General features: G+C 34.6%; 47 protein-coding genes (2 of these 47 cut by a window edge). 16 read left to right on the forward strand and 31 right to left on the reverse strand.

The genetic code is table 11. From position 1 onward, the window contains the following. From ABZP37_RS02830 to uvrC, 5 genes are all read right to left on the reverse strand, one after another. Positions 1 to 25, reverse strand: the start of a protein-coding gene (locus tag ABZP37_RS02830) for a DUF3108 domain-containing protein (RefSeq protein WP_366185454.1). It extends 746 nt beyond the left edge of the window; 25 of the gene's 771 nt are visible here — the first part of the coding sequence; it begins with the start codon at positions 23 to 25; its stop codon lies off the left edge, out of view. A gap of 413 nt (positions 26 to 438) precedes the next feature. Next, positions 439 to 1,305 carry an IS3 family transposase gene (locus ABZP37_RS02835; protein WP_366183702.1) on the reverse strand — a complete coding sequence of 289 codons (867 nt, stop codon included), beginning with the start codon at positions 1,303 to 1,305 and terminating at the stop codon, positions 439 to 441. Further along, positions 1,305 to 1,739: a hypothetical protein gene (locus ABZP37_RS02840; RefSeq protein ID WP_366182920.1), complete on the reverse strand. Its 435-nt coding sequence runs from the start codon at positions 1,737 to 1,739 to the stop codon at positions 1,305 to 1,307. The genes ABZP37_RS02835 and ABZP37_RS02840 overlap by 1 nt, the downstream gene beginning before the upstream one ends. 44 nt (positions 1,740 to 1,783) lie before the next feature. Then, positions 1,784 to 4,012, reverse strand: a complete 2,229-nt coding sequence (locus ABZP37_RS02845) for a patatin-like phospholipase family protein (RefSeq protein ID WP_366185456.1) — start codon at positions 4,010 to 4,012, stop codon at positions 1,784 to 1,786. An 18-nt stretch (positions 4,013 to 4,030) separates the two neighbouring features. Beyond that, positions 4,031 to 5,842, reverse strand: a complete 1,812-nt coding sequence (gene uvrC, locus ABZP37_RS02850) for an excinuclease ABC subunit UvrC (protein WP_366185457.1) — start codon at positions 5,840 to 5,842, stop codon at positions 4,031 to 4,033. 215 nt (positions 5,843 to 6,057) lie between these two features. Between uvrC and ABZP37_RS02855 the strand changes: the two genes are divergently transcribed. The 4 genes from ABZP37_RS02855 to ABZP37_RS02870 all read left to right on the forward strand — a co-directional run bounded on the left by ABZP37_RS02855 (position 6,058) and on the right by ABZP37_RS02870 (position 8,377). Beyond that, positions 6,058 to 7,035, forward strand: coding sequence for a succinylglutamate desuccinylase/aspartoacylase family protein (locus ABZP37_RS02855; protein WP_366185459.1), 978 nt, complete (start codon positions 6,058 to 6,060; stop codon positions 7,033 to 7,035). Next, positions 7,022 to 7,591 carry a 5-formyltetrahydrofolate cyclo-ligase gene (locus ABZP37_RS02860; protein WP_366185460.1) on the forward strand — a complete coding sequence of 190 codons (570 nt, stop codon included), beginning with the start codon at positions 7,022 to 7,024 and terminating at the stop codon, positions 7,589 to 7,591. The genes ABZP37_RS02855 and ABZP37_RS02860 overlap by 14 nt, the downstream gene beginning before the upstream one ends. 276 nt (positions 7,592 to 7,867) lie before the next feature. Continuing rightward, positions 7,868 to 8,083: a hypothetical protein gene (locus tag ABZP37_RS02865; protein ID WP_366185462.1), complete on the forward strand. Its 216-nt coding sequence runs from the start codon at positions 7,868 to 7,870 to the stop codon at positions 8,081 to 8,083. 3 nt (positions 8,084 to 8,086) lie between these two features. After that, the gene (locus tag ABZP37_RS02870; RefSeq protein WP_366185464.1) at positions 8,087 to 8,377 is read left to right on the forward strand and encodes a type II toxin-antitoxin system RelE/ParE family toxin; all 291 of its coding nucleotides are present in this window, start codon (positions 8,087 to 8,089) and stop codon (positions 8,375 to 8,377) included. 107 nt (positions 8,378 to 8,484) lie between these two features. On the opposite strand, the gene ABZP37_RS02875 is transcribed toward ABZP37_RS02870, so the two are convergent. The 13 genes from ABZP37_RS02875 to gdhA form a co-directional block, all read right to left on the reverse strand. Beyond that, positions 8,485 to 9,090, reverse strand: coding sequence for a lipoprotein signal peptidase (locus tag ABZP37_RS02875; RefSeq protein ID WP_366185465.1), 606 nt, complete (start codon positions 9,088 to 9,090; stop codon positions 8,485 to 8,487). Positions 9,091 to 9,176: 86 nt separating this feature from the next. Further along, a complete protein-coding gene (locus ABZP37_RS02880; protein ID WP_366185466.1) occupies positions 9,177 to 9,557 on the reverse strand; it encodes a TraR/DksA C4-type zinc finger protein in 381 nt (126 codons plus the stop codon). Positions 9,558 to 9,564: 7 nt separating this feature from the next. Further along, on the reverse strand, positions 9,565 to 12,966 hold the full coding sequence (ileS, locus tag ABZP37_RS02885; RefSeq protein ID WP_366185468.1) for an isoleucine--tRNA ligase: 3,402 nt from the start codon (positions 12,964 to 12,966) through the stop codon (positions 9,565 to 9,567). A gap of 168 nt (positions 12,967 to 13,134) precedes the next feature. Then, a complete protein-coding gene (locus ABZP37_RS02890) occupies positions 13,135 to 13,860 on the reverse strand; it encodes a LytTR family DNA-binding domain-containing protein (RefSeq protein ID WP_366185470.1) in 726 nt (241 codons plus the stop codon). A gap of 59 nt (positions 13,861 to 13,919) precedes the next feature. Continuing rightward, the gene (locus ABZP37_RS02895; RefSeq protein ID WP_366185471.1) at positions 13,920 to 14,954 is read right to left on the reverse strand and encodes a histidine kinase; all 1,035 of its coding nucleotides are present in this window, start codon (positions 14,952 to 14,954) and stop codon (positions 13,920 to 13,922) included. A gap of 11 nt (positions 14,955 to 14,965) precedes the next feature. After that, positions 14,966 to 16,186, reverse strand: coding sequence for an ABC transporter permease (locus ABZP37_RS02900; RefSeq protein WP_366185472.1), 1,221 nt, complete (start codon positions 16,184 to 16,186; stop codon positions 14,966 to 14,968). A gap of 1 nt (position 16,187) precedes the next feature. Then, positions 16,188 to 16,934 (reverse strand): ABC transporter ATP-binding protein, encoded by a 747-nt coding sequence (locus tag ABZP37_RS02905; protein ID WP_366185474.1) that lies wholly within the window; start codon positions 16,932 to 16,934, stop codon positions 16,188 to 16,190. 5 nt (positions 16,935 to 16,939) lie between these two features. Further along, on the reverse strand, positions 16,940 to 18,151 hold the full coding sequence (locus ABZP37_RS02910; RefSeq protein WP_366185476.1) for an efflux RND transporter periplasmic adaptor subunit: 1,212 nt from the start codon (positions 18,149 to 18,151) through the stop codon (positions 16,940 to 16,942). 4 nt (positions 18,152 to 18,155) lie between these two features. Continuing rightward, positions 18,156 to 19,478 (reverse strand): TolC family protein, encoded by a 1,323-nt coding sequence (locus ABZP37_RS02915; RefSeq protein WP_366185478.1) that lies wholly within the window; start codon positions 19,476 to 19,478, stop codon positions 18,156 to 18,158. Positions 19,479 to 19,636: 158 nt separating this feature from the next. Beyond that, positions 19,637 to 20,350, reverse strand: a complete 714-nt coding sequence (recO, locus tag ABZP37_RS02920) for a DNA repair protein RecO (protein ID WP_366185479.1) — start codon at positions 20,348 to 20,350, stop codon at positions 19,637 to 19,639. 44 nt (positions 20,351 to 20,394) lie between these two features. Next, on the reverse strand, positions 20,395 to 21,468 hold the full coding sequence (locus ABZP37_RS02925; RefSeq protein WP_366185481.1) for an acyltransferase: 1,074 nt from the start codon (positions 21,466 to 21,468) through the stop codon (positions 20,395 to 20,397). A gap of 45 nt (positions 21,469 to 21,513) precedes the next feature. After that, a complete protein-coding gene (locus tag ABZP37_RS02930; RefSeq protein ID WP_366185483.1) occupies positions 21,514 to 23,796 on the reverse strand; it encodes a T9SS type A sorting domain-containing protein in 2,283 nt (760 codons plus the stop codon). A gap of 135 nt (positions 23,797 to 23,931) precedes the next feature. Further along, complete coding sequence (gdhA, locus tag ABZP37_RS02935) at positions 23,932 to 25,275, reverse strand: NADP-specific glutamate dehydrogenase (protein WP_366185485.1); 1,344 nt, start codon at positions 25,273 to 25,275, stop codon at positions 23,932 to 23,934. 245 nt (positions 25,276 to 25,520) lie between these two features. Between gdhA and ABZP37_RS02940 the strand changes: the two genes are divergently transcribed. Then, the gene (locus ABZP37_RS02940; protein WP_366185487.1) at positions 25,521 to 26,324 is read left to right on the forward strand and encodes a glutamate dehydrogenase; all 804 of its coding nucleotides are present in this window, start codon (positions 25,521 to 25,523) and stop codon (positions 26,322 to 26,324) included. A gap of 191 nt (positions 26,325 to 26,515) precedes the next feature. On the opposite strand, the gene ABZP37_RS02945 is transcribed toward ABZP37_RS02940, so the two are convergent. From ABZP37_RS02945 to ABZP37_RS02970, 6 genes are all read right to left on the reverse strand, one after another. Further along, the gene (locus tag ABZP37_RS02945; protein ID WP_366185489.1) at positions 26,516 to 27,505 is read right to left on the reverse strand and encodes a Gfo/Idh/MocA family oxidoreductase; all 990 of its coding nucleotides are present in this window, start codon (positions 27,503 to 27,505) and stop codon (positions 26,516 to 26,518) included. Between the two features lie 193 nt (positions 27,506 to 27,698). Continuing rightward, on the reverse strand, positions 27,699 to 28,214 hold the full coding sequence (locus tag ABZP37_RS02950; protein ID WP_366185491.1) for a phosphoheptose isomerase: 516 nt from the start codon (positions 28,212 to 28,214) through the stop codon (positions 27,699 to 27,701). A gap of 52 nt (positions 28,215 to 28,266) precedes the next feature. Next, positions 28,267 to 29,391: a glycerate kinase gene (locus ABZP37_RS02955; RefSeq protein WP_366185493.1), complete on the reverse strand. Its 1,125-nt coding sequence runs from the start codon at positions 29,389 to 29,391 to the stop codon at positions 28,267 to 28,269. A gap of 302 nt (positions 29,392 to 29,693) precedes the next feature. Further along, positions 29,694 to 31,316, reverse strand: coding sequence for a sodium/solute symporter (locus ABZP37_RS02960; RefSeq protein WP_366185495.1), 1,623 nt, complete (start codon positions 31,314 to 31,316; stop codon positions 29,694 to 29,696). A gap of 20 nt (positions 31,317 to 31,336) precedes the next feature. After that, positions 31,337 to 32,647 (reverse strand): trehalase family glycosidase, encoded by a 1,311-nt coding sequence (locus tag ABZP37_RS02965; RefSeq protein ID WP_366185497.1) that lies wholly within the window; start codon positions 32,645 to 32,647, stop codon positions 31,337 to 31,339. Between the two features lie 71 nt (positions 32,648 to 32,718). Next, on the reverse strand, positions 32,719 to 35,313 hold the full coding sequence (locus tag ABZP37_RS02970) for a TonB-dependent receptor (RefSeq protein WP_366185499.1): 2,595 nt from the start codon (positions 35,311 to 35,313) through the stop codon (positions 32,719 to 32,721). Between the two features lie 165 nt (positions 35,314 to 35,478). Between ABZP37_RS02970 and ABZP37_RS02975 the strand changes: the two genes are divergently transcribed. Next, positions 35,479 to 36,510: a LacI family DNA-binding transcriptional regulator gene (locus tag ABZP37_RS02975; protein ID WP_366185501.1), complete on the forward strand. Its 1,032-nt coding sequence runs from the start codon at positions 35,479 to 35,481 to the stop codon at positions 36,508 to 36,510. A gap of 165 nt (positions 36,511 to 36,675) precedes the next feature. Here ABZP37_RS02975 and ABZP37_RS02980 read toward each other — a convergent pair whose 3' ends face one another. Next, positions 36,676 to 38,982 carry a chondroitinase-B domain-containing protein gene (locus ABZP37_RS02980; protein ID WP_366185502.1) on the reverse strand — a complete coding sequence of 769 codons (2,307 nt, stop codon included), beginning with the start codon at positions 38,980 to 38,982 and terminating at the stop codon, positions 36,676 to 36,678. A 185-nt stretch (positions 38,983 to 39,167) separates the two neighbouring features. On the opposite strand from ABZP37_RS02980, the gene ABZP37_RS02985 reads away from it, so the two are divergent. Continuing rightward, the gene (locus tag ABZP37_RS02985) at positions 39,168 to 39,881 is read left to right on the forward strand and encodes a ribonuclease activity regulator RraA (protein ID WP_366185504.1); all 714 of its coding nucleotides are present in this window, start codon (positions 39,168 to 39,170) and stop codon (positions 39,879 to 39,881) included. An 87-nt stretch (positions 39,882 to 39,968) separates the two neighbouring features. Here the strand turns inward: ABZP37_RS02985 and ABZP37_RS02990 are convergent, their stop codons facing one another. After that, positions 39,969 to 41,516 (reverse strand): aldehyde dehydrogenase (NADP(+)), encoded by a 1,548-nt coding sequence (locus tag ABZP37_RS02990; protein WP_366185506.1) that lies wholly within the window; start codon positions 41,514 to 41,516, stop codon positions 39,969 to 39,971. 346 nt (positions 41,517 to 41,862) lie between these two features. Between ABZP37_RS02990 and ABZP37_RS02995 the strand changes: the two genes are divergently transcribed. From ABZP37_RS02995 to ABZP37_RS03005, 3 genes are read left to right on the forward strand one after another with little or no spacing between them, the layout of a single operon-like run. After that, positions 41,863 to 43,299, forward strand: coding sequence for a circularly permuted type 2 ATP-grasp protein (locus ABZP37_RS02995; RefSeq protein WP_366185508.1), 1,437 nt, complete (start codon positions 41,863 to 41,865; stop codon positions 43,297 to 43,299). Between the two features lie 37 nt (positions 43,300 to 43,336). Then, positions 43,337 to 44,290: an alpha-E domain-containing protein gene (locus tag ABZP37_RS03000; protein ID WP_366185510.1), complete on the forward strand. Its 954-nt coding sequence runs from the start codon at positions 43,337 to 43,339 to the stop codon at positions 44,288 to 44,290. Positions 44,291 to 44,295: 5 nt separating this feature from the next. Beyond that, a complete protein-coding gene (locus ABZP37_RS03005) occupies positions 44,296 to 45,252 on the forward strand; it encodes a transglutaminase family protein (protein WP_366185512.1) in 957 nt (318 codons plus the stop codon). A gap of 82 nt (positions 45,253 to 45,334) precedes the next feature. On the opposite strand, the gene ABZP37_RS03010 is transcribed toward ABZP37_RS03005, so the two are convergent. From ABZP37_RS03010 to ABZP37_RS03020, 3 genes are all read right to left on the reverse strand, one after another. After that, on the reverse strand, positions 45,335 to 45,991 hold the full coding sequence (locus tag ABZP37_RS03010; RefSeq protein WP_366185514.1) for an aspartate kinase: 657 nt from the start codon (positions 45,989 to 45,991) through the stop codon (positions 45,335 to 45,337). A 119-nt stretch (positions 45,992 to 46,110) separates the two neighbouring features. Then, entirely contained in the window at positions 46,111 to 46,470 is a 360-nt protein-coding gene (locus tag ABZP37_RS03015; protein ID WP_366185516.1) for a YraN family protein, read from the reverse strand. Between the two features lie 67 nt (positions 46,471 to 46,537). Next, entirely contained in the window at positions 46,538 to 47,434 is an 897-nt protein-coding gene (locus ABZP37_RS03020) for an LD-carboxypeptidase (RefSeq protein ID WP_366185518.1), read from the reverse strand. A 230-nt stretch (positions 47,435 to 47,664) separates the two neighbouring features. Here ABZP37_RS03020 and ABZP37_RS03025 point away from each other — a divergent pair, with 230 nt between their 5' ends. From ABZP37_RS03025 to ABZP37_RS03035, 3 genes are all read left to right on the forward strand, one after another. Then, positions 47,665 to 48,756 (forward strand): endonuclease/exonuclease/phosphatase family protein, encoded by a 1,092-nt coding sequence (locus ABZP37_RS03025; protein ID WP_366185519.1) that lies wholly within the window; start codon positions 47,665 to 47,667, stop codon positions 48,754 to 48,756. Between the two features lie 280 nt (positions 48,757 to 49,036). Then, complete coding sequence (locus ABZP37_RS03030) at positions 49,037 to 49,567, forward strand: 3-hydroxyanthranilate 3,4-dioxygenase (protein ID WP_366185521.1); 531 nt, start codon at positions 49,037 to 49,039, stop codon at positions 49,565 to 49,567. A gap of 210 nt (positions 49,568 to 49,777) precedes the next feature. After that, entirely contained in the window at positions 49,778 to 51,334 is a 1,557-nt protein-coding gene (locus tag ABZP37_RS03035; RefSeq protein ID WP_366185523.1) for an aldehyde dehydrogenase family protein, read from the forward strand. A 123-nt stretch (positions 51,335 to 51,457) separates the two neighbouring features. On the opposite strand, the gene ABZP37_RS03040 is transcribed toward ABZP37_RS03035, so the two are convergent. Continuing rightward, positions 51,458 to 51,955: a DUF6646 family protein gene (locus ABZP37_RS03040; RefSeq protein WP_366185525.1), complete on the reverse strand. Its 498-nt coding sequence runs from the start codon at positions 51,953 to 51,955 to the stop codon at positions 51,458 to 51,460. A 47-nt stretch (positions 51,956 to 52,002) separates the two neighbouring features. Beyond that, positions 52,003 to 52,728 (reverse strand): metallophosphoesterase family protein, encoded by a 726-nt coding sequence (locus tag ABZP37_RS03045; RefSeq protein ID WP_366185526.1) that lies wholly within the window; start codon positions 52,726 to 52,728, stop codon positions 52,003 to 52,005. A 361-nt stretch (positions 52,729 to 53,089) separates the two neighbouring features. Between ABZP37_RS03045 and ABZP37_RS03050 the strand changes: the two genes are divergently transcribed. The 3 genes from ABZP37_RS03050 to ABZP37_RS03060 form a co-directional block, all read left to right on the forward strand. After that, on the forward strand, positions 53,090 to 54,733 hold the full coding sequence (locus tag ABZP37_RS03050) for a DUF6377 domain-containing protein (protein WP_366185527.1): 1,644 nt from the start codon (positions 53,090 to 53,092) through the stop codon (positions 54,731 to 54,733). Between the two features lie 252 nt (positions 54,734 to 54,985). Continuing rightward, positions 54,986 to 57,100: a glycoside hydrolase family 97 protein gene (locus tag ABZP37_RS03055; protein ID WP_366185529.1), complete on the forward strand. Its 2,115-nt coding sequence runs from the start codon at positions 54,986 to 54,988 to the stop codon at positions 57,098 to 57,100. Between the two features lie 352 nt (positions 57,101 to 57,452). Further along, a protein-coding gene (locus tag ABZP37_RS03060) for a TonB-dependent receptor (RefSeq protein ID WP_366185531.1) crosses the window boundary here: on the forward strand, positions 57,453 to 57,671 show its beginning. 2,775 nt of this gene lie beyond the right edge of the window; the window shows 219 of its 2,994 coding nt (coding positions 1-219); the start codon lies at positions 57,453 to 57,455; its stop codon lies beyond the right edge, outside the window.

A 57,671-nucleotide genomic window follows, 5' to 3' on the forward strand; every position in this document is an offset into this window, starting at 1 on the left:
TTAAGAAGAGTACTAATTTTTTCATAACTTACTTTATTTATTGATTAGGAATACAAAATTTGTTCCAAATATATTAAAACATAAAAACTCAGTCAAATAATGACTGAGTTTTTATACTATTAACTAACCAAAAAACTATAAATTATGAAATTTATATCAAATAGGAAGGAAACCACCCCCTCCGTTTTGTGATTACAAAGTTAAGCAAGAACATTGAATATTTTACATCAAAACCCGTAATTCTAATACGATTTATGAAGTTGCTTCATAAAAACGGTTATTTTTTTACATATTACAAAAAAACAGGTTTTTTTATATTATCCTTATAATTATAACTTAAAAGTTTTACGATAAAAAAAACAGCAAAAAGAACAATTTGTTAGATTTTGTGTCTAGTCCTAAATAAACGATACAGATTATTAGACTAAAAATAATTAATTAAACACTTGCAAGAACTTTTTTGCAAGTGTTTTTTGTTTTATATGTTCTCATTTTAATTTGATTCTGCAAGTGCATTTGATTTGGTGTTAGCATATAATTAGAATAATGTGGTCGTAATTCGTTATATATATCAACTGATTCTTTTACGATTTTCTTCATAATTTTCAAATCTAGATTATATTTATCAATCATAAATTCCTGTTTTAGAATTCCATTTATTCTTTCAGCGACCGCATTTTCATATGGATCAGAGTTCTGTGTCATACTTGGCAATATTCCATTTTTACTTAGGATGTTTTGGTAATCATTGGCACAATATTGCAATCCTCTGTCTGAATGATGAATCAAAGGTACTTCCTTGTTTTTTCTTTGCTGTATAGCCATCTTTAGGGCTATAACACTGCTTTCGGTGTTCATATTGTTAGCAACATAATAACCCACTATCTTTTTAGAATAAGCATCAGTAACGATACTTAAATAACACGGTTTATCTCTTTTCCCAATGTATGTTATATCAGAAACCCAAACCTGATCGGGTCTATTTATTTCTAAATCTAGAATTTTATTTTGGTGTTTTCTAAAGCGATGATGTGAATTAGTTGTAATGTGATAACTGCGTTTTGGTTGGATTAATAAGTGATTAGCTCTGAGTATATCAAATAATTTATCTCTACCAATTTTCATTGGTTTAAGCTCGTCCAATAACAAAAGATATGATTTCTTAGTGCCTAATCTAGGCATTGATTTTCTTATATCCATAACCAATGAAACCGCTTGAATTGCTTTAGATTCTTTGATAACTTTCCTTTTAATTCTACGATAATAAACCTGTCTGTCTACCCCGAACAAATTACAGGCGAACATTATTGTTTGCTGTTCTTTTTGTTTAAAATGGTCGATTGTTCGGGTGATGAGTTTTTTCGGATATCAATTTGATATTCTTTCTCGGCTATTTCAATCATCATATCAAAAATGATTGCTTTTTTATCCGCAACAAAGGCTTGTTGTTCCAAAAAGGACTTCTGCTTCTCTAGAAGTTTTACTTTGGCTTCAAGCTCCATTATCTTTTGTTCTGGTGACTTTGACATAGTAAATGGTGTTTGGTTCTCCCAATCAAAGTTACCAAATTTCTTGAGCCAATTGACTACAGTTTTTCTACATTGAATTTCATACTTTTTTGTAGCAGCTGTTGCCGTAAGATGTCCTCGTTCAATTTCTTGGACAATTTGCAATTTAAAAGACATTGAGTAATCTTTTTGCGTTCGCTTAACATAGCGTGTTTCTTCATGTTTTTCCATAAGGATACTTTTTGTGTATCGCTATTTCAGGACGGGACATTGATTTAAAATAAAAACCCAATGCTTATCCAAGAGAACCCTTTTGCGTTATCTGGTGACCAAGAGTGCTTAATTTCGATTGGACCAATAATAGTTTCTAGCCCATAACCAATTGCATAACCTGAATATTTAGGCACCGAAACCCAGTCATTAATGTTCTTGAAAATTTTATTGCCCAAGTTGGCATAATTAGCAGCAAAGTTAAAATGATTGTTTTTATAAAACTCATAATCCAAATTAACCGTTGATTTTATATAACTATTAGCCCCTAAACTTAAAAAATCATAGCCATAAAACGGCCTAAAGTTATTGATTGGATTAAATCCATAGCCACCTAAAACAAAATTTAAAAAAGGCACACTTTTATCTCCTACTGAAAAACCCGCTTCATTTCTAATTGTTACCGTGAAATTATTGCAAATAGATATTGCTCCCCCAAAATCTCCTTTCATTATTGTAAATGGATTGAAGGCATTTGTATAATCAGAAGACCATAAATAGGTATTAATGTCTCCTGAAAAATACCATCCTTTTTTTGGAAAATGTTTATCATCAAGATTGTCAACTTTAAGGTAACCAAAAGCACTTAAATAAGTGCTATTATCTAATACTGGATTCACATTGGACAAGGTTTCTGATTTTATTTTTAAATATTTTAACTCCAGACCACCTCCCATTAAAATTTTTTGCAAAAACCAAGATTGAAAATAAACCTGATTGGTTATATCCTTAAAATCTACATTTACGGTATTTGTTCCTAAAAAGGCAAAATCTAAACTCCCCTGAGTATTGGTTACATTACGGTTAAACTGATTGAACTGCGATTTAAAACCTACATTAAAATTATATCCATCCTCTATATAGTAGTCAAAATTATAACGCACGTTGTCCCCTAGTACGATATCTAGAGAGGCAATATCATTTTTAAAAAAACGTTTCTTTTGCGTTACATTAATTAAAACTGCACTTTTAAACAACTCATCATAATGTAAACCAAATTTCAGAAGTGATTTAATAGGCTGTTCCTTCAATACTAGATTTAAATCATCGCCTCCTTCAATATTAGGAGTCAAAAAATAATCAATACTGCTAAAATTATGAGTGGCATCAATATTATTAACTCCTTGCTCTAGTTGTTTATACGTTATTTCAGTATCTGCCTTAAAACGTAATTTTCCCGTAATATATTCTTTGGTATAATTATCTAACTCATTGCAATTAATCTTCTGAATTTTAAGTTTCTCCTGTTTTACATTCAAAGGAGGCTTTATATATTCATTATTCTCGTCAACTAAAGCCTTTAATTTTTCATATACTGAAAAAGCAGCTTCTTCCCCTTTTTTTACAATTTCATCACCTAAGTCAAATGAAATCACCCCATAATCTTTTATATCAGGTTTAATGTAAATATCTGTTTTTAGTACATTCCTCTTCATTTTTTCAATAGAATGGAGATTGGTGATCTGAACCAATATGCGTGTTGCGTCATTTAAAGCTTTTTTATCTAATAAATCATTTTGTACGTCGACACCAATAATAATATCCGCACCTAAAGCCTTTATTTCGTCAATTGGGTAATTATTAGTTACCCCTCCATCTATTAACAATTCTCCATTTAATTCTATTGGAGAAAATAAAGATGGAAATGCAGCGCTAATAATCATGGCTTGCGCTAAATTACCTTTATCCAAGATAACCTGTTTCCCTGTTTCAATATTAGAACCTATACATAAAAAAGGGGTAGGTAACTCATTAAAATCCCTAACATACCTTACTCCTCTTGTCAATTTACTTAATAAATTAAAATTGTAAAGTCCTTTAGAAAGTGCTTCTGGAATCCCGATTCTAAATTTATCAAAAGGCAACACTAAAGCATACCGTTCATCATTCTGTTTTTCGTAAAAATTCTTTGACGACCTCGGAATATAATCACTTAATAATTCATCAAAATTAGTTGCTTTAAATATCGAATCTAATTGAGCCGCATTATAACCTGTAGCATATAGTCCACCCACGATGGCCCCCATACTTGTACCTCCTATATAATCAACTTTTACTCCTGCCTCTTCGAGTACTTTTAATACCCCAATATGAGCAAAACCCTTTGCTCCACCACCACTCAAAACCAAACCCACTTTGGGTCTTTTTTGTTCTTGAGCTACAAGCTGAAAACCAGCAAGAAGTAATAGAATAAGAGTGATATATCTTTGCATATATAATAATCGGGTTTTCATAAATTCCATTTCTAATAATTAGCTGGGCTCTTGTTCCATTTTTGATTTGTAAAATTCGACAATTTTTTTGGCTTTTGACACTCCAATAACATCCGAAATTTCTTTTTCAGTCACCAACTGCAATCTTTTAACACTTTTGAAGTGCTGAATCAAAGTAAGCATCGTTTTCTCGCCAATTCCTGGTATGGATTCTATCGAAGAATTCAGTGCTTCTTTACTTCGTCGGTCTCTGTGATGAGTGATTCCAAAACGGTGGGCTTCATTTCGCAATTGCTGGATAACCTTCAAAGTCTCTGACTTTTTATCTAAATACAAAGGCACCGAGTCTCCAGGATAAAATAATTCTTCCAATCTTTTCGCAATACCAATTATGGCAATTTTTCCTCTCAACTCTAACGCATCCAAACTTTTCAAAGCCGATGATAATTGTCCTTTTCCACCATCAATAATAATCAAGTTTGGCAAAGGTTCGTTTTCGTCCAGCAAGCGTTTGTAACGGCGGTACACCACTTCTTCCATCGAAGCAAAATCATCCGGTCCCACGACTGTTTTGATATTGAAATGTCGGTAATCTTTCTTACTTGCTTTTCCATCCTTAAAAACCACACAAGCCGCAACGGGATTCGTTCCCTGAATATTCGAGTTGTCAAAACACTCAATATGTCTCGGTTCTACAGGCAATCGCAAGTCTTTTTGCATTTGCGCCATAATTCGATTGGTATGACGATCGGGGTCTACAATTTGCAGTTGTTTCAACTGTTCTATTCTATAAAACTTAGCATTACGGATAGACAAATCCAAAATCTGCTTTTTATCTCCCAATTGCGGAACGGTCACTTTGAGACTTTCTCCCAAATCAACAGCAAAAGGCACAATCACTTCTCTAGACAGTAATTTGAAACGATTCCGGAGTTCGATAATCGCCAATTCTAGCAATTCTTCATCTGTTTCGTCCAATTTCTTTTTAATTTCCATGGTATGCGAACGAATAATAGCACCATGCGAAATCTGTAAAAAATTCACATAAGCCGCTCCTTCATCAGAAACAATAGAGAACACATCTATATTGGTAATCTTTGGGTTTATAATCGTAGATCGGGATTGATAATTCTCTAGTATCTCAATTTTTTCTTTGATTTTTTGAGCTTCTTCAAAATGCATATTTTGCGCCAAATCCATCATCACCTTCTTGAAATCTTTCAAACTACTCTTGAAATTCCCTTTCAAAATATCCCGGATAGCATCTACTTGTTTTTGGTATTCTTCAAGTGGTTCATGTCCTTCACAAGGCCCTTTGCAATTGCCAATATGATATTCCAAACAAACCTTAAACTTACCCGAATCAATATTCGATTGACTCAAATCAAAATTGCAGGTTCGCAACGGATAAAGTTCTTTGATCAATTCCAAAATCGTACTCACGGTCTTAAAACTCGTATAAGGACCAAAATACTCCGAACCATCTTTGACCATTCTTCGAGTGGCAAAAATTCTCGAAAAAGGTTCTTTTTTTATACAAATCCAAGGGTAACTCTTATCATCACGCAACAATACATTGTATCGAGGTTGTAGTGTTTTAATCAAATTATTTTCCAACAACAGCGCATCGGTTTCTGTAGGTACTACAATGTGCTTGATGGTCACAATTTTCTTGACCAAAACATTTGTTTTGGCACTATCATGAACTTTATTAAAATAAGACGAAACTCGCTTTTTTAAGTTTTTGGCCTTACCCACATATAAAATCTTCCCGTCTTTATCGTAGTATTGGTAGACACCTGGCCCATCTGGCAAAGTTTGTATTTGAAGTTCAAGAGGCGGGATTGACATTTTTTGATTGCAGATTGTTGATTAACGATTTTTGATTGCAGATTTCGTTGGAGTGGATCTTTGATTTTTTAAAATTAAAAAATTAGCCACATATTAAACGTATTTTACAGATTTTTGTCAAACAAATTTACAAATAACATTTTTCTAAAACGAAAAACTGCTCATAACTTATAATTCATCACTTATAATTTATATTTTTAAACTTTATTTAAAACATGAAGCAACACAAACAGTTAATTATACTAGGAGAAACCATTTTGCCTGGCCAAAGCAAAACCATCGATATGGAAATTGCCAAATTGCACAATGCTGCCCGACTAAAAATCCCAGTCATCATTCAGCGATCCAAAATCGATGGACCAACCGTACTTTTTTCGGCAGGTATTCATGGCGACGAAATCAACGGTATCGAAATCGTACGCCAAATCATCACTCAAAAAATTAACAAACCCAAACGAGGAACCATTATTTGTATTCCTATCATCAACATGTTTGGTTATATCAATATGTCCCGCCAATTTCCAGACGGACGTGATTTGAATCGTGTATTTCCTGGAAGTAAAAAAGGATCTCTTGCTAGTAGATTCGCGCACCACATTCTAACTGAAATAATACCACACGTGGATTATGCAGTTGATTTTCATGCCGGTGGAGCTAGTCGTTTCAACGCACCGCAAATCCGATTGGTACCTGATAATGAAGAACTCAAACAATTGGCCGATATATTCAACGCTCCCTTTACTTTGTTTTCCAAAAATATTTCGGGTACATTTCGAAATGCTTGTCAAAAAAGCCAAGTAAAAATGCTGCTATTCGAGGGTGGAAAATCATTAGACATCAATGATGATGTTGCACAATCAGGAATAGAAGGTGTCAAGCGATTTTTATCTTTCCTAGAAATGCTAGACCCAAAACAAAACATTGAGCTAAAAGAAACCGAAAGCATTTACATCAAAAAATCAGTGTGGTTGCGTGCTAATTGCTCGGGAATGCTTCACGACCACAACAAAATTGGGCAATTTGTCAAAAAAGGGGATCTCCTTGCGACCATCACCGACCCTTTTGGCAAGTTTGAGCAAAAAGTAAAAGCGCCCAACGATGGTTACATCATCAATGCCAACCATTCGCCAATTGTTTATCAAGGAGATGCAGTGTATCATATTTCCAAAAGTTTGTATAATGAGCCAGAATAAAAAAGCGTTACGTACCAAATACAAAACACTTAGACAAAACCTCACTACAGAGCAAGTCGAAGAAATGAGTTTGGCGATTGCCAATAAACTAATCGCTTTTCCTATTTGGGACAAAACCTATTTTCATGTTTTCCTACCCATAATGGAACATAATGAAGTCGATACTGAGTTAATTTTACACCTACTTTCTGGTAAAGACAAAGAAATTGTAATCTCCAAAGCCGATTTCGAAACTCGCGGAATGACACATTATCTATTAACAGACAACACCCAAATTAAGAAAAACGAATATAACATTCCAGAACCTTTGGACGGATTAGAAGTGCCTTCCTCCAAAATTGACGTTGTTTTTATTCCCTTATTAGCCTTTGACCAAAAAGGAAATCGAGTGGGCTACGGCAAAGGTTTTTACGATAAATTCTTAGCTGAGTGCAAACCAGAAACTATCAAAATCGGACTGTCTTTCTTTGCTGCAGAAACAGTTATTGAAGATGTTTTTGAATCTGATATTGCTTTGGATTATTGTGTGACTCCAGAGAAGGTTTATGAATTTTAAATAAAGTCAACTTTCCAAAAAACGAATATTTGGAACGCAGATGACGCGGATTCGCTATCGTGAGAACACAGATAAAACGAAAAAATCTACAAATACAAAACAATATTAGCTCTTTGAGCCCCGATTGCAGCGATATCCTTGTGGGGCGGGCGTTTATGCCCCACAAGATATAGCGGAAAGCGGGAACCCATATTACCTGAAACTGACAAATGTTTTGCTCCTTAGAAAATACTAAAAGAAAATACTTATCTTTGAAATACTAAAATCAAGGAACTTATGGACATGCAATTGACAAAAATGGAATTGATTGAAATGCTTTTGAACACTAAAAAAGAATCCGTTTTAAATAAAATAAAAGCAATTTTAGAATCAGAACAAGAACAGCTTGCCGAAGGTGATTACAAAATCTTGGAAACTCGTAGAGAAAATCATTTACAAGGAAAAAGCAAATCTTATACTTGGGACGAAGTCAGAAAGAATCTCGCTTCTTAATCCATGAAATACACATTAAAAATCAAAGAAGAAGCTTACTTAGATATTAAGGAAGCATATGATTATTATGAAGAGAATAGAAAAGGACTCGGAGAACGATTTCTGGATACTTTAGAGCTTTATTTAGAACGTGTGACAGTCTATCCTGAGCATTATCAGATAAAGAAAAGTCCATTTAGAGAAGTATTTATCAAAGATTTCCCTTATTTAATCATTTACGAAATTGAAGAGTACAAAATTATAGTTTACGCAGTATTTTGTACACATAAAAATCCAAAAAAGAAACCAAAGTAATAGAAACACCCTCGAGAAATCAGCGGTTTTTTTGTACTGAATTCAGACCACAAAAAAACGGACAAGTATTAAACTTGCCCGTTCTATAAATTTTTAAAAATGTATTTCTAGTAATCTTCTTTATGAAAAGCTTTTTTGTTGAAAACGATTAATATTCCAACCCCTGTTGAGATAGCGACATCGGCAATATTGAAGATCGCGTTGAAGAAAGTAAATTCTCTTCCGCCCCAGATAGGCAACCAATCAGGTAAATATCCGTGCCAAAAAGGGAAATAAAACATATCGACTACTTTTCCGTGGAAGTATTTTCCATAAGGCTGATCGGTGAAAATAGTCGCTAATTGCGAGTGACTTTCGTCGAAAATAGCCCCGTAAAAAACAGAATCAATTATATTCCCTAAAGCGCCTGCAAAAATCAATGCAATCGCTATAACCAGGTAATTTGAACTGTGTTTGCGCTCTACCGAATCCCATAACCAGTAACCGATTCCTCCTACTGCAAAAATTCTGAAAACGGTCAAAAACAATTTTCCGTATTCACCAGGAATTTTAGTTCCCCAAGCCATTCCTTCATTTTCGACAAAAAGGATTTTACACCAGTTGAAAATTTCTACTTCTTCTCCGAGAATGAAATTGGTTTTTATATAGATTTTTGAAACCTGATCGACCATTAATATTAAGAATATTAATAGATACGCTTTAAGTAGTGACATTATAATTTTTTTAAGTGCGTAAAAATACTCTTTTTATCAAAAAAAACGCTCCCAAAGGAGCGTTAAATAATGCTGTAAGAAACTAATTAACGTTGTAAGTTTTTGGCCTCGATACTCATGGTTGCATGAGGAACGATTTTCAATCTTTCTTTCCCGATTAATTTTCCTGTTACTTTACAAACTCCGTAAGTTTTGTTTTCTACACGGAATAATGCGTTTTTCAAGTCGCGAATAAACTTCTCTTGACGAATAGCCAATTGAGAGTTTGCTTCTTTGGACATGCTTTCACTACCTTCTTCAAATGCTTTGAATGTTGGAGAGGTATCGTCTGTTCCATTATTCAAATCATTCATATAAGCACTTTTGATTAAATTCAAATCTGCTTGTGCTTTTTCTATCTTGTTTAAAATAATTACTTTGAACTCCGCTAAATCAGCGTCTGAGTATCGTGTAGCTTCATCTGTCATAACCCTATTATTTAGTAATGTTTATTAATGTTTTAATATCATCAAATTCAATTTCAGTGCCATCTTCAATTTTTTCTAGAAAAATTAATTCTTCGGTCAATGTCTCTGATTTGATATAGTTTAAATTTTCTTTTACTGCCGCTTCTAATATACTGTTGCTTTGTAAATGAACCTTTATTTTATCGGTAACTTCAAAACCAGAATCTTTTCTTAGGTTTTGAATTCTATTCACTAATTCACGTGAAACTCCTTCACTTCTCAATTCTGGTGAAATTACAATGTCTAATGCAACTGTAATACCGTTTGAATTGGCGACTAACCATCCCTCAATATCTTGAGAGGTTATTTCTACATCTTCTAAAGTTAAAGTTACGGCATTTCCTGCAATTTCAATCGCTAAGCTTCCTTCACGCTCTAACTGATTGATCTTTTCGTTAGAAAAACCCTGTATCTCCTTAGAAACCAACCCCATATCTTTCCCAAAACGCGGCCCTAATGCTTTAAAATTAGGTTTAATTTGCTTCACTAATATCCCTGAAGCATCGTCCAAAAGCTGTATTTCTTTGACGTTTACCTCAGCTTTTATTAGGTCTGAAATCGCTTCAATTTCCAATCGTTGATTGTTGTCAAGTACTGGTATCATTACCTTTTGTAGTGGTTGACGCACCTTGATCATTTCCTTTTTCCTTAGTGATAAAACTAGTGATGAGATGGTCTGTGCTTTCTGCATTCTACTCTCCAACGATTTATCAACAAAGTTTTCAACGTATTCTGGGAATTTCGCCAAATGTACACTATCAAATTCTTCTGTTTGAGTAGTCAAAGTTAAGTCTCGGTAAAGCTTATCCATAAAAAATGGCGCAATAGGAGCACTTAGTTTACTTACCGTTAACAAACAAGTGTAAAGTGTCTGATAGGCAGCGATTTTATCTTGAGCATATTCTCCTTTCCAAAAACGACGACGACACAAACGCACATACCAGTTACTCAAGTTTTCTTGCACGAAATCTGAAATGGCACGAGCGGCTTTGGTTGGTTCGTAATCGGCATAAAAACCATCTACGTCTTTTATCAAAGTATTCAACTCCGAGATAATCCATTGGTCAATCTCTGGTCTTTCGTTCATTGGAATATCCGCTTCCTTGTATTGGAAACCATCGATATTGGCATACAAACTAAAGAATGAATAGGTATTATAAAGAGTTCCGAAGAATTTACGACGAACCTCAGCAATTCCTTCTAAGTCAAATTTTAAGTTATCCCAAGGATTTGCATTGGCAATCATGTACCAACGAGTCGCATCAGGACCATATTCTCCTAAAGTAACAAACGGATCAACCGCATTTCCTAGACGCTTGGACATTTTTTGTCCGTTTTTATCTAATACCAATCCATTCGAAACTACATTTTTATAAGCTACTTTATCAAAAACCAAAGTTCCGATAGCGTGTAAAGTATAAAACCATCCACGAGTTTGATCGACACCTTCGGCAATAAAGTTGGCTGGAAAATCTTTATTCTCATCAATTTTTTCTTTGTTTTCAAAAGGATAATGCCATTGTGCATACGGCATAGCTCCGGAGTCAAACCAAACGTCAATCAAATCAGCTTCGCGTTTCATAGGTTTTCCTGAAGCAGAAACCAACGTAATCCCATCGACTACATTTTTATGCAAATCAACGATATCGTAATTAGATTCGGCCATGTTTCCGATTTCAAATCCTTTGAAAGGATTTTCAGTTTGAACACCAGCTGCAACAGCTTTTTCGATTTCTTCGTACAATTCTCCTACCGATCCAATCAAGATTTCCTCTTGTTTGTCTTCGGTTCTCCAAATTGGCAACGGAATTCCCCAGAATCTAGATCGAGATAAGTTCCAGTCATTGGCATTTTTCAACCAGTTTCCGAAACGTCCTTCTCCAGTTGCTTTTGGCTTCCAGTTGATGGTTTCGTTCAATTCGAACATTCTATCTCTAACTTCTGTGATTTTGATAAACCAAGAATCTAGCGGATAATATAAAATAGGTTTGTCTGTTCTCCAGCAATGTGGGTAACTGTGGACATATTTTTCGACTTTAAAAGCCTTATTTTCTTCTTTTAATCGAATGGCAATCTCGACGTCTATAGAACGTTCTGGAGCTTCGCCATCATTATAATATTCATTTTTAACGTACTTACCAGAATAGTCTCCTAAGCCGTCAATGAATTTTCCTTGTAGATTAACCAAAGGAACTGCAGTTCCATTTTCGTCTAAAACTAATAATGGTGGTACTTCTGGAGTTGCTTCTTTCGCTACTTTAGCATCATCTGCTCCAAAAGTTGGTGCAGTATGTACGATTCCAGTTCCATCTTCGGTAGTAACAAAATCTCCTGAAATTACTCTAAAAGCATTTTCTGGATTTTGGTATGGCAAAGCCAAAGGCATTAATTGTTCGTAACGAATTCCAACTAAATCAGCACCTTTTGCTTCGGCGATGATTTGATATGGAATTTTCTTGTCTCCACCTTTATAGTTTTCGAAATCTGTAGCTTCTTCAGATGCAAAGAATCCTTTTCCAAATTGTTTTCCAACTAAATTTTTAGCTAAAACAACATTGGTAGGCAAGAAAGTATATTGATTGAATGTTTTCACAACAACATAATCGATTTTTGGCCCAACTGTCAAAGCGGTATTCGATGGCAAAGTCCAAGGAGTAGTCGTCCAAGCCATGAAATGAATGTCTCCAAGTCCTTGAAAAGAAGTCGGCAAAGTTTCGTTTATTGTTTTGAACTGTGCTACAATCGTAGTATCAGTAACATCTCTATAACTTCCTGGTTGATTTACTTCGTGAGAAGATAATCCCGTTCCTGCTTTTGGAGAATACGGCTGAATAGTATATCCTTTGTACATCAAATCCTTATTGTAGATTTGTTTCAAAAGCCACCAAACCGATTCCATGTATTTGGATTTATAAGTAATATACGGATCTTCCATATCTACCCAATACCCCATTTTTTCGGTAAGGTCATTCCAAACATCGGTATAACGCATTACGGTTTTCTTACATGCTTCGTTGTATTCTGCTACCGTAATTTTGGTTCCAATATCTTCTTTGGTAATTCCCAAAGCAGCCTCAGTACCTAGTTCTACGGGTAAACCGTGGGTATCCCAACCTGCTTTTCGTTTTACTTGATAGCCTTTTTGGGTTTTGTATCTACAAAAAATATCTTTGATTGCACGTGCCATCACGTGGTGAATTCCTGGTAATCCATTTGCCGATGGTGGCCCTTCAAAAAACACGTAAGGCTCAGCGCCTTCTCTAGTGGTTACACTTTTTTCGAATATGTTTTTTTCTTTCCAAAAATCAAGTACTTCAGACGCTACCGTAGGTAAGTCAAGTCCTTTGTATTCAGTAAATTTTGTGCTCATTTTATCCTTTTCTTTAATCGAAGTGCGAAAGTAAGGAATTTTGAGTAAATGTGATAAAAGATAAAAGAAAAAGACCGATTTGAACCTATTAATTAGATAAAAGGAATAAAGCAAATAGAAAAATGAGGATATAGACTATTATTAATTCGAAAAATTAAAAAACAATAGTTAGTCCAATGAATTCTTAGCTACAAATTCAAGGAAATTACTTTTGTATTGATCTGAAACAGTGATGCGCTGATTATTGATCACAATTTGACTGCGTTCAATCACATCAATATTGTTTAAGGCAACAATAAATGACCGATGTACACGCATAAATTGATCTCCAGAAAGTTCTTCTTCGAGCGTTTTCAGACTCATTAAAGTCAAGATGGGTTTTGGATTGTTGATGAGCCATATTTTGACATAATCTTTTAAACTTTCAAAATACAAAACCTCTTTAAGATTGATTTTCAATTGCTTGTATTCTGATTTTACAAAAAGAAAATCAGTAGTTTCAGGATTCTTTTTTTCTTGATTTTTAACTAATTCAAACCATTCTTTGGCTTTGTTAGATGCCATCAAAAACTCTGAATAATCGAAAGGTTTCAGCAAATAATCTAATGCTTCGGCTTTGAAACCTTCAATGGCATATTGATCAAAAGCCGTGGTAAAAATAATTCTTGTTGATTTTGGAAGTACTTTGGCCAATTGCAAACCCGTTAAATCTGGCATTTGTATGTCCAGAAAAATCAAATCTACTTTTTCTTCATCTAAGTAAGAAAGAGCTTGTATCCCGCTGCTGCATTTTTTTACTAAGTGTAAAAAGGGAGTTTTGAGTACATAACTTTCGACCAAATTTAGCGCCATTGGTTCATCATCAACAATCAAACAAGATATTTTATCGGCCATTTTATGCGTACTTTTTATTTGTCTTTACTCAAAATCAAACATTTGGAATGAGCATACTTTTATATTTCGATTTGTAAATTTACCGAAAAGGTATCATTTTCTACTTTTTCTGTAAAAGAATGTTTTTCTGGATAAAGTAAAGACAGGCGTTTCTCCAAATTATCTAATCCTATACCGGAACCACTTTTGTCGGTTTCTGTTTTTGGAAAATTATGATTCTCAGAATAAAAGTACAATTGCTTTCCTTCTATTTTCAGCTTAAAAATAATATCTGATGTCTTATCTGCCGAAACTCCGTGTTTAAACGCATTTTCGATTAAAGAAATGAACAACAAAGGAGAGATCTGTAAGTCTTGTTTTAAATCTGGAAACTCATACTTCACTTTTGTAGCGTCGTGCAATCTCAACTTCATTAACTCAATATAATTAGTCATAAAGTTGATTTCTTTTATCAAACTCACTTTTTCATTGTTGGTTTCATACAATAAATAACGCATCAATTTCCCTAAACTATGTATGGTTTGCTTTGCCATTTCGGGCGAAATATCTACTAGCGAATAAATATTGTTCAATGAATTAAAGAAAAAATGAGGCTGCAACTGGTATTTTAAATGCTGTAACTCTGATTCTAGCCTAATATTTGAAGCTTCCGCACGTTCAGCTTCCGTTTTCATCCATTTTTCGATTACTTTTAATGCCAATGAAAAAATTACAGGTACCGCAAAAGAAATGAAATCAACGTAAATAAAAAAATTTCTTGGCGGTCGCTTTAAAGCAACTTTATTTTCAGAAAAATAATTATCTAAAAAATACTGTCTGATAGTCGTATTTACACCCACAAAAAACGAAACCAAAGCCACGTTAATCAGGATGTAAACCCACTGCTTTTTGGTAAAAAAGAAACGATCAATTACGATAAAGAAATTTAAATAAAAAAGAGTTGCATAAAAAAATAGTGGAATCCAAGAATGCACGACCACTTTGGTAATCTCTTGATTTTGACCGTATGACAACAAATAAGGCAGGCTAAATAAAACTAACCAAACCATTACATGAAAAAAAACTATACCAGATTTACTCTTTATAAAATTCATTTATTCAATTTTTATTCGTAACGAAGCGCTGTTATAGGATCTAAACTTGATGCTTTTTTAGCAGGATACCAACCAAAAAATATTCCTGTGATAGCACATACAACAAACGAAATCACAATGGAAGTACTAGTCACTGACACTGGCCAATGCAACACATTTTCTATAAAATAAGTAGCTCCAAGTCCCAAAGATACACCAATTATACCGCCCGTAATACTGATCAAAATAGCCTCGATAAGAAATTGCATCAAAATATCAGACCCTCGCCCTCCTACTGCCATACGCAAACCAATTTCTCGGGTACGCTCTTTTACCGAAACATACATGATGTTCATAATCCCAATTCCACCCACTAATAATGAAATACTCGCAATTGCTACTAACAAAACCGTTAGCATCTCACTGGTAGAACTAAATGTTTTGATCATTTCTTCCATTGATATAACATAAAAATCGTCTGCTTGATTTGTCGTTAAATTATGATTTTTTCTCAATAAAGTATTAATTTCAAGTACTGCATTTGGCGCATCTTCTTCACTTATAGACGAAACCACGATAGATTGTAAATGCGTGATTGCCAAAATTCTTTTTTGTACTGTTGTGTAAGGCACAAGGATAACATCATCTTGATCTTGACCACCAGTACTTTCCCCTTTACTTTCTAAAACTCCAATAATTTTAAGCGGAATACTATTAAAACGGATCATTTTACCAATAGGACTTACTCCTTCTTCAAATAAATTTTCAGCAACTGTTTGCCCAATAACTGCCACTTTTGCTGCTGAACTTACTTCTTTTTCCGTAAAGTTACTTCCTTCGGCTACATCCCATATTTTAATTTTCAAATAATCTGGCGCCACTCCATAAACTGAAGTTGGCCAGTTATTCGCTCCATAAATGGATTGACCTCCACTATTTACCAATGGCGAAAAAGAGGTTAGCAAGGTGGTTTCCTTCTTAATGGCTTCATAGTCGTTTAAAGTCAAGGTTTCCATGGCGCTACTTCCTTGACTTACGCCACCACGCACATCACTACCAGGTTTTATAGTAATCATATTAGAACCCATACTCGAAATTTGAGTTTTAATACTCTCTTTCGATCCTTCCCCAATGGCCAGCATGGCAATTACAGAGGCTACCCCAATGATGATTCCTAGCATTGTAAGAAAGGTGCGCATCTTGTTAAGCACAATTGCTTTCCAGGATATTTTTAATAAATTTTGCGTTCTCATATTAGTCTTCTTCTACTGGCAAAGCTAAAAGTGCTTCGGCTGCCGATTGAACATTGTTGTTAATGTAATCTTGGATGATATGCCCGTCTTTCAACACGATAGTTCTCCCTGTAAATGTGGCAATATCTGGCTCGTGGGTTACAAACAGAATGGTTTTTCCTTGCTTGTTCAATTCTTGAAACAAAGCCATGATTTCGTATGAAGTTCTCGTATCTAGATTTCCTGTAGCTTCATCAGCAAGAATCACTACCGGCTCATTTACAAGAGATCTTGCAATCGCCACTCTTTGTTGTTGCCCACCTGAAAGCTGCGAAGGCGTATGATCAAGTCTTGCTGATAGATTGACTTGTTCCAAAGCTTTGAATGCCTTATCATGAATTTCCTCTGGCGATAGTTTTTTAGTACTATAAAGCAAAGGCAACTCCACATTTTCTATTGCGGTAGTTCTAGCTAATAAATTATAAGATTGAAAAATAAAACCAATTTTCTCGTTTCTAATTCGAGCCAACTCGTTTTTAGTCAATTCTTTTATCGAAACACCATCTATTTGATACAAACCAGAATTGGGTTGGTCTAAACATCCCAAAACATTCAGGAGCGTACTTTTTCCAGACCCACTCGTTCCCATTATGGTTACAAATTCCCCTTCTTGAATACTGAACGAAATTCCTTTTAAAGCATGAACCGTCTCTTCACCCATGGTAAAAGAGCGTTTCAAATCTTCTATTTTAATGATTGTTTTTGACATAATTCTTATTTTTTTCCACGTGGTTTAGTCATGAACGGACTCTCATTGTCCCCTGCTTCCGATTTTACTTCGGCTTTTGTCAAAGCTTTTAGATTATATACAACTTCTTCACCCGCTGACAATCCGCTAACGATTTCAACATTTACACCGTCACTAGTACCCGTCTTAATAGCTTTGGATGCGATTCCTTTGCTTGTCATCACCCAAATTGTAGCTGTTTCTGATGTAGTTCCTGACTTAGCAACCTCAGCAACTGATGAAAATCCATTTGTTTTTTGATAGTTGTTCAAAACTTCCATGTCTGGTTCAAAATTCACTCCTTTTGCTTCAAGCGTTAACACATTTTTTAATTCTAACGTATAAATTGTAATTGTTGCCGTTAATCCTGGTTTTAATTTCAAATCTGGATTTCCTGCCTTTATAACCACTGTATAAGTCACAACATTTGAAGTTGTTGTCGGGTTTAATCTCACTTGGGTAATCACCCCAGCAAACTCTTCTCCTTGATATGCATCTACTGTAAAAGAAACTCGTTGTCCTTGTTTTACCTGACCAATATCTGCTTCATCCACATTTGCTTCTACTTGCATTTCGCTCAAATCTTTGGCAATTGTAAATAATGTTGGAGTGCTTAAACTGGCCGCTACAGTTTGCCCTTCGTCTACTGCTCTCGATAAAACCACACCATCAATAGGCGAATAAATGCTAGCATAACTCAAATTTGTTTTGGCTTTCGCTAAATCTGATTGTCTTTGCGAAACAACGCTTTTCGCATTATTCAATTTATATAAAGACTCATCATAATCTGACTTACTAATCACTTTGTTTTCGAATAATGTTTTTTGGCGATCAAAAACCGTTTGCAAATAACGTTGCTCATTGGTCGCACCGTTATAAGATGCTTGTGCCAACACTACTGCTGAATTTAGAGTCGTTTTATCTAATTCTGCCAATAATTGTCCTTGCTTTACAACCGAATTGTAATCAACATAAATTTTTTCTACCACACCCGAAACTTGCGTTCCCACACTAACCTCAGTAATTGGCTGTAGCGTTCCCGTTGCAGTAACTGTTGTCACTACATCGCCAGACTTGGCTTTAATTGTCTCTACTTTTATAGCAGCCGTTTCAGGACCCGAAACAAAGTTATATCCTAGATAGGCAATGGCTACAATCGCTATAATAACAGATGCTTTGATTATTTTATTCTTGTTCATGTTCTTAAAGTTTAATTTCGTTTCCTTGATAAAATTGTAATAATTGAAAGTATAATATGTTTAAATACTTGGCTTGAATGTAATTCTGTTGCGCATTGGTATAAATGTTTTGACTAACCACTAAATCCGTTGTACTTAAATCGTTCAGCTCGTATTTTTTCTGAGCCAATTTGTACGATTCGGCCGCCGCATCAGTTGCCATTTTTGAAGCTTCTAATTGCTCTACCGAAGCAGTGGCGTTTTGCCAAGACGTTTCAATTTTTCTGTACAATTCTTTTTGAGATGCTTGTGCTTCGATATCTGCTTTTTCTATTTCAATCTTTGCCAATTGAACTTGTCCTTTGGTTTGATTTCTATTAAAAATTGGAACTGATAATGACAACCCTACTCTTTGATTAAAGTTCAAATTCAACTGATCAGTAAAGTTGGCTTCTTGAACACTTGTATAACCCGAACCTAAGCTTCCCGAAAGCGATAATGTAGGCAAATAAGCTCCTTTGGCAATGTCCAAACCTGTCTCTGAAACAGATTTACTTAATGCAGCCGCTTTTATTTCTGGTAAATTACTTAAGGCTTGATTGTAAACAGTTGCCTTATTTGGTATCGCTGCTATAACGGTATTTTGAGTTTCTAGGTTTGCTATTTCAAAACTGTCTTCAGGACCTAATTCCAGTAATTGTTTTAAAATAATAAGCTGTTGTGCATAACTATTTTTCACAGCAACAAGCGTATATTTATTGGTAGCCGCCTGCGAAACCGCGTCTGTATAATCTTTTATCGCAATTGTTCCAGCATCTAATCGTGCTTTGGATCTAGCAACTTCTTTCTCTGAGGAAGTTAAATTGTTTTGCGCAATACTAATTGCTTCTTTATTGTATAAAGCCTGAAGATAAGCTTCGGTTATGCTCAATGCCACATTATTCTTAGCTTCTTCTAAATAAAGAGAATTTTGTTCTACAAGTAATTCATTTTGCTTGATTTTATTGGTCAGTTGATTTCCTTGAAATAAAGTTACAGACGATGTCAACACCGGACTTGTTGAATTTATTTGTTGCGAAACATAAGTACTGGTAATAGGATCAATCGTAGTTCCGCTAGAAAAGTTTTGAGAAATATTCCCAACCAAATTCGGCAAACGCATTGACTTCGATTTGTCGTAATTTACTTGAGCTGATTGAAGTGTTAGTGCTACTGATTTTACGGTAATACTGTTTTCCTTAGCGTAGATTATACAATCTTCCAAAGTCCATAATTTATCTTCATTTACTGTTTGAGCAAAAGAGAAGATGGAAATAAGTAACATCCCGATGATTTGATATAGTTTCATTTGATATTAATTTTTATCAAACTTCCTTATAATCCGTCGTCTATTAAAGTGTAATAGATAAACGAGTTGTTTTTACAGCTACAAAGCCGTTTTTTATAGATGAGAATTTTTACTATTAGCAACAGTATTCAACTCAAAAGAAAAGCGAGTATCTAGACTTAAGCAAAAACCTCCTTCAAAACTTCTAATGATTTTGGATTTTTAAAACCATCCAAATGCAAGCGATAATAATCCATTAAGACTTTTAAAAGGAGTTGTCTTTCGAGCACATGAAAGATTTTTTGGTTGTTATCAAATTTCAGACTTATTAATTTTTTGAATAAGCTGGTTTGATGTTCTGTGAGTGAATCTATACCTATAAAAGGAGTAAAATGACCTTCTCTCATTTCAAAAAAAGGTTGGTCAATATCAGAAATATCAGGATAAAAACCCAAATATTTAGTTACTTCTAGCAATAAAATAAGATGAAAGTTGGCGATTTCGTCATGATTGTCTAGCCATAATAGCGCAGTCTCTAGAAAATCAAATAGCAACTCATTCTTTTCTTCTTCATGAATCGAATGATACAATACCTCTGAAAGAAAAAGCACCATCGTACTTTTGTAAATATCGGTATGTATGGTTTGGAAAGGCGTGCTAATTTTAATTTCTTTGAAATTCTCTAGCGTTCCTTTGTTTTTATGAACGGCCTCAATTTCAAGAATAGAAAGCGGCTGAAAATAAGCAATTTTCTGGTTTGACTTTCGACCCGAAAAAGCAGAACGCACAAAATAAGATTTCAATCCGCTAGATTGCGTAAAACATTTAACAATCAAGCTTTTCTCTTGAAATTTAATGGAGGAAATTACGATTGCTTTGGTTTTTACTTGCAATTTTTTTAGATTTTAAAACTTATTACTTCAAATATAGTTTCATTTTATTTTAAATCAGTTCTATACTTTTTTTTGAAATTTAGAAAATAACTTTCATAGTATTTAAAAGAAAAGTGTGCTATAATTATGGTAATACTTATGATTAATAAATTAACCATTATTATGTCTGCTACAGCTGGTAGATTAAATTTTTGGATAACTTTTAAATACATTAAACCAACAAACTGCATAACAATCACATGAAACATATAGATACCGTAAGATATTTTGCCTAGGTAATTCATTAATTTGTTTTCCAGAATTTCGACTGGTTTTTGAACTAAAACCGAAATTGTTAATCCAAATAAAATCATACTAAGTAAGTTATATGAAAATTCATTTAGATTATCCTCAAATATAGAGCTCACATAATATAAAATAAAGAGCAACAATACGGGATACTTTATCCTAATAACAAAGTCTTGCACTTTTTTTCTATTTAAGAGTATAGCGCATAAACCACTAAAAGAAAAATAGAAAAACAACATATTATACCGCTTCAAGAAAACAAAGCTATCCGAAAAAAACAATAAAAAGTACCCAAAAGTAAAAAGTGCTAGAAACGCAACTATTTTTTTGAATGGTAAAATAAAAAATATTGGTGCAATTATAAAGTAAAACTGCTCTTCAATTCCTATTGACCACAATATTTCTAAGATTCCTCCTGGCGAATAGGTGCAAAAAATATTTGGAAAAAAAGTTGCCGACAACACAATTCCCGTTAGTAAATCATAATTGTTTTCGTAGTTATAACCCAAAAAAGGTAAAATACTACGATAGTATAAAAATCCAAAAATTAAAACTAAATAATACAATGGAAAAATTCGCAACATCCTTCTAAAAAAAAAACTCCTTATATTGATTGTGTTTTTTATTTTCTTTTCTTCATAAAGTTGCTTAATAATTAAAAAACCGCTTAAAGAAAAAAACATATATACAGCTTCAGTCCCTTTATTAAAAATTGCTAAACCATTATAAAATGGAAAATTTCGATTTTCAAAAAATTGAGGAATATGAAAAATAACCACCAACATTGCTAAAACAAAACGTATGGAGGTTAAATTTGGGAGATGTTTCATTTTATATCTTATAAACAATTAACGGAAACTGTTAACAATGAGTTTTTAGCGTATGATCATTACTTTTTTCACCTTTGTTTCTATACCATCTTCCGCCGAGATAAATATCATATATACTCCCGTAGCCACTTTGTGTTTTCCAAAAGCGGTAGTGTCCCACTCAATAGTCCCCCCTTCAGAAATGGTTTCATATACCAAATTCCCTTCGATATCTGTGATTTTGACATTTGCTTGATCTATTAAGCCTGAAATCTTGACTGTTCCTTCATATCCTGGACGAACTGGATTTGGAAATACGTAAGCATTGTTTAAGTCTGAACTGGCCTTAGTAGCTATGCCTTTAAAAGAAACCATCCCTTTACTTGTAGCGATATACACTTCTCCAGTTGCGTCATTTATTCCAACATCATTTACAGTATTACTGGGCAATGGCGAATTATTCGTTGTGAAATGATAAATTGTTTTTTGTCCATCTGGAGAAACTAAAAACACCCCTGAGTCTGCAGTCGCAATCCATTTATTATTGGCTCCATCCACAACGATATCCGTTATAAATTGCTCATACATTAATTCTTGTGCCAAACCATCCTCTAAAATTATTATAGGTTTTGTAGTCAACTGACCCTCCGTTTGAAAATCATTTATATTAGACAAAACTCTTAGACCTTTAATAGTTCCTATCCATAATTGATTATTTTTATCTAGAGCTGGCACAATAACATTTTCCGCAGGTAAATTCCCTGAAGAATCTCCAACAGTAATTATTTTAAATGTATTTGTTTTATCATTAAAACCTATTAACCCACCACTATTTGTAGCAATCCATTTTATATCATTTTTATCGATAGACATTCTACCAAAATGCGTGTTCTCTGCATTAGCAAGAGCATTATTCGTAGGGAAACCTTGCCATTCTCCGTTTGATTTCAAAACTTTTAAACCATTTTTAACCAAACTGTTTGTAATCCATAAATTACCTAACTTATCAAACGCAGCTCCATTTATCCTTATATCAATATAAGTCGGACCACCACCGGTCAAAGACTCCAACCCACTGTTTTTATCATTATACAAAATCGTCGGCACATCATCTTCAATTTTCAACAAGCCTGAAAAAAAAGAACTAACATACACTTGCTTCTCATTTAATGGATTTATTAGAACCCTGCAAATAGATTTCGCACCGAAAACTTTACTATACGGGATATCTAACCATCCACTACTACTTAATTTATTAAGGCCTAATGATTTCAATGGATAAGGATTATATACTATTGAATATCCCCCATATACTGCCCACAATGAATTGGGAGCAACATCAATAGCAAAAATACTATTTTCCAAAGGGCCAGAAGGCGTACAGTTTTCAAAAGTAGAATTATTCACAATTGAAGTTATAAATAAACCTAAATCAGTTGTACCGATATAAATATTATCTCCTGATATAGAAGCACAACTAAGAACTGGATTTGTACTTGAAAGTTGACTATTCCCTATTTGACGAACTAAAACTAATTGCTTATTATACAAGTAAACAATCGTTGGTGTTGTAATTAATAAATAATCTCCAATTGCTCTTATGTCACTTATTGACTGGTTAAGATCGTTATTGTTTATAAAAGCATTATTACTGTATTTATAAACACTTCCTGAACTATTAACCGCAATTAATTCCGTGCCAAAAGCCTCGATTCCAGACCAATTTCCTGTAGAGACAATCGTCCATTGATTGAAGTCAATTAAGTTTTTATTCAAAACATTTGCTCTTCGGATTCCACTAGTTGTTGCAGCATATATATACCCGTCAAATACCGCTGTTTGAATGATACTCAACTCCGATCCATTATCACCTATAAAATAAGTATCTCCAAAAAGCATAGTTTTTAAATTAAACTGTACAATACCGAAATCACAAGAGATATAAATGATTCCCTGGTATTCCATAAAATGATTGACTTTTTTCACACCCGAAGGCAACTGTTTGTTTAAAATATCAACCACCCTTAATAACTTCCCGTCTGTTTCATTGATCACTGTTAGCAATCCATTTTGATACCCAATTAAAGTTTTATTTAATGCCACACTATAATACAATGCACTTATAGTCTCACCTGACAAGCCATCAATAGTAGTGGTCGTTTTAATTTCATTGGTTAATGTGTTTTTAGAAAATAATGCGTTTTCCGAAGCTGCAAAAATAGAAGTTGCGTTAGTCGACAAATCCTTAATTTCATTATATGAAAAATAACCTTGCCAAGACAAATTGCTTTGCGAAAAACACATTTGCATAGTGAATAACAACAGAAAGCTTAAGATTGTTTTTTTCATTATCTTCTTTTTATTTAAGTCCACAAATATAGCATAAAGATAAGAATTCGAGTTTTTAACATCACAAAAAAGTCTTCTATATCTTTCTATACAAAAACAGAACGATACAGAAGACCAATTATTTAACCTCCAATATTAAACTATTCCCTGAGCTAACATCGCATCGGCCACTTTTACAAAACCTGCTATATTAGCACCTCTTACATAATCTACATAACCTGTTGAGTCAGAACCATACTTAACACAAGAAGCGTGAATTGAGATCATAATCCCTTTCAACTTCTCATCTACCTCTTCGGCAGTCCAATTTAATCGCAATGAATTTTGGGACATTTCTAGTCCCGATGTTGCAACCCCTCCCGCATTTGAAGCTTTACCTGGGGAAAACAATATTTTTGCTTTTTGAAAAACCATCAAAGCCTCTAATGTAGTCGGCATATTCGCTCCCTCTGTTACACAAATACAGCCATTAGCAACTAATGTCTTTGCATCTGCATCGTTAATTTCGTTTTGAGTCGCACAAGGCATTGCAATATTACACTTCACCTTCCAAGGCTTCATATCTGCTACATATTTTGCTTTTGGATACTTAGAAACATACTCGCTAATCCTTCCTCTTAACTGGTTTTTAATATACATAATATGCGCTAACTTATCCGCATTTATCCCTTCCTCATCATAAATATAGCCTCCTGAGTCAGACATCGTAACTACTTTAGCTCCAAGCTGAGTCGCTTTTTCCACTGCATATTGCGCTACATTACCTGAGCCTGAACACACAATTGTTTTTCCTTGAATACCATCTCCTTTTGTCGCTAACATATTTTGGGTAAAATAAACGGCACCATACCCCGTTGCTTCAGGCCTTACTAATGACCCTCCGTATGAAATCCCTTTACCCGTAAGGACTCCTGTAAATTCATTACGAAGCCTTTTATACTGTCCAAACAAATACCCGATTTCTCTTCCTCCTACACCAATATCACCTGCGGGGACATCTGTATCAGCCCCAATGTGTCTAGATAATTCAATCATGAAGCTTTGACAAAAACGCATTACCTCATTATCTGACTTCCTTTTAGGGTCAAAGTCTGAACCACCTTTTCCACCTCCCATTGGCAAGGTTGTTAAGCTATTTTTAAAGGTTTGTTCAAATGCTAAAAATTTCAATATACTTAAATTCACTGATGGATGAAATCGAAGCCCTCCTTTATATGGGCCAATAGCTGAATTCATCTGAACACGAAACCCTCTATTGACCTGAGTGTTCCCACTATCATCAATCCAAGTTACTCTAAAAATCACGATTCTATCTGATTCGACCATCCTTTCAAGAAGCATCTTATTTTGATACTTCTCATTTTCTTCAATAAATGGTATTACTGTTTCTGCTATTTCCTGAACTGCCTGCAAAAACTCAGGCTCATTAGGATTTTTTTTAGCAACCTCTTCTATAAAATTGGTGATATTTTTTGACATAATTACTAAATTAAGAACATTAAGTAAACGTTTTCGTTGTTTTACAAATATACATTTATAAAAAAAACTATTACATCTAATAGGCTGTTAAGTTTGACAAAAATCTTGTCCAAAAAAACAAATTAATCATCAAATTGTGAAAGTATTTATTTCAAATATTCATACAATTTTAGTATATTTTTAATTTAAAACCCAATTGGTACTTAGTATTTTATATCTTTGTCTTGACTTGAAATATCAACAAAATGCACAAATCCTTCCCTATTATATTGCTTATTCTATTTGGATTTTCAAATACGACATATGCACAATTAGGTTTTTCGCATGAAGTGGGAATTATAGCTGGTCCGGTTGCTTTTCAATCTGACTACGGACAACGATATGATTACAAAACAAATCTTGGGAATACTGGAATAGGCATTGGAATTATTCATTACATCAATTTCTCTTATGCCGCAGAATGTAATTGTTACACTCCAGAAACCTATTTTAATGACCATTTCAAACTCCGTTCTGAATTATCATACAACAAAACCGAATTAGAACATTTAGGAGAATGGGTGAAACCGGAAAGAACCTCTCTTGGTGCAGACCAATTAAGAGCTATGAAAGGAAGCACACAACTCACTAACATTGGAATGCAATTAGAATATTTCCCTTATAGTATTCGAGATTTCACTGCACGAAATGGGAGTCTAGGACCCTTTGTAAGTCTCGGCGCGCAATTCAGCTATTATAACGCCGAAGCACACTCAACACTTGGGACATTGGGGACACCTCTAAGTACTTTTCCGAAATATTTAACTCCATCTGATAATCGTCCTTATGGATTCTCAACTGAAAGTAATTCAGTTTGGTCAATAGTCACCAGCCTAGGTACAAGATACAAACTAACTCCATTACGAGATTTAATGATTGATTTACGCTTTCAGTATTTTTTCTCCAATTGGGTAGATGGCCTGAATCCTAATCCAGATATTTATAAAGAAAACAAAGCTAATGACTGGTTAGTCTGGCTCAATGTAGGCTACATTTACTACTTGCAATAAAACCAAAATCCCAATTCTAAAAGTATAGAATTGGGATTTTTCACTTTCTCAAACATCTTAAAAAAAGAGAAAGTATAATTTATTAAAATTAACTTAGCATATTGTTATTACTTAACAAAGTTAACTATTAACACACTGTAAAACAAGTAATTGTATTTTTATTTTTTTATCAAATTTAATTTTACAAAATATCATAAACCCAGAATTTTTTCCAAAACCCAACTGGTATGCAAAGCCGATTTCCCAGTTGAAGGATGAATTGCATTCCCTAATAAATGTTCTCTCATGTTTTGTACATGATAAAACTGTACATTTTCTGGATGGTTAATAAAGTGCTCTGTTGTTCCTTTTTCATTTGTGAGCAGAATTGGGTGTTCCTCAAATATTGCAAATTCAATCTTCCCTTTACTTCCCACAATATGAACAATATCTTCACGGGCAGCACAACCAAAATTCCAACTCCCAGTACCTGTAATTCCAGATTCATGAATCCATGAAGCTACAATTGCATCTTTGGCAGAATACAGCCCTTGTTGGTTTGTATTAAAGCCTGAAACCTTCACTATATCTCCTAAGATATATTCGAACAAATCTATACCATGACTAGCTAAATCATCAAAATATCCACCTTTAGCAACCTTAGCATCTGTCCTCCAATTGTACTCTCCAGACAAATCTACAGGCGAAGTAGATTTACTCAAATGCCAACTTATATGCCTAACAGTTCCTATTTCATTTTCATCAATCCATCTTTTTACCTGGGTGAATCTAGGTAAAGACCGACGATAATAAGCAACAAATAATGGAATATTTTTCGCTTCAAACGCATTGTATAGCACCAAACTTTCTTCATAAGTAGGAGCCATTGGTTTTTCAATACAACAAGGTTTTCCTGCAGCTGCTACCTTTAAACCATAATAGGCATGAGAGTCTGGTGGTGTTGCGATGTAGACTGCATCGATATCAGGATCATTGATTAAATCATCTGCGTTACTATACTGTTTCTGAATATCATGTCTTTTTGCGTAATCTGCACATTTTTCTGCATCTCTACGCATCACTGCTATTAGTTCAAAGCCTACTACTTTTTGGTAAGCAGGGCCACTTTTTACCTCAGTTACGTTACCACAGCCTATGATTCCCCAACGTATATTATTTGAAGTTACTAAAGTCGCATCCATATCCTTTTATTTAGAAACCTTTCTAATGAGGTTTGAATTTATGAATATCAAATTTAATTTAAAATTATATATCTAACCACATTTTACACGGGATTGTAAAATTATTAACATACAAATTATTAAAAAAAACCCGTTATGCAGACAACATAACGGGTAGATCCAAATGCATTCTATTAACCAAAAAAAAAAAAAATCATCTTCCAAAATCGTCTTGTAATCGTACTATATCCTCTTCATCAGACGGGTTTTCCACATCGGTATGTTGCCAAATTTCGGCCACAACTCCCCATGTCTCCAGTCCTATCAAACGATGTCTTTCGCCTTTATCCATTTGAATAAAAGCGCCAGACGCTAATTCTTGAATGGCTCCTTCTACATCTGTCAAACTGGTTTTCACGCCCACTTCTCCACCTATAACCTTCCAAATCTCAGACCTTCTAAAATGGTATTGCCAAGACAATCTCTTATTTGGCTCTACAATAAGTATTTTTGGGCTTAACTTTTTAGTAATCTGAATTTCATCCATTTCAAGATTAGGAAAAAATAGTTTTGCAAAAGCAGCGGCTTGACTTTCATCAATCACAAAAAAACCTCCCCAAGGACGGGTTTCATCTTGCTTTACTACATTAAAATTATGCTCTTTTAAAACGGCAGCTATAGTTTCAAAAACTGCCTTTTTATCCATTGTAGATTTTATATCAAAATTCATTTTATTCTAATTATTTATTAATAATCTAGATCTGATTCATAAACCAAAACCTTTATTTACTATAATTTTTAATCAATTGATAACTCATCTCAGTAAGGTGAGCCGAAGCATTTTCGATAGCATCATTAACAGTTACACCTAATTCCATTATAGATTGCACACTATAAGGTTTCAAGTTCTCTTCAATCAAGGCTGCATCTTTAACAACTCCCGCCAAAATTGAAAACGGAATTTGATGTTCACGAGCTCTTTCGCTAATTCCTTTAATCACTTTTCCTTCAATCGTTTGTTTATCAACACTACCTTCACCAGTAATAATCAAATCAATTTTATTTTTTACCAAGGCATGAAATCCTGTTTGTTCCATAACAAAATCAATTCCAGACTGAATTTTAGCATTCAAAAAACAAACGGCTCCAGCTCCCATTCCACCAGCTGCCCCCGCACCTGGTAAATTGGCTACATCTTGACCCAAATATTTCTCTACTTGCTTGCTAAAATTTCTTAAGCCCAAATCCAATTGTTCAATTTCATCTGCCGAAGCTCCTTTTTGAGACGCATAAACATATGCCGCTCCATTACTGCCATACAACGGATTCTTCACATCACAAACCACCGTAAATTCAACATTATTCAAATCAAAATGCACTTCATCATTTTCAATCCTGTCAATGCGAATCAATTCTTTTCCAATAGGATCAATTTCTTCTCCTTCTTGCGAATAAAATTTATATCCGAGCGCAGCCGCCATTCCAATTCCAGCATCATTGGTTGCACTTCCGCCAATAAATAAAATTATTTTTCGAAAACCTCTTTTCAGTGCATCTTTTATCAATTGTCCCGTTCCAAACGAAGTCGAATTACTGCAATCTCGTTTACTCTCCTGTACCATCAATAAACCCGAAGCATTTGCCATTTCTATAAAAGCCGTATCTTCATTATGGCGATAAGGTGCAATGGTGCTATTAAACAAAGGGTCTTTTACCACCACCAAAACTGTTTTTAGCTCAAAATAATTTTGTAAAATTGTCAAAGTTCCTTCACCTCCATCGGCTAGCGGATGCTTAATGGTTTCAATAGTAGCGTCAAATTTATTAATTCCGCTTTCAATTGCATTGCAAACCTCCATCGCAGACAGCGAACCTTTAAATTTATCTGGTGCTATTAAAACTTTCATCACATTTACTTTTTAAAATTAAAAAAGAACACTCTCGGTGGTATTTTGCTTTTATCCAAAACCCAAATTAGCAGAACTAATTTAGGCTTTTGAACTAGTAAGCATTCTCAAGAGTGTTCGTTTAAATCTATTTCCTTTTCAAAATAATTATTTGGGCGCGCCACCATCCTCAAAAAAAGGGCCAATAATCTATACGCTTATAAGCCCTTTTTTCAGGATGCTGTCGGGCTATCCGCACCGCTATGGCGGTTTGCTTCTATCCCTCACGCAAACCCGTTAAAACATATATTATTCTATAATTATTAGCGTATCCCAGCCAAAATCGATGGCAAACTAAAACTAACTCCAAGAATGATTATAAAGAATACAACCAAGATGATAACATCTTTTGACAAAACATCTTCTCTCTTTAGTTTAAAATCAATATTGAAATCTTTGTTTTTCTCTGTTTTAAACAAAGCACTAAATACTAAAGCCAGTACAAAAGTGATTACAAAACCGGTAAGGTTAAACCAAATCCAGAAAATATCCTCAAAGAAATATTTGATGCTAATATTAATCAAAACCCCCCCTATAATCCCAACATTCATACCAATATAATTGACTCTTTTGACCAATATAGCAATAATAAAAGTAGCTAATATAGGTCCGTAAAATTGTGACGAAATCATATTAATCAACTCAATCACCGTTCCACCAGTATTCCCAAAAAGATAGGCTGATGCAATACACACAAAGCCCCAGAACACGATCGAAATCTTAGACAATTCCATATATTTTGCCTGGCTCAATTTGACTTTACCTCTATTAAAAAGATCTTCTACAGTCACCGCTCCCAAAGAGTTGATTGTAGAACTCACAGAAGACATTGCCGCAGACAAAATCCCAACGATCAAAATTCCAATCATACCATGAGGTAAATATTTCATGATGAAAACAGGCAACATCAAATCAGGTTTAATACCGCTAGTTGCAAACTCTTTTGGATAATGTTTTTGTGTAACCGCTGCAATTTCACTCATAAAATCAGGTGTTAAATGCACCAAAGCTCCAATGATTAAACCCATAATACAATAGGTCAATACTACTGGAAAACGCAACAATCCATTCGCTAACAATATATTTTTAGCAGCCTTTTCATCCTTCGCAGACAACAATCGTTGCGCTTGTGTTTGATCGGTTCCATAATAAGATAAGTACAAAAATAATCCCCCTAAAATCATAGGTAAAAACCCAAAGGTACCACCATCAAATCCTAAATTATTCATGTCTACCACTTGCAAACGCTCTGTTTCAAAACCGTTGAAATTAGGATTCGCTTTCAATAAATCCCATCCGTAATAAATACAAATTAGCAATCCACCAAAAAGGATAATCATCTGGATGGCATCACCCCAAACTACAGCTTTCATCCCACCCATTAACGAATAAACAATAGTGATAACGGAAATCAAAAGGATAGTATAATGAAAACTAATATTCAAAACTGATTGCAAAATAATAGCAATGGTATAGACCGCAACTCCTGTTGATAAGGAACGGCTAATTTGAAAAACAAAACTCAAAACAATTCGAGTAGAAGTCGAAAAACGTCTTTCGACAAACTCATAAATACTCACAATATTCGCTCGATAAAGAGGCGGAACAATAATTAAAATAATTCCAATCATGGCCAATGGCACTGCCAACTCAAAGGTCAACCACTTCATTCCTCCTCCTTGCGCTAAACCAACAAACGCAGGCGCCGAAATAAAACTGATGGCAGAGAGTTGGGTCGCCATGGCAGATAAACTTAATGGAAACCATCCCATTTCCTTACCTCCTAGAAAATAATCCTTTGCATCTTTGTTTTCTTTGAAAACAAATCCTAATCCTAAAAAGGCAATTAGGTAAACGATAACCACTATATAGTCTATCCAGTTCATAATTAATTATTTTAAAACTATTATTGATTTTTCATGTCCAAATACAAAGCCGCACTCCAAGAGAAATTCCCTCCTCCATACCCTTTGTTCTCTGTCTCATAAGCTGCTTTTATGGGATTAAAATACTCATAAAAACCCACTTTTGATAATAATTCAAAACTATCCGATTTTACTCTGTCGGCAATTTCAGTGTAGCCGTAATCTTTCAATCCGTAATACAACATCCAGTTAAGGTTGATCCAAACCGGTCCTCTCCAATATTTTTTTGGATTGAAACGTTCATTCGTAGGATCAAAAGACGCACATAAATACATATCGTCACCACCAAACTTAGTCATCATAGTATTAATGATTGTTGCTGCTTGTTCCTTGCTTGGAATTCCTGCAAACAAAGGAGAAAAGGATGATGAACTCACAAAACGAATTGGTTTTTCATTCCTTAAATCATAATGAACATAAGCGCCTAATTCTGCATCGTACAATTTCGAATTAAAAGAGGCTTTACTTTTTGTTTGCCATTTTTCTAGTTGTGCAATTTTGTCTTCGTTTCCTCCAATGATTTTGTACAAATCAATCAATGCTTCATTTGACTTAATCAACATAGCATTGAAAAGCGGATCTTGTACTAAGAACGGAGAAAGTTCGGCAATTTTTTGGTCATCATAATTGTGCTCTTTGGCAATATCTATAATGTACAAATAATGGTCGTATTCTCTATTAGAAGGACGCTCCGAAGGATCAATAAGCTTTGTGTCTTTTCGTTCAAAAGTATAAGTTGGCGGATCCATTGTTTCCCAAATATCATCCCATAGAGGCGAATTATCTGTTCCCGATTCCCAATTGTGGTAGATGTACACCAAGCCTTCATTTTGAGGATCTCTCTTACTATAGAAATAGTTGTGATTGTCGTATACTTTTCCAATATTTTCTATAATAAATTGGAGTACATCCTCTTTGTTTTGTGCTATTTGATACATTTTTTCTAATGTAAAGCCCAAAACAGGTGGTTGCGTCATTCCTGTTGAAGGATACTCTTTGTTAGACAAAGGATGCAACTCGGCTTGGTGAAAATCTGGTCCAGGAAAATAAGAATCTGACTTTTGATGAAAAACAATGTGCGGTATAAAACCATTCTCCCATTGTGCATCAAGAAGTGTTTTCATCTCAGCCTTCGCTTTTTCCATATCATAATGCGCAAATCCAAGGGCAATAAATCCGGAATCCCATTTCCATTGAAAAGGGTATAAACCTTTACATGGAATTGTATATCCTCCTGCTTGGAAATTTTCATTCAATATTTGTTGTGCTTCTTTAGTTAAATCAGTAGCCATAATCAGATATTTTTTAATAAAAAGAATGCTAGTACAGTTTGCAAAAGCATCCTTTTATTGTAATTAATTTATTAGAAATTGAAAGTCAAGTTCATCAAAGCAGTTCTAGGAATAATAGGTCTTCCTACAAAGAATTGCTCATCTGTTTGATTATCACCTAATCTTGGAGAACCTTCTGTGATTCCAGCAGAGTTAAACAAGTTGAAAGATTGTGCTCCAATACGAAGTGTTTCGTTGTCTTTACCCACATTGAATGTGTACCCTAAACTTAAATCCACAATTCCAAAACCTTTTAATAAAACCGTATTAGCATCATTAGTGTATTTGTCACCTGCGTAGTTATAATCAAAATTTGCATCGAAGTTTGATTTGTCATAAGACAATCCCAGTTTTGTCATTACATTCGGTTGTCTTGCCAATTTGTTTCCAACGAAAGTTGGGCTATTCTCTGACTTAGTCAATTCATGTTTTTGGTAAGTAAAAGTTCCGTTGAAAGCAAATCCATCTACAAATCTCCAGTTCCAAGTAGTTTCAATACCTGCTGATTTAGTATCTTGTAAATCTACTTTTTCAGTAAATCCACCTAGACCGTCATTTAAAAATGCAATGTTTCTTCTATCAGATAAGTTAAGAGAGAAAAGCGCTGCCGTTCCAGAAAAATTTCCTTGACCATATTTAATACCTACCTCAGATTGAATAATTTTTTCAGGAGAATAAGTAGAATGACCTCCATTAGCATTAATTTTTACAGAACGCAATTCAGGAAAGAAATACCCTTTAGAAAAGTTACCATAAACACTAGTGCTTTGGCTTATTTTGTACAATGCTGCCAATGAAATTGCATAATCATCTGTAGAAACTTTTGCAGTTTCATATGCTCCAGTTCCCCAAGTTACATTTTCAATCTTAGCGTTTCCTGCAAAAGTGCTCATTTTAAAAGCTGCTGTCTTTTCGTTTTGAATAGTTCCAGAAGCTGTTTCATGTCGGATACCAATATCAAAATTCCATTTGTCTAATTTAATTTGATCTGTTAAGAAAAAAGCCAATTTATTACTCGTAACATTTTTGTTTGAATATCCAGCTCCTCTATTCGTTACACCATCTACAGTATAACCAGAAAGGTTGACTAATCCTGGACTATTGCTATATTCGCTTAAATAACTAGTGGTAACATTCATATCTCCCGCAGAAGCTCTAGACATAAATGTCCCCGCTGTTACAGTATGAACTCCCATTTTATTAATCAATTTAATCTCGGAAACTAATTCATCTATTGGACGAACTCTATCTAATATTCTGTTTTCGAATAAAAGTGCATTTGCTGGTAAAGCTGCACCGTTTAGAGTTGTAAAATTACCTGCTGCTATACTTCTTGCTGCTTTATATTGATCTTGAGTTTCAACAACTTTAGGCCCCGTTAATCCACTTCCGTCTAAGAATAAATTAAACTGGTGTTTGTAACTCGATTTTCTAATTTTAGCATCAATAGAGAAATTATCTGAAAAATCGTGAACAAAATTCGTCATAAAATAACCCCCTTTTGTAGCAACCCCATCTCTGATATTCGTTTTGAAAATTCCATCAGGCGTAGCATAAGAGATATTTGCAGCTGCAGCAGTTTGCAAAGTCACGATTTCATTACCATCATTACCAATTGGTCTTTCTCTGCTTCCACCTTGTAATGGGTAAGGCAAAAAGAATTGTACTTTGTCATCAATCACCTGTCCTGAGAAAGTAATGGTACTTTTCTCCGTTACTTTTTTCACATTTCCACGAATTTGGTACCCTTCAGTTGGCAATCCAGTTTTGATTGGTCCTTCATCGTAACGATAAAAACCTGTAACAGCATAGAACATATTAGAATCTTTTCCTCCTAATTGACCGCTAGATAAGAAATCTGCTTTGTATCTTGAATTAGTTCCTACTTCTGTTTTGAAAATATTTTTTGGAGTAGTTGATCCTGTTACACTTGTATAGTTAATAATACCTGCTACAGAACCTGCACCATATAATACTGATGAACCACCACGAATAAACTCTAAACTTTTCATTCCAATATCTGTTCTGAAATAAACATCATGCGCAGATGAGTTCAATCCAAAAGTTGATAATACTGGCATTCCATCAATTTGAATAGGATTAAACTGAAATTGTCCTCCAGAAGGTAAACCTCTCACAAATACATTGGATCCTACCTCACCACCACCATTTTCTGTGGTAATCCCAGGAACACTTCTCAAAATATTGGCTTGACTACTTGTATTAAGCTTGGTCAAATCCTTAGCACTAAAAGAAGTTACTGAAACTGGTGTTTCTTTTTGAGAACGTTTTACCGATGTACCCGTTAATACTACTTCGTCAAGCATTTCCATACTCTCTATTAATGTAAAATCTAAGGTTACTTCATTCCCTGCTAATTTTACACTTTTAGTTTGTTCTTTAAAACCAATAGTAGCGACTTTGATTTTTTTATCACCACTTAATTTAGTGATTAATACATATTTCCCGTCGAAATCTGTTGTTACTCCAACATTGGTACCAACAATAACAACATTCACTTGTGGGATTGGATTGTTCTTTTCATCCAATACCGTTCCTTTTACAGTGGTTTGCGAATAGGAAACAGTTCCTATTAACAACAAAAATACTTTGATATAGTTTTTCATAACTTAGGTTGATTAAATTAATTTATTTGGTTATTTGTTTCAGCTAATTTATAATGGAACACAATCATTTGATACCAAAAATTAACGAAATATTAACGGGAACGTTTGCGGGAACGTTTGCGACAGTAAATTATTTTTATAACTTTACCAAGAATATAGCAAAATATGAGTAAAAAAAATATCATAACCCTAAAAAAACTGGCTCAGGATTTAGAATTATATATTTCAACAGTTTCCAGAGCTTTGAACGACCATTCTGATATCAGCGACGAAACAAAAGAGCGCGTTAAAGCTTATGCTAGCAAAGTGAAGTACGTTCCCAATCTCTTTGCCAAAGGATTTCGTTCTCACAAAACCAACATTATTGGGGTTATTATCCCGAATATAGAACACCGTTTTACATCGACCTTACTTAGAGGTATTATTTCGGCATCAGAACTCAACGGATATAAGGTTATTATTTGTGAATCATTTAATAGTGATGCAAAACAATCCGAATTATTAGAAACGATGATTCAGTTTGGAGTTGATGGTGTTTTATTGTCCTTAACCAAAAAAACCAAAAATGTAGATGAGATTCTCGAAATGATGAAGCATATTCCGCTTATATTATTTGACCGAATTTCGAATAAAGTACCCTGTACACAAATTATCATTGATGATGAAGAAGCCGCTTTCCAAGCAGTAGAGCATTTGATCAATACAGGCAAAAAAAGAATTGCTATCATCAAAGAGACAGACAGTTCCAATGTGTCTGAAAGACGGTATCAAGGTTACTTAAAGGCCTTGCGCAAACACAACCTAGAAGTTGATGAAAGTCTTATTATGAGCTCTGAAGATTTGTCTATCGAAGAAGGGCAACGTCAAACCAAAATATTATTGAGCTTACAAAATAGACCCGATGCGATTTTCACTATTATTGACGAAGCTGGAATTGGAGCAATAAAAGAACTTAAAAAAAATAAAATCAAAATTCCCAAAGAAGTTGCAGTTGTAGGCTTTAGTAATTCGACTTTCTGTACAATTATACAACCCAAGATGTCGAGCATTGATCAGCCTGGTAACCGAATTGGAGAGGTAGCTGTTAAGTATTTAATCGAAGAAATAAATTCAGATGAAACAGTACACCATAAAACCATCGAAATAAAAACCAATCTAATTGTTAGAAAATCATCATTTAATCCTTTGAAAAAATAAATTATCATTACAACGTTACCGATTTTCAAAACCTTTGAGCCTTACAGCCTTCGTGCCAAAATACAAACCTATTATAAAAAACAAAGGGAAACTCCGAACCACCAGAATTTCCCTTTGTAACCAAAAAAAAAAAAAAATATTAAAAAAACCAATTAATTCCTTCTACTAGTACATCATTTTTTGCTTAAGATTTTCTTCAATCTTAATCTCTCCAGAATTTTTAATGATATTGTCTTTTGGAGCTTGTCCTTTTTCTCCCCATAATACTGCAATTGCTGCAATTGGATTATTGGTAAAATTGTTATTTGCCAAAACTACATTTACAATTCCTCTAGTTTTAACCAAAATTCCGCTAGCTTCTTCTTTACCAGAATTGATAACTGTATTATTTTGAAAAACTAAATTTCCTCCAATTGTAGATTCGTCATAACCACCACGGTAGTAATCCAAAACACTTGATTGTATGGCGTCAAATTTTGAATTTTTGATATACACAAACTCAGCATTGTACTCTCCCAAATCTTCATCTTCGTCAGCTAAACGAATTCCTCTTTTACAGTTTTTAAAAACCGAATTATCAATCGAAATGGTATCTGCAAAAGCATCTTTATACGCATTCAAGACCGTATCAAAATCACTAACTTCAATATTATTTGCCCAAAGGTTATAAGCGCTTTTCATGTTTTTTTCTAAAGTTGCAAAAGCATATTGCTCTTTATTCCCTTTCATAATCAAATTCTCCACCACCAAGTTTCCTTTTGGCTCCATCAAAAAAACAGGACTTTTGGCGGCTCCTAAATACAAAAGCGTTGCTTTGCTCTTTTTATCTTTGGCCTTAATGGTTATTGCCTTATTAATAACTAAAGATTCATTAAGCGTATAAACTCCTTTTTTCAATTCGATAATAGTTCCAGCCGCAGCAGCTTCCAACGCAGACACTAATTCTTTAGCAGTCCCAACTTTTATCGTTTTTGAAGCCTCTGCTTTTTTCTCTGTCGAAAACCAATTGGTTCCGTAGTCTTTTGCAGCAATCGTTCCTTTGCTATTATCTACTGGTAACACTAGAGCTCCAATCGCATTTGAAACTGTTCTGTCCTTTCCAAAAATATCTTTTTTGATGTTTTCAAAATCAAAACCTTGGTAAGCGTCAATATTATTGGCTGTTGGAACATACAACCAATCGGATATCTTAGTTACCGAAAAATTCTCTGTTTGGATTCCTTTGTCTTTTACATCACTATTATTAGGACTGTTTAGAATGTTATTTTTAAACAAAACACCATCTACTTTGTCGTATGCTTTTACCGGAAAATCATTGGGTGTTTGATTGTAAATAACATTGTTTGCTACTACAATTCTGTCTGGTCTAGCCGAACGAATTTCTGAAGCAGGAAGCACATCCTTTTTATCCATATTGGCACCAACACTAAACTGCCAGGGTGTAATACAATCTACAAAAGTATTATAGGCTATTACCGCATCGGTTACTTGATTGTAACGGTTTAGTGGTGATTTTGGAACGCCATTCATAACAGCCAATGCACTACGAAATTCTTCTCCTTTTATTTTGTAAAAATAATTATTAGTAATCCAATGACCCGTATTTACAACGCGAACACCTCCCATGAAATCAGACTTTTCATCTCCTATAAATATATTCCCATCAATGGTACAGTAATTTCCGTGACGCAACACCAATGAACCTTCAGATTTGTAGAAAATATTATTTCGGTATTCATTATAATTTGATTTGTTCGAAATGATTTCAACTTCTCCGTCACATCTTTCGAATAAATTATGAGAAACTATAGTGAATGACGGAGCCATCGAAGTTCCACTATCTCCTATTTGAATGGTTTCACCGTGTGGCCCACCTTTTCTTGGTCTTGGCCCAAAATGATTGTTCGTAATTTGGTGGTAGTTATTTATATGTTCGTTTCCTTTCAATACCACCATAATAGTTGGTCCTTGATTGGATTTACCAGTAATGTAATTATGATCCAATTGATTGTTTCTTCCCCAAAATTCGATCCAGTGATCATCATTCACACGGTTTAACTGTGTAAAATCTTCTATTACACATTGAGTTACTTTACAATGGTTGGCTATATTTTTTTTATCAATATGAAAATCAATTATAGTACTTGATGGTGTGTATCCATTTCTAAAATACAATCCGCTTACCTCAAGGTAGGTTCCTCCTATTTTCAAATCAGAAACTCCTTCGATAAAAACCTTTCCAGAGGTTTCTGCTCTCAAAACAATCGGTGCATTTTGAGTTCCTTTTCCTGTAAATTGAATCTGAATATCTTTCCAAACTCCATTTGTCAGCACAATCTCGTCTCCAGCTTTTGCTTCTTTAATCGCCGCTTTTAACTCTTGTTGATTCGCAACTTTAGTACTCTTACCGGCATCGGTTGGACAAAACGAAAACAATAAAAAAATTACTCCTAAGAAAATTACCTTCTTCATAACGCTATTGACTTTTTTATTTTAATTACTTAATTTTAAAGAGAAATATTGTTTTTTAACTACTGTTAAAATAGTACCCTTAAATTACTTATCTTTACACAACTTAAATTGGTTTACCAGTTTGGGTTTCCAAATATAGACATAATTTATTGATTTCAATAGCATTTCTTTTAAAAAAATAAAAAATGACAAAACTATCATCAGCTACTAGAGCAAAATTAAAAACAGTAAGCACACCTACTCTTGCGACTTGTTTGTATAAAAAAGGATTTAAAAATCAGTTTATTCAAGATGTAAGACCTTTACAATTAGGCAAACCTACTATGGTGGGTGAAGCTTTTACTTTGCGATACATTCCCGCAAGAGAAGACCGCAATACGATCACAGTTTTTAGAAATGCCGATCATCCTCAAAGAGTTGCCGTTGAAACTTGTCCTGAAGGAAGTGTCCTAGTGATTGATAGCCGCAAAGATGCTCGCGCTGCATCTGCAGGAGATATTTTGGTCACTCGATTAATGATGCGCGGTGCTGCAGGAATTGTGACTGATGGCGGCTATAGAGATTCGGCATCTATTGCCAAATTACCTTTTTCGGCTTATCACAATCGACCTTCGGCACCTACTAATTTAACTTTACACGAAGCATTGGATATTAATATCCCCATTGCTTGTGGCGATGTTGCCGTTTTTCCGGGCGATGTGCTTGTAGGTGATGATGATGGTGTGATGGTTATTCCAGCTCATATTGTTGATGAAGTGGCTGATGAATGTGTCGAAATGACTTTGTTTGAAAATTTCGTTTTAGAAAAAGTAGCAGAGGGCAGACCTATTATAGGACTATATCCTCCAACGCATGAGAAAACATTAGTTGATTATGATGAATGGAAAAAGGAAAAATAGCCACCGATTAAAATGGTTATTACAGATCTATTCCGTTTAATCATTCTAATCGGTGGCAATAAAATATATAATCGTGATTTTTCTTAATTACCCAATTCCTTCATTTGAAAAGGCTCCATCAACAAATCTCATAATTTGATCAGGATTTTCATTTTTCAAAGCATTCGGCAATAAAAACGCAGGATAATCTTGGAAACAAACCGGACGTACAAAACGTTTTATAGCTTGTGTCCCAACCGATGTAGATTGCGGTGCGGTTGTCGCTGGATATGGACCGCCATGTACCATGGCATGACAAACCTCAACTCCTGTTGGATATCCGTTGATTAAAATTCGACCTACTTTTAATTCCAAAATCTCTAGGAGTTCTTTATAATTTTCTAAATCCATTAGAGTTCCATGAACCGTAGCTGTTAAATGTCCTTCTAAATTCCGAGCCGCTTTTAGAATTTCCTCTTTGGTTGTTGCTTCGACTAAAACTTGCGATGGACCAAAATTCTCTTCTGCCAATGATGGCGTTTTGAAATAAGTAGCAATGGCTGTTTTGAAAACAGTAGCTACTCCGGCATTTGCAGCACTAGCACCTTTACCATGAGCCAATTCAATAACGTTTTCAAGTGCTAATGTATTCTCAATGTTCTTTTGGTAGGTTTTACCTATTCCCGCGGTCAACATCGTTCCTGCAGGAGTTTCACTAATATTTTGAATTAACTGATTGTAGAACTCATCCGCACTAGCAGACTTTTGAATAAACGCTAATCCTGGATTGGTACAAAATTGCCCAACTCCCTGTGCTATTGAAACTGCCATTCCAGAAGCTATAGCGGTCGCTTTCTCTTTTAAAATTTCAGGTAAAATAAAAACTGGATTGGTACTTCCCATTTCGGCAAAGACTGGAATAGGTTCTGGTCTGGCATTTGCCAAATCAAATAAAGCTTTTCCTCCACCAAATGAACCAGTAAAGCCTACTGCTTTTATAGAAGGATGACTCACCAAGGCTGCACCTAATTCATTTGTATTTCCTTGTACTAAGGTGAAAGTCCCTTTTGGCATTCCACAAACAGCGATTGCTTTTTCAAATGCAGAAGCCACTAAAGCAGAAGTTCCTGGATGTGCTGGATGTCCTTTAAAAACTACGGGACAACCCGCAGCTAAAGCCGAAACAGTATCTCCTCCAGCCACAGAAAAAGCCAAAGGAAAATTACTAGCACCAAAAACAGCTACTGGTCCCAAAGGCAATAACATCTGGCGAATATCAGATTTAGGCAATGGTGCTCTATCTGGTTGTGCTTGGTCAATTTTAGCTTCTATCCAAGAGCCTTCTCGTACGAATGAAGCAAATAATTGTAATTGTCCAACGGTACGACCACGCTCTCCTTGTAACCTTGTCATTGGCAAAGCTGTTTCAAGATGACATCTTTCTAATAAAGCATCCCCAAGGTTTACAATTTCTTTACCTATTTGATCTAAAAAATCAGCAATAGCATTTTTATCTTTTTTACGATATACATCAAAATCAGTAACGGCTTGCTTTACAACTACATCCAATTCTAAGAGGGTTGTATTCAAAAAATTCCCTTCTAAAGGTTCTTCTGTAGCAGGATTAAACGCAAAAAATTCTGGATTTGTACTCATAGTGATATTATTTAATTCTTTAAAAAACTAATCATTTTATAATAATTAGAGTAGGCAAAGATACCCAAAAATAATGGTGTTTCCATAAACTGGTCAACCAATTTAAAAATTAACTTGGTTTTGAATCAAAAAAACAAGGACTACTAATACCGTAAAAAAATGGTAGAGAAAAATTGTATTCTTCAAAAATAAGTGAATTAACAAGCAAAAACATATTTCTTAAGATTTGATTGATAAATGACCACCGAAAATACCCTGTCAGAATAAAAAAATAAGTAAATTAGTCCATTGACTGCGTTTTTATAATCAAAAATAACTATTTATTAAACTTTTAATAATACCGGGAATGATAAAATTAACACCTAATTTAAACCCAAAAGGATGGGATGAGATGTTTTCTAAGGCTGGAGTGAGGGAACCTTATCGTCAAGTACTTGAAACCTTAGAGAGTTTAAACCTTGCACAACTTACTCAAAAACAAAAGCAGGCCTCAGATATTTTTATGAACCAAGGAATTACTTTTACGGTTTATAGTGACAATAACGAAGGGATCGAACGTATTTTCCCGTTTGACATTATTCCGAGAATCATAACTCAGGCAGATTGGCTAGAAGTAGAAACAGGTATTGCGCAACGATTAAAAGCGTTAAATTTATTTCTAGAAGATATTTACAACAACCAAAATATTATCAAAGACGGAATTGTTCCTGCTGCTTTGATTGCTTCTTGTCCACATTATTTACAAGAAGTACACGGAATTAAACTACCCCATGATATACATGTCCACATTGCTGGAATTGATTTGATACGCGGTGCCGACGGGGAATTTTATGTTCTGGAAGACAATTTGCGTTGCCCTAGTGGTGTGAGTTATATGCTTGAAAATCGAGAAATCACGAAACGCGTATTCCCTGAAATGTTCAAGAGCAACAACGTGAGTATGGTAGTGAACTATCCAATGATATTTCACAATATCTTGATTTCACTCTCTCCTAGAGCAATTTCGAACCCAAATGTAGTTTTACTTACCCCAGGAGTTTACAATTCCGCTTATTATGAACATACCTTTTTGGCACGTCAAATGGGGATTCCATTAGTCGAAGGTCGAGATTTAATTGTAAACAATAATAAAGTCTACATGAAGACTACTTCAGGTTTACAACAAGTGGATGTAATCTATAGAAGAATTGATGACGAATACCTAGATCCATTAGTATTCAAACCAGACAGTACTCTGGGGGTTCCAGGTCTTATAAGTGCCTATAAATTAGGAAATGTAGCACTAGTAAACGCAGTAGGAAACGGAGTAGCAGATGATAAAGCGGTTTATGTTTATGTTCCTGACATGATAAAATATTACCTGAATGAAGAACCTATTCTTAAAAATGTACCTACTTATCAAATGGAAAACAAAGACGAACGGGAACACGTTTTTGCTAACATGGAAAACATGGTCATTAAAGAAACCAATCAAAGTGGAGGTTACGGAATGATTATGGGAAATAAAGCTACCCAAGAAGAACTAGAAGCCGCAAAAATTGCTATTGTTGCCGATCCTAGAAACTTTATTGCCCAACCTATAATCCAATTAAGTACTGTACCTTGTTTTATTGATGGTGAATTAAAATTACGTCATGTAGATTTAAGACCCTATGCTTTATGTGGTCCCAAAGGAGTGGAAATTGTACCCGGTGGACTTACTCGTGTTGCCTTGACTGAAGGCTCATTAGTAGTCAACTCTTCACAAGGAGGGGGCAGCAAGGACACTTGGATTATGAAATAATTAATTGAATCTATTACACAATTTTAAACAACATTATATGGAAGTAAATATGCTTAGCCGCGTGGCGGATGGAATCTATTGGCTTAATAGATATATGGAAAGGACTCATGGAATGTTACTTACCTTAAACACTCAATACATTTTATCTTTCGACCAAGAAACTAATGACTATCAAGGCTATAAACCGCTACTAGAATATTATACCGCATTAACTACTGAAGAAATAAACAAGGTACAATACGATACTAACTTTGTTTTAAATTACATTATTTGTGATGCAAAAAACAACAACTCTGTCAAGTGCCTGATTACAAAGGCTCGCGAAAATGCCAGAGGTGCTCAAGATAAGATTACCAAAGAATTATGGGAACACATCAACTCGATGTACCATTTTATGAATGACCCAGAGCTGCCTAACCGACTAAAAACGGCCGAAGCAAGTGCAATATTATCTAAAATAAATAAAGATTTTTTATTATATAACGGGATATTTCACGTGACTATGCCACGTGGTATTGGTTGGAGTTTTTCTATCATCGGAAAAAATATCGAACGCTGTTTGCAAACCATTACTTTCACTCAGGCCTTTTACAAACCTATTGATTATAACTTAGAAGGGGAAGAAAATTTATTGTACTGGAGAAAGCTTTTGTTATCACTATCTGGTTATGAATTGTACATGAAGAGCTATAGCAATATTCCCCATAACCGTAAAGTAGTGCAACAAGTAATTTTCAATAAAGATTTTGCGCATTCAGTTATCTATACTTTGGGATTGATTGAAACCAGTTTGAATAATTTATTCAAGGACAATCATTTGAGCGAAGCTAGAACAATGCGAAATCATTTTGGAAGATTAAAGAGTGCGGTAGAGTTTACGGATTACCATAATTTAACAGATGAACAATTAGAACATATACTAGAGGATACAAAGACTCAATTATATAACTTTTCAGCTGATTTTTCTAAACTATTCTTTTCTTATACTTAAAAAAAATGGCAGTATTCAAAATCGTACACATCACAAAATATCAATACAATTGGCCTATCAAAGAGAGTATTAACGAAATACGTCTATATCCTCATAATTTTGTCAACCAAGATGTATTGCAATTTCAGCTTTTGATTACTAACAACCCAGAAGTGGCTGTCTCTACAGATAGTTTCGGGAATAAAGTCGGTAATTTTAGCACGCTTGAAAGCCATTCTGAAATGGTCATTGAAAGCCGTATGCTGGTACGCGTCAACCACTCGTTAAAAATTCCTGAGATTGACAATGATACTATACAAGATTTGCAAAAAGAAAAGCAAAAAAGTATCGCACTTCTCCGCTGTTCTTATCCTGAAGTCATTTCAAAACAAAATATAATTGACGAAATTCTTAACGAAATTGGCATTGAAAATAAATCCATTGTTACATTAGCGCAAGAATGTAGCGCCTATATTTACAATCGCTTTACCTATACCAAAGGGATAACTACCATCAATACTACAGTAGATGAAATTCTAGAAACAAGAGAAGGTGTTTGCCAAGATTTTGCACATGTATTACTACAACTATTGAGAACAAGAGGAATTCCTGCTCGTTATGTAAGTGGTTATATTTGCCCTAACAAAGCTGGATTAAGAGGAGAAGGAGCAACTCATGCTTGGGTAGAAGTTTTCTCCCCTTCGCAAGGCTGGCTAGGCATTGACCCTACCAACAACATTTGGACCATGGACAATCACGTCAAACTGTCGGTCGGTTTAAATTTTAATGACTGTACACCCGTAAAGGGAACTTTTAAAGGACTAGCCATACAATCGTTATCTGTTTTTGTGTCCATTGGATATGAAGATGGAAGGCATTTTGAAGAATTCAACGACGTGCAACAAGAGGAAATACCAGACGATGTGAAGGCGCAATTAGATTATATTGAACAAACTCGCCAGCAACACATACAACAACAATAACAATCTACATATTAAAAAAACAAAAAAGGCTACCTGGGATTATTCTCAGATAGCCTTTTTTGTTTTTTATAAAGTCTGTTTTTTAGTTTTTCAAATCTTTGATTACTTTGAAAGCAACATCAACTTGTTCTTCGCTCACTAAAATTGTAAATTCATTGGATGTTGATATAACCTCATTGATAATAATTCCTTCCCAAGCCAAACGTTGGAAAATGAAATAATAAATCCCTGGAATCACGATATTTTCTTTTGGCAATTTAACTGTAATTGATGCTAAATTGTCGATTTTTTGAAGTAATTTTTCGTTTACAAAGTGTTTATCTACTAGTGAATTCACACTGTTACTAACCACAATATTGATTTCATTAACCCCGCGAGAAGAAGTATAAAACACATCTGGAAAAGCATTGATGTCTGAAATTAATTCCGCTTGTTTATTCAAAACGGTTTCAGAAACTGCAAAGGCATAATCCGTCAAAGCAGAACGTACCGTAATCTCACCAATATTCTTGATTACCTTATTAATTTTATGGTTGAGTCTAAAGTCTAACTCCTCTGTTAATCGCTTTAGAGACATCACCACAGCTCCTTGTTTCACTTCTTTTCCAAATTCACTTTCTAGTTCTGACATGATATTTCTAGACAGTGATGTCAAATTAATAATCCCTAGAGATAAAGCGTTCAATAAAAATGGCTTTGTCTTAATGTAATTCTCTACAATTGACGATACAGTTTTCATAATCGATATAGGTATTTATACTTAGTTTTTATAGTTGTTTTTCTGCGGTCTGTTTTAAAAACTGGTGCAAAGATATATAAAAAACAATTTGTTACAAATATAACATGAAGATATTTGAATTAAAAATGATAAAAAGCGTCTGTAAGGTGTTCTATTACAAAGGAATTATATTCTTTATGGATAGAAATCACATCAAAACGAACATCAACATCTAGGTTTTTTGCGCATACGTATTCGTCTATAGCCCTTGTAAGTAGTCGGATTTTCTTTGAAGTAACCGCATCAATTGGTAAACCAATTTCTATTGATGAACGAGTCTTTACTTCAACAACAACCAGTATGTCGTTAATCCTACAAACTATATCGATTTCGGCCTTTTGAAAACGCCAATTGGTGTCTAAAATAGCATATCCGTTTTCTTTTAGAAAATTTGCAGCCATTTCTTCGCCTAATTTCCCTAATTCATTGTGTGCAGCCATATTTCAATTATATTAGTATTTTTCAAAAAAATAAGTAGAGAAACTAAGTATGTTTTAATTGCACAAATTACTCAAAAACTACGGTCGATTTAGTCGAATTTACATCAATTGTAACCACATTACCTAAAATTAAAGCTCGATTGTCTCGTATGTGTCCAGCAGGAAAATTAAAAATAATTGGAATGTTATATTTCTTGGTTACATCATCAATAATCTGCAACGCATTTTTACCCCAAGGAATATCGTTATCTTTCATAGTACTCATAGCACCTACCAGAATCCCTTTGATACTTTCGAGACAACCATTACGTCTTAGATTCATCATCATTCGATCCACATGATACAAATACTCGTCTAAATCTTCAATAAAAAGAATTTTGTCGCTACAATCAATAGATGATTGAGAACCAAACAAACTATATAAGATAGATAAATTTCCCCCTACGAGCTCTCCAGTTGCTACTCCACAGCGATTCATAGGATCGGATGGAATATCATAACTCAATTGTTCCCCAAACAATGATATTCGCATGCTTTCTACAGCTTCCTTAGTAGCTCTAGGGACAGTAATTGGCATTATACCATGAATCGATTTATAGCCCATGGTATTCAAATGATTGTGTAAAACGGTGACATCACTAAAACCTACAATCCATTTTGGACTTTCTTTAAACTTTGTGAAATCCAACAAATCAATGATTCGAACTGTGCCATATCCGCCACGAACACACCAAATAGCCTTGATATTAGGATTATCCATTTGAGTTTGAAAATCGGCGGCACGCTCTTCATCACTCCCTGCTAACTGGTTTTCTTCGAGTCCAATTGTTTTTCCTATACTAACTTCAAGTCCCCAACTGTGTAATAAATCAATCGAAGGTTTCAAATTATCAACATTGTTTTTTCGGGCTGTGGAAACAATAGCAACCGTATCCCCTTTTTGCAAGTAAGCAGGTGTAATCATAGTATTTTGAGATTGGCAATTAAAAATAGTTATCATAAAAAATAAAAGTACAAAATTGCACCTTTCCATTAAGGCTTTCGTAGGATAAAAAATAGGAATAAACATAAGGTGAAGATAAAATAAAAACTCCAGTTAATACAAAACCAGAGCAAAACAAATATACGTTTTTTTGAAAATAACAATTGAATTCTGATACTAATTTGTATTTTTACTAGACCAATACTCCTACAATGAAATTATTTTGTTTGGTTCTACTCTCCTTAGTAACGCTCTGTCAAGGGCAACCCAAAAAATACAGCATCCACACGGTTGCTTTCTATAATTTCGAAAACTTATTTGACACCATTAATAATCCCTTAACCAATGATGATGAATGGACGCCAAAGGGATTCCAACATTGGGACACCAAAAAATACAATAAAAAACTTCACAATTTATCCCAAGTTCTGGCTGAAATTGGCACAAATGAGAATACCAATGCTCCCACATTAATTGGTTGTTCAGAAATTGAAAACAGAAGCGTTCTCGAAGATTTAGTCAAGCAACCACTTATCATCAGCAAAGATTACGGCATTATTCATTATGATTCCCCCGACAAACGTGGTATTGATGTAGCGTTATTGTATCAAAAAAAATATTTCAAACCTACCTCCTTTACTAACATCCCATTAATTATCCACAATAAAGAGAGCAAACAAAGCCCCAAATCCGTAATCAAAGAAAACACCGAAGACGAACCCGAAATTAACTTTGACAACCATAGAATCTTCACTCGTGACCAACTCTTAGTAACAGGATTTCTCGAAAATCAAGAAATCCATATTATAGTTAATCACTGGCCATCACGCTCTGGCGGAGAAAAGAAATCCAGTCCGCTACGCGAAGCTGCAGGAGCTTTAAACCGTAAAATAATTGATTCCCTACAACGCATTAACCCAGAAGCCAAAGTAATTACCCTAGGCGATTTGAATGATGGCCCTTTCAATAATAGTGTCAAAAAAATGCTGAACGCCAAAGCCAAAAAAACAGAAGTTCCCCCATTAGGAATTTTCAATCCATTTGAAGAAATGGCAAACCAAGGATTCGGAACCATTGCGTATAGAGATTCTTGGGATATTTTTGACCAAATATTAATGACACAATCATTAATTCAAAATAATTTCTCCCAATTTCAATTCTGGAAAGCTGGTATCTACAACAAACCCTTCCTTATTACAACTTCCGGCCCCTACAAAGGCTATCCAAAACGACATTCCAACACCGAAATTGGCTATAGCGACCATTTTCCAGTTTACATATATTTGATAAAAGAAACCAAATAACAATATTAGCAACAGAATTAGAGTATTCGCACAACCGTTCCGGGAACCAAGTTGACACTAATTACACGAAATAACACGAATTTGGATGTTCAAAAATTTCAAGAAGTTAACAATATCATCAAAATTAGTGTAATTGTATTTCTAGAATCACTGAATTTGGTGCAAATTCGTGAAATGCGTGTCCAAAAAAACTCATGCTTTTGCCTTCACTAACCGTATTAGGCTTTCGCTTTTTGCCATCCTTTTTAGTACCTTAGCAAAACAGACTAAAAAAGACAAAATGGCCATAGCAAAACCCTTCAACCTCCATAAATGGATTGACGAAAACCGTCATTTATTAAAACCACCTGTTGGAAATCGCAATCTATACAAAGAGTCAGGCGATTATATTGTCATGATTGTTGCTGGGCCAAATGCCCGTAAAGACTACCATTACAACGAAACCGAAGAGCTTTTCTACCAAATAGAAGGCTCCATCAAAGTCATCATTCAAGAGGATGGGCAACGCAAGGAAATGACCCTCAACGAAGGCGATATGTACCTGCATCCAGCACAAATTCCACATTCACCCGTTCGCTCCGAAGGTTCCATCGGACTCGTAATTGAGCGCAAACGCAAGGGTCTCGGACTCAAAGACGGTTTGCTTTGGCACTGCGACAACTGCAACCATAAGTTATATGAAGTCCACTTTGAATTACAAGACATCGAGAAAGATTTCCTAGAACATTTCAGGCATTTCTACGGTTCCGAAAAACTGAGAACCTGCGACAATTGTGGCACCACAATGGAAACCGACCCTAGATTTATATAATATTTTAAGGAGCCAATTCCCGCTCCCGACGCTTCGGGACGCTTTAGTCCTCCTTCAAAACGCATTTTTTACTAGGTCGCTACAGGAGCTTCTCCCGAAACGTCGGGATGGTCGCTCTGTAGCTCCCGTAAAAAAGAGCATTTTTAAGTCGGGGCTACCGCTACTACCGGGACTAAAGAACTGCTCCCATCAACCTTCTTATTAAAAAATATGACTACAATAGCCCAAAAATTCGGAATAGAACAAGCCTTAAAACAATTAGGAGTACACGATATCAATGCGGGAACCTCAACAGGAAACCAATATTTTGCCTCCGGAGAAGTCCTAGAAAGCTACTCTCCAGTTGACGGTCAATTGATTGCCAAAGTAAGCATAACAACTCCAGAAGAGTATCAAAAAGTAATGCAAGCCGCAACCCAGTCTTTCCAAACTTTTAGACGAATACCCGCTCCCAAACGAGGCGAATACGTTAGACAGTTTGGAGATAAACTCCGTCAAAACAAAGAAGCTTTAGGAAAACTGGTTTCTTATGAAATGGGGAAATCCCTCCAAGAAGGCTATGGCGAAGTTCAAGAAATGATCGATATCTGTGATTTTGCCGTAGGACTTTCGCGCCAACTACACGGACTCACCATGCATTCCGAACGTCCTGGCCACCGCATGTATGAGCAATATCACTCACTAGGAATTGTTGGTATTATTTCCGCCTTCAACTTCCCCGTTGCCGTTTGGGCTTGGAATACTGCTTTGGCATGGATTTGTGGAGATGTTTGCATTTGGAAACCCTCAGAAAAAACGCCCCTTTGCGGAATTGCTTGCCAAAACATCATTGCCGAAGTTTTAAAAGAAAACAACCTACCCGAAGGTATCTCTTGCCTGATTAACGGAGAGGCTACCGTGGCCGAAATGATGACAAAAGACGCTAGGATTCCATTAATTTCCGCTACAGGCTCAACCCGAATGGGAAAAATAGTTGCACAAACCGTTGCCGCTAGATTGGGGAAAACATTATTAGAATTAGGAGGTAACAATGCCATCATCGTTACTCCAGATGCGGATATTAAAATGACAATTATTGGCGCTGTTTTTGGCGCGGTAGGAACCGCAGGCCAACGCTGTACCTCCACCCGACGATTAATTATTCATGAAAGTATCTATGACACAGTAAAACAAGCTTTAACTAGTGCTTACAAACAAATCCGAATAGGAAATCCGTTAGACGAAAATAATCATGTTGGTCCAATAATCGATAAAAAATCAGTAACTCAATACCAACAAGCTTTAGAAAAAATAATTACCGAAGGAGGAAAACTAATCGTCCCTGGCGGTGTACTTACTGGCGAAGGATACGAAAGTGGTTGTTATGTGCAACCCGCCATTGCAGAAGTAGAAAATAGTTTTGAAATTGTTCAATCTGAAACATTTGCTCCTATTCTTTATTTAATAAAATACAGTGGTACTTTAGAAAATGCTATTGCACTACAAAACGGAGTTGCTCAAGGATTATCCTCAGCCATTATGACTAACAACCTTCGTGAAGCAGAATTGTTCTTATCTGTAGCAGGTTCTGATTGCGGAATTTCCAATGTCAACATTGGAACTTCTGGTGCTGAAATTGGGGGTGCTTTTGGTGGTGAAAAAGAAACAGGAGGCGGAAGAGAATCTGGTTCTGACGCTTGGAAAGTCTATATGCGGCGACAAACCAATACGATTAACTACACCACAAGTTTGCCATTGTCACAAGGGATAAAATTTGATTTAGATTAATACCTATTATACCTGAAAATTTTGAATTAAATTATAAATTTGTTTAGTATAAGCTCACAGAATTTTATAAAAAAAGGCAATTGAAACGAATCAATTGCCTTTTTTTATGTTGTTAGTGTACATTTACAAATTAAATGACAACCCTATATTAAACACAAATTGATTGTTTAAATTTTGAAACCCAAAAGTTGTTGGATCGTATTTAGCAATAGGAATTCCTATTTCGCTAAATATCCCAAAACCATCTGAGAAAAAATAACGAGTACCTAAATGGGCTCCAAAATTTTTCAAACTCAAATCTAAACCAGGATAGACATCCCATTTAGGATCTAAACTCAATACATTTCCTATGTTTGCATTGAAGCGAACTTTAGCATCAAACCGATCACCAAAATTAGGTTTTTCACCTAGTCCATTTTCACTCACAGAGAGTAAATAAGAAGTTACGAAACCAAAAGACATATTTGCTCCTAATCCGAAATCCGTAGACAAACGAATACCAGAGCCCCTTTCTTGAATATTAGCAGCAACATCAAATTTTGTATCTCCTTTACCTTTAAACGCTTGAGCATTCATAAAAAAAGCAGTTGACAATAATAATAAAGTAAAAATCTTTTTCATAATTTTCATATTAGTTAATAATACACTCACAAATCTAAACAATAATTCTAATTCCTACCTTTTTCCCCAAAATATAATTGATTTAATGGTTCACTTTGCCAAAAACTCTTAGTATCCACATCCATAATCGTCAAAGGCCCTTTAAAAGCGGCTCCCGTATCAATATTCCAAACACAGGCTTTTTGTACAGGAACTGTTTTGTTAATTCGGGTTACTGGAGTATGACCTATATATATTTCATTGTACAAGGTTAATCTTTTTGGATATAATAAATCATTCGGTTTTAGGGTTGGATTTAACGACAAAGCCGTTTCCCACAAAGTTCTATCCCAGTAAAACGCTTTAGCAAAATACTCATAACGTATTCCGTTCATATTAGTAAAACCTGCATGAACAAACAATCGGTTTTTTTCATCCAAATAATAATCCTCTAATGAAAGTAAAAAATCAATGTGCAATTGTTTCCGTACTTTATCAACTTCCTCATACGCTAGCGCAGTAGCTTCGCCTCCGTGTTCGTACCAAAGTTCGTTATCTTTTCCGTCTTTGAGCCAATGCAATAACAACTCGTCATGATTTCCTCTGATAAAAACACAATTATTTGTTGATTTTAACGCTATCAAATAGTCAATAACTTGGGGGGCTTGACTCCAGCCATCTACATAATCCCCGAGAAATATCAAGGTATCATTTTGAGTGACATTTGCTCTTTCTATAACTTGGTGCAAGGCACGCAAACCTCCATGAATATCTCCTATTACTAATGTTCTCATTGGTATATCTAAATCTTAATTACAAACGGTACTTCTCCACATTTTTATAAAAATAAGAAAAAGAGTGATGTTGGACGTTTATTTTATTACTTTTTTTGAAAAAGAAACAAAAGATCCTAATCAACATAAAACTTCATTACACAATTCACTATTTAAACAACACAAAATGAAAGTAAAAAAACACCTGCTTTTGGTGATTGTTTCTTTTGAAGCTGCAGACTAACTTTACGCAAAATCATGAAACCAATAAATCATTAAGACAAGGACCTGAATTTTAAATAAAATTTCATTTATTTAAATACTTATTACATGCCTATACGTTAAATTTTAATTAAATTAGCAATAATTAAAATACCATCAAATGCATAAATTTTGGACTCTTGTCATTATTATCTTTTTTCCAATATTTCTTTTTCCTCAAACTAAAATTGACTCTTTACTGAATGAATTAGATGCAACTATTGATAACAGTCAAAAATATCGAGCCAAAAAAGAAGCAGAAATTAACAAGCTCAATGAGCTATTAAAATACACTTCTACAAATGTTCAAAAATATGCGATTTACGGTAAGCTTTATGGAGAGTATCGTTTTTATCAATCAGACTCAGCTTTAAGTTACGCAAGAAAAAATTTAAGAATTGCAAATCAATTAAAAGATGTAACCAAAATTAATACGGCCAAATTGAATCTCGCTTCCATAATGGAAACATTGGGGATGTATAAGGAAGCTACCGATATTCTAAACAAAATTGACATTCAATCAACTCCGAAAATCAAAGGAACCTATTTTGGAGTAAGTAGTTCTTTGTACCTTTCCATGTCCTATTATGCCGCTTCGGCTGAAGAAAAAAACAAGTATATCTTATTACGAAAACAGTATAGTGATTCCATTCTGAAATTCTATCCCGTTGAATCAAAATCACATCTTTTCACCAAATCCAATCAACTTATTGATAGCGGAAAATACCAAGAGAACCTCGATTTGTTACTCAATTATTTTCCTAAAATGAGTGATACCGATACCGATCAAGCGGTTGTTGCCTATTTAATTTCCCAAACCTATCAACATAAGAAAGACTATGAACTTGAAAAAAAATGGCTCATCATCTCTGCCATTTCTGATTTACGTTTAGAAAAGAAAGAATACATTTCGTTACGCGCCCTTGCTTTTCTTTTATACAAAGAAGGAGACATTGACCGTTCATATACCTACATCAAACGCTCCTTAGAAGATGCGCTATTTTGTAATGCTCGTTTAAGAACTTATGAAATCTCCCGGATGATGCCCATCATCAACGAAGCCTATGAAAAACAAAATGAGACCAATCACAATCAACTTGTTTTGTTCCTAGTAAGTGCTAGTGTACTCTCCCTTATTCTCCTAGCTATTTTATTTTTATTTTTTAAACAAATAAAAAAATTAGCCAGAGCAAAAAGAGTCATTAGTATTGCCAACAAACAGTCAATAGAGTTAAACCAAGAACTAAAAATAATTAACGAAAAACTAAACGAAACCAATACAACTTTAAAAGAAGCCAACCTCGTTAAAGAAATTTACATAGGTCGCTATATGGATCAATGTTCGACCTATATCAGCAAATTAGATGGTTACCGACGAAAATTGAATATTATACTTTCAAGTGGTAAAACAAAAGAACTGGCTCAAGTAATAAAGTCCCAGGATTTTATAGAGGTTGAATTAAGAGAGTTCCATAATAATTTTGACAAAACTTTCTTGTTGCTTTTTCCAAATTTCATTGAAGAATTTAGTAATCTACTGACCGACAAAGAAGATATTAAACTAAAAGCGGGAGAATTAATGAATACTGAATTACGAATCTTTGCTTTGATACGTTTGGGAATTTCAGATAGCGTTAAAATCTCCGAATTTTTGCGTTATTCTTTATCAACTATTTACAACTACAGGACCAAATTAAGAAACAAAGCTTTAGGACCTCGCGATGAATTTGAAGTCAATGTTATGCGCATTGGAACCAATAAATAATTATTTCTCATTTTTTAAAAAGCTCGTTTTATTCTCTTTTTGAGCATAAAACGAGCTTTTTCACACTACAGAACTACTACTTTTTTTTGTTCAAAAATAAAATCAATCCCTTTGCCTGCAATAGATTACAACGACAACACTACTACATTCACTACCAAATCCGTTTAATAATAAAAGGGCGGCGAAAATCAATCTAAATTTGGGTTATTGAAGATTTCTAAAGCAATTTATTAATACATTAACTAAACCATAATGAAGTACTTTCTATTAACCACCTTAGTCTGGCTTGCCTTAATTCCTATCGCAATCGGACAACAATTAAAGTCTCCCAATCAAAAACTACAAATGGAGTTCACTTTGCAAAAAGATGGAACACCAACGTATATCCTAAATTACAAAGACAAAGCGGTAATCAAAACCAGTAAACTAGGATTGGAACTAAAAAATGATGCTAAATCATTATTGAATGACTTTAGTATCATCGAAACTAAAACAACTACTTTCAACGAAAGCTGGACACCAGTTTGGGGAGAATGGGCTACTATTCAAAACCAATACAACGAATTAGCGGTCACTTTAAATCAAAAAGGAACCGACAGAAAATTAGTGATTCGTTTTCGCTTGTTTGATGACGGACTTGGATTTCGCTACGAATTTCCTTCGCAAAAAAACCTGACCTACTTTGTCATCAAAGAAGAGAGAACGCAATTTGCTATGGCTGGAGATCATACTGCTTTTTGGCTTCCTGGAGATTATGACACTCAAGAATACGACTACACTACTTCTAAATTATCTGAAATTAGAGGACTTACTAAAAAAGCGACTACTGACAATGTATCACAAAAATCATTTTCGCCAACTGGAGTTCAGACTTCTTTAATGTTGAAAGCGGATAATGGCTTGTACATCAATTTACATGAAGCTGCCCTAATCGATTACTCCTGTATGCATTTGAATTTGGATGACAAAAACATGATTTTTGAGTCTTGGTTAACACCTGATGCTAATGGGGATAAAGGATACATTCAAGCCCCAGGGAAATCGCCTTGGCGTACCATCATCGTCAGTGATGATGCCAGAGAAATTTTAGCTTCCAAAATGACTTTGAACCTTAACGACCCTTGTAAAATAGAAGACACTTCATGGATTAAACCCGTTAAATATATCGGTGTTTGGTGGGAAATGATTACAGGAAAAAGCAGTTGGGCTTATACCGACGATTTCACTTCTGTAGAACTAGGTGTTTCAGATTATTCGAAAGCAAAACCAAATGGAAAACATGGAGCAAACAATGAGAACGTAAAAAAATATATTGATTTTGCTGCATTACATGGCTTTGATGCTGTTCTTGTCGAAGGTTGGAATACAGGTTGGGAAGATTGGTTTGGGCATTCAAAAGATTATGTGTTTGACTTTGTAACACCTTACCCAGACTTTGATGTAAAAGGGATTCAGGCTTACGCCAAATCAAAAGGAGTAAAAATGATTATGCATCATGAAACTTCGGGTTCTACTCGTAACTACGAACGCCATATAGACAAAGCGTACCAATTCATGAAAGACAATGGGTATGATGCTGTAAAAAGTGGTTATGTAGGGAACATTTTGCCAAGAGGCGAAAACCATTACAGCCAATGGATCATCAACCATTACCAATATGCGATTGAAAAAGCAGCTGATTACAAAATTATGGTCAATGCCCATGAAGCAGTTCGCCCTACTGGAATTTCTAGAACCTATCCTAACTTAATTGGGAATGAATCGGCTAGAGGAACAGAATACCAATCTTTTGGAGGTAACAATCCAAATCACGTTACGATCTTGCCTTTTACTCGTTTGGTAGGTGGACCGATGGATTACACTCCAGGGATTTTTGAAATGAATATCAGTAAATTAAATCCGGAGAACACCTCTCATCTGAATAGTACTTTGGCCAATCAATTGGCATTGTATGTGACCATGTACAGCCCTTTGCAAATGGCTGCCGATTTACCAGAAAATTACAATCGCTTTCTAGATGCTTTTCAGTTTATAAAAGACGTAGCAATTGATTGGGATGACAGTAAATATTTAGAGGCAGAACCAGGCGAATATTTAACTGTCGCTAGAAAAGCCAAAGGAAACAACAATTGGTTTGTAGGGAATGTAAATGGAAATACACAACGTACTTCTACCATTAAATTTGATTTCTTAGAGAAAGGAAAAAAATACATAGCAACTATTTATGCAGATGCTACCGATGCCAATTACAAAACCAACCCACAAGCCTACACTATTCGAAAAATGAAAGTCACTAATAAATCAAAATTAACTCAATTTTCAGTTCCTGCAGGAGGGTATGCCATCAGCATTATCGAAGTGAAATAGCGTTGATAATTATGAAATCCATCAAGAAATCACTAAATTAATAGTAGTTCTTTTGGATGGTTCATGATTAACGTTCGTTAAATCATTTATTTAATAAAACAACTTAAAAAGAGTTTTCAAACTACACAATCACTACTTTTTTTTTACATAAAAAATCACAAAGTACTGTAAAACAAGGGTTTTTTTGTTAAATATTAAAAACCCAACTACTTTTTGATTGTTTTAAAAAAAGTCATTCTTTAATCCAGATAACTTTACATTAATGAAATCTGAAAGGCTAATAATAGAATTATTCAAGCCATTTTAGACTTCCCAAAAACAAAATTTCTAACAACCACAAAAACCACGAATTATGGTACAAATGAAAAAAAGCATGCATTGCATTCTTCTTTTATGCAGTATACTGTTTATTATGCCTAGCATGATTGCCCAAACAACAATTAAAAATGTCTCGGGCGTTGTCATGAATCAAAAAGGAGAAACCTTAATTGGCGCAAGTATCGCTATAAAAGGCACCAATATTGGAACAATTACAGATGTAAACGGAAAATTTACTTTGCCGTTAAGTACT

It is taken from the genome of Flavobacterium ovatum (assembly GCF_040703125.1).
GTDB lineage: Bacteria > Bacteroidota > Bacteroidia > Flavobacteriales > Flavobacteriaceae > Flavobacterium > Flavobacterium ovatum.

What these genes read in the sequence shown, in the direction of transcription:
- ABZP37_RS03000 (WP_366185510.1), top strand. Translation starts at nt 43,337, where the DNA reads ATGGAAGTAAATATGCTTAGCCGCGTGGCGGATGGAATCTATTGGCTT.
- uvrC (WP_366185457.1), bottom strand. Translation starts at nt 5,842, where the DNA reads ATGTCAATCCCGCCTCTTGAACTTCAAATACAAACTTTGCCAGATGGG.
- ABZP37_RS03005 (WP_366185512.1), top strand. Translation starts at nt 44,296, where the DNA reads ATGGCAGTATTCAAAATCGTACACATCACAAAATATCAATACAATTGG.
- ABZP37_RS03020 (WP_366185518.1), bottom strand. Translation starts at nt 47,434, where the DNA reads ATGATTACACCTGCTTACTTGCAAAAAGGGGATACGGTTGCTATTGTT.
- ABZP37_RS02980 (WP_366185502.1), bottom strand. Translation starts at nt 38,982, where the DNA reads ATGAAGAAGGTAATTTTCTTAGGAGTAATTTTTTTATTGTTTTCGTTT.
- ABZP37_RS03035 (WP_366185523.1), top strand. Translation starts at nt 49,778, where the DNA reads ATGACTACAATAGCCCAAAAATTCGGAATAGAACAAGCCTTAAAACAA.
- ABZP37_RS02925 (WP_366185481.1), bottom strand. Translation starts at nt 21,468, where the DNA reads ATGAAACATCTCCCAAATTTAACCTCCATACGTTTTGTTTTAGCAATG.
- ABZP37_RS02855 (WP_366185459.1), top strand. Translation starts at nt 6,058, where the DNA reads ATGAAGCAACACAAACAGTTAATTATACTAGGAGAAACCATTTTGCCT.
- ABZP37_RS03050 (WP_366185527.1), top strand. Translation starts at nt 53,090, where the DNA reads ATGCATAAATTTTGGACTCTTGTCATTATTATCTTTTTTCCAATATTT.
- ABZP37_RS02990 (WP_366185506.1), bottom strand. Translation starts at nt 41,516, where the DNA reads ATGAGTACAAATCCAGAATTTTTTGCGTTTAATCCTGCTACAGAAGAA.
- ABZP37_RS02965 (WP_366185497.1), bottom strand. Translation starts at nt 32,647, where the DNA reads ATGGCTACTGATTTAACTAAAGAAGCACAACAAATATTGAATGAAAAT.
- ABZP37_RS02835 (WP_366183702.1), bottom strand. Translation starts at nt 1,305, where the DNA reads ATGTTCGCCTGTAATTTGTTCGGGGTAGACAGACAGGTTTATTATCGT.
- ABZP37_RS02900 (WP_366185472.1), bottom strand. Translation starts at nt 16,186, where the DNA reads ATGAGAACGCAAAATTTATTAAAAATATCCTGGAAAGCAATTGTGCTT.
- ABZP37_RS02910 (WP_366185476.1), bottom strand. Translation starts at nt 18,151, where the DNA reads ATGAACAAGAATAAAATAATCAAAGCATCTGTTATTATAGCGATTGTA.
- ABZP37_RS03025 (WP_366185519.1), top strand. Translation starts at nt 47,665, where the DNA reads ATGAAATTATTTTGTTTGGTTCTACTCTCCTTAGTAACGCTCTGTCAA.
- ABZP37_RS03055 (WP_366185529.1), top strand. Translation starts at nt 54,986, where the DNA reads ATGAAGTACTTTCTATTAACCACCTTAGTCTGGCTTGCCTTAATTCCT.
- ABZP37_RS02845 (WP_366185456.1), bottom strand. Translation starts at nt 4,012, where the DNA reads ATGAAAACCCGATTATTATATATGCAAAGATATATCACTCTTATTCTA.
- ABZP37_RS02970 (WP_366185499.1), bottom strand. Translation starts at nt 35,313, where the DNA reads ATGAAAAACTATATCAAAGTATTTTTGTTGTTAATAGGAACTGTTTCC.
- ABZP37_RS02940 (WP_366185487.1), top strand. Translation starts at nt 25,521, where the DNA reads ATGCACAAATCCTTCCCTATTATATTGCTTATTCTATTTGGATTTTCA.
- gdhA (WP_366185485.1), bottom strand. Translation starts at nt 25,275, where the DNA reads ATGTCAAAAAATATCACCAATTTTATAGAAGAGGTTGCTAAAAAAAAT.
- ABZP37_RS02875 (WP_366185465.1), bottom strand. Translation starts at nt 9,090, where the DNA reads ATGTCACTACTTAAAGCGTATCTATTAATATTCTTAATATTAATGGTC.
- ABZP37_RS02865 (WP_366185462.1), top strand. Translation starts at nt 7,868, where the DNA reads ATGGACATGCAATTGACAAAAATGGAATTGATTGAAATGCTTTTGAAC.
- ABZP37_RS02945 (WP_366185489.1), bottom strand. Translation starts at nt 27,505, where the DNA reads ATGGATGCGACTTTAGTAACTTCAAATAATATACGTTGGGGAATCATA.
- ABZP37_RS02895 (WP_366185471.1), bottom strand. Translation starts at nt 14,954, where the DNA reads ATGAATTTTATAAAGAGTAAATCTGGTATAGTTTTTTTTCATGTAATG.
- ABZP37_RS03045 (WP_366185526.1), bottom strand. Translation starts at nt 52,728, where the DNA reads ATGAGAACATTAGTAATAGGAGATATTCATGGAGGTTTGCGTGCCTTG.
- ABZP37_RS02840 (WP_366182920.1), bottom strand. Translation starts at nt 1,739, where the DNA reads ATGGAAAAACATGAAGAAACACGCTATGTTAAGCGAACGCAAAAAGAT.
- ABZP37_RS02860 (WP_366185460.1), top strand. Translation starts at nt 7,022, where the DNA reads ATGAGCCAGAATAAAAAAGCGTTACGTACCAAATACAAAACACTTAGA.
- ileS (WP_366185468.1), bottom strand. Translation starts at nt 12,966, where the DNA reads ATGAGCACAAAATTTACTGAATACAAAGGACTTGACTTACCTACGGTA.
- ABZP37_RS02995 (WP_366185508.1), top strand. Translation starts at nt 41,863, where the DNA reads ATGATAAAATTAACACCTAATTTAAACCCAAAAGGATGGGATGAGATG.
- ABZP37_RS03010 (WP_366185514.1), bottom strand. Translation starts at nt 45,991, where the DNA reads ATGAAAACTGTATCGTCAATTGTAGAGAATTACATTAAGACAAAGCCA.
- ABZP37_RS02915 (WP_366185478.1), bottom strand. Translation starts at nt 19,478, where the DNA reads ATGAAACTATATCAAATCATCGGGATGTTACTTATTTCCATCTTCTCT.
- ABZP37_RS03015 (WP_366185516.1), bottom strand. Translation starts at nt 46,470, where the DNA reads ATGGCTGCACACAATGAATTAGGGAAATTAGGCGAAGAAATGGCTGCA.
- ABZP37_RS02905 (WP_366185474.1), bottom strand. Translation starts at nt 16,934, where the DNA reads ATGTCAAAAACAATCATTAAAATAGAAGATTTGAAACGCTCTTTTACC.
- ABZP37_RS02950 (WP_366185491.1), bottom strand. Translation starts at nt 28,214, where the DNA reads ATGAATTTTGATATAAAATCTACAATGGATAAAAAGGCAGTTTTTGAA.
- ABZP37_RS02930 (WP_366185483.1), bottom strand. Translation starts at nt 23,796, where the DNA reads ATGAAAAAAACAATCTTAAGCTTTCTGTTGTTATTCACTATGCAAATG.
- ABZP37_RS02890 (WP_366185470.1), bottom strand. Translation starts at nt 13,860, where the DNA reads ATGGCCGATAAAATATCTTGTTTGATTGTTGATGATGAACCAATGGCG.
- ABZP37_RS03030 (WP_366185521.1), top strand. Translation starts at nt 49,037, where the DNA reads ATGGCCATAGCAAAACCCTTCAACCTCCATAAATGGATTGACGAAAAC.
- ABZP37_RS02870 (WP_366185464.1), top strand. Translation starts at nt 8,087, where the DNA reads ATGAAATACACATTAAAAATCAAAGAAGAAGCTTACTTAGATATTAAG.
- ABZP37_RS02985 (WP_366185504.1), top strand. Translation starts at nt 39,168, where the DNA reads ATGACAAAACTATCATCAGCTACTAGAGCAAAATTAAAAACAGTAAGC.
- ABZP37_RS02880 (WP_366185466.1), bottom strand. Translation starts at nt 9,557, where the DNA reads ATGACAGATGAAGCTACACGATACTCAGACGCTGATTTAGCGGAGTTC.
- ABZP37_RS03040 (WP_366185525.1), bottom strand. Translation starts at nt 51,955, where the DNA reads ATGAAAAAGATTTTTACTTTATTATTATTGTCAACTGCTTTTTTTATG.
- ABZP37_RS02955 (WP_366185493.1), bottom strand. Translation starts at nt 29,391, where the DNA reads ATGAAAGTTTTAATAGCACCAGATAAATTTAAAGGTTCGCTGTCTGCG.
- ABZP37_RS02975 (WP_366185501.1), top strand. Translation starts at nt 35,479, where the DNA reads ATGAGTAAAAAAAATATCATAACCCTAAAAAAACTGGCTCAGGATTTA.
- ABZP37_RS02960 (WP_366185495.1), bottom strand. Translation starts at nt 31,316, where the DNA reads ATGAACTGGATAGACTATATAGTGGTTATCGTTTACCTAATTGCCTTT.